General features: G+C 66.3%; 60 protein-coding genes (2 of these 60 running past the window's edge). 39 read left to right on the top strand and 21 right to left on the bottom strand.

Features of this window, described 5'->3' with window-relative positions; translation table 11 throughout:
- The 7 genes from JYG37_RS22145 to JYG37_RS22115 form a co-directional block, all read left to right on the top strand.
- Nucleotides 1-1732 carry the 3' portion of a TipJ family phage tail tip protein gene (locus JYG37_RS22145; RefSeq protein ID WP_213346409.1) on the top strand. It extends 1574 nt beyond the left edge of the window, so only the last 1732 of its 3306 coding nucleotides appear in the window; its start codon lies off the left edge, out of view; it ends in the stop codon at nt 1730-1732.
- A complete protein-coding gene (locus tag JYG37_RS22140; protein ID WP_249746068.1) occupies nt 1732-2040 on the top strand; it encodes a hypothetical protein in 309 nt (102 codons plus the stop codon). The genes JYG37_RS22145 and JYG37_RS22140 overlap by 1 nt, the downstream gene beginning before the upstream one ends.
- Nucleotides 2040-2756 (top strand): hypothetical protein, encoded by a 717-nt coding sequence (locus tag JYG37_RS22135; protein WP_213346636.1) that lies wholly within the window; start codon nt 2040-2042, stop codon nt 2754-2756. The genes JYG37_RS22140 and JYG37_RS22135 overlap by 1 nt, the downstream gene beginning before the upstream one ends.
- 55 nt (nt 2757-2811) lie before the next feature.
- Nucleotides 2812-3096, top strand: a complete 285-nt coding sequence (locus JYG37_RS22130; protein WP_213346406.1) for a phage holin family protein — start codon at nt 2812-2814, stop codon at nt 3094-3096.
- Between the two features lie 2 nt (nt 3097-3098).
- Entirely contained in the window at nt 3099-3548 is a 450-nt protein-coding gene (locus JYG37_RS22125) for a D-Ala-D-Ala carboxypeptidase family metallohydrolase (protein WP_213346405.1), read from the top strand.
- A complete protein-coding gene (locus JYG37_RS22120; RefSeq protein WP_213346404.1) occupies nt 3545-4027 on the top strand; it encodes a DUF2514 family protein in 483 nt (160 codons plus the stop codon). The genes JYG37_RS22125 and JYG37_RS22120 overlap by 4 nt, the downstream gene beginning before the upstream one ends.
- Before the next feature lie 113 nt (nt 4028-4140).
- Nucleotides 4141-5037 carry a hypothetical protein gene (locus JYG37_RS22115; RefSeq protein ID WP_213346403.1) on the top strand — a complete coding sequence of 299 codons (897 nt, stop codon included), beginning with the start codon at nt 4141-4143 and terminating at the stop codon, nt 5035-5037.
- 107 nt (nt 5038-5144) lie between these two features.
- On the opposite strand, the gene JYG37_RS22110 is transcribed toward JYG37_RS22115, so the two are convergent.
- A complete protein-coding gene (locus tag JYG37_RS22110; RefSeq protein ID WP_213346401.1) occupies nt 5145-5534 on the bottom strand; it encodes a hypothetical protein in 390 nt (129 codons plus the stop codon).
- Between the two features lie 445 nt (nt 5535-5979).
- Here JYG37_RS22110 and JYG37_RS22105 point away from each other — a divergent pair, with 445 nt between their 5' ends.
- Nucleotides 5980-6708 (top strand): SOS response-associated peptidase family protein, encoded by a 729-nt coding sequence (locus tag JYG37_RS22105; RefSeq protein ID WP_213346635.1) that lies wholly within the window; start codon nt 5980-5982, stop codon nt 6706-6708.
- On the opposite strand, the gene JYG37_RS22100 is transcribed toward JYG37_RS22105, so the two are convergent.
- The 4 genes from JYG37_RS22100 to JYG37_RS22085 all read right to left on the bottom strand — a co-directional run bounded on the left by JYG37_RS22100 (nt 6705) and on the right by JYG37_RS22085 (nt 9701).
- Nucleotides 6705-7268 (bottom strand): hypothetical protein, encoded by a 564-nt coding sequence (locus JYG37_RS22100; protein ID WP_213346399.1) that lies wholly within the window; start codon nt 7266-7268, stop codon nt 6705-6707. The genes JYG37_RS22105 and JYG37_RS22100 overlap by 4 nt on opposite strands.
- A gap of 67 nt (nt 7269-7335) precedes the next feature.
- Nucleotides 7336-7887, bottom strand: a complete 552-nt coding sequence (locus JYG37_RS22095; RefSeq protein WP_213346397.1) for a hypothetical protein — start codon at nt 7885-7887, stop codon at nt 7336-7338.
- Nucleotides 7888-7930: 43 nt separating this feature from the next.
- Nucleotides 7931-8635 (bottom strand): hypothetical protein, encoded by a 705-nt coding sequence (locus JYG37_RS22090; RefSeq protein WP_213346395.1) that lies wholly within the window; start codon nt 8633-8635, stop codon nt 7931-7933.
- 679 nt (nt 8636-9314) lie between these two features.
- Nucleotides 9315-9701: a VOC family protein gene (locus JYG37_RS22085; RefSeq protein ID WP_124592933.1), complete on the bottom strand. Its 387-nt coding sequence runs from the start codon at nt 9699-9701 to the stop codon at nt 9315-9317.
- A 302-nt stretch (nt 9702-10003) separates the two neighbouring features.
- On the opposite strand from JYG37_RS22085, the gene JYG37_RS22080 reads away from it, so the two are divergent.
- On the top strand, nt 10004-10294 hold the full coding sequence (locus tag JYG37_RS22080; protein WP_050011940.1) for a hypothetical protein: 291 nt from the start codon (nt 10004-10006) through the stop codon (nt 10292-10294).
- A gap of 204 nt (nt 10295-10498) precedes the next feature.
- Here the strand turns inward: JYG37_RS22080 and JYG37_RS22075 are convergent, their stop codons facing one another.
- From JYG37_RS22075 to JYG37_RS22065, 3 genes are all read right to left on the bottom strand, one after another.
- Nucleotides 10499-11263: a hypothetical protein gene (locus tag JYG37_RS22075; protein WP_176015799.1), complete on the bottom strand. Its 765-nt coding sequence runs from the start codon at nt 11261-11263 to the stop codon at nt 10499-10501.
- A gap of 51 nt (nt 11264-11314) precedes the next feature.
- Nucleotides 11315-11923, bottom strand: a complete 609-nt coding sequence (locus tag JYG37_RS22070) for an acyl-homoserine-lactone synthase (protein WP_050011939.1) — start codon at nt 11921-11923, stop codon at nt 11315-11317.
- Between the two features lie 211 nt (nt 11924-12134).
- Entirely contained in the window at nt 12135-12578 is a 444-nt protein-coding gene (locus JYG37_RS22065) for a DUF4902 domain-containing protein (protein ID WP_089489499.1), read from the bottom strand.
- Nucleotides 12579-12651: 73 nt separating this feature from the next.
- On the opposite strand from JYG37_RS22065, the gene JYG37_RS22060 reads away from it, so the two are divergent.
- Nucleotides 12652-13371: an autoinducer binding domain-containing protein gene (locus JYG37_RS22060; protein ID WP_213346394.1), complete on the top strand. Its 720-nt coding sequence runs from the start codon at nt 12652-12654 to the stop codon at nt 13369-13371.
- A 51-nt stretch (nt 13372-13422) separates the two neighbouring features.
- On the opposite strand, the gene JYG37_RS22055 is transcribed toward JYG37_RS22060, so the two are convergent.
- From JYG37_RS22055 to JYG37_RS22030, 6 genes are all read right to left on the bottom strand, one after another.
- Nucleotides 13423-14130 carry an MgtC/SapB family protein gene (locus tag JYG37_RS22055; protein WP_050011936.1) on the bottom strand — a complete coding sequence of 236 codons (708 nt, stop codon included), beginning with the start codon at nt 14128-14130 and terminating at the stop codon, nt 13423-13425.
- 328 nt (nt 14131-14458) lie between these two features.
- The gene (locus tag JYG37_RS22050) at nt 14459-16003 is read right to left on the bottom strand and encodes a TolC family protein (RefSeq protein ID WP_050011935.1); all 1545 of its coding nucleotides are present in this window, start codon (nt 16001-16003) and stop codon (nt 14459-14461) included.
- The gene (locus tag JYG37_RS22045) at nt 15990-18035 is read right to left on the bottom strand and encodes an FUSC family protein (RefSeq protein WP_124630737.1); all 2046 of its coding nucleotides are present in this window, start codon (nt 18033-18035) and stop codon (nt 15990-15992) included. Before JYG37_RS22045 ends, JYG37_RS22050 begins: the two co-directional genes overlap by 14 nt.
- Nucleotides 18016-19065 (bottom strand): multidrug transporter subunit MdtN, encoded by a 1050-nt coding sequence (gene mdtN, locus JYG37_RS22040; RefSeq protein WP_213346393.1) that lies wholly within the window; start codon nt 19063-19065, stop codon nt 18016-18018. Before mdtN ends, JYG37_RS22045 begins: the two co-directional genes overlap by 20 nt.
- Nucleotides 19062-19355 (bottom strand): hypothetical protein, encoded by a 294-nt coding sequence (locus JYG37_RS22035; RefSeq protein ID WP_050011932.1) that lies wholly within the window; start codon nt 19353-19355, stop codon nt 19062-19064. Before JYG37_RS22035 ends, mdtN begins: the two co-directional genes overlap by 4 nt.
- Before the next feature lie 168 nt (nt 19356-19523).
- Nucleotides 19524-19847, bottom strand: coding sequence for a hypothetical protein (locus JYG37_RS22030; RefSeq protein WP_143328905.1), 324 nt, complete (start codon nt 19845-19847; stop codon nt 19524-19526).
- A 186-nt stretch (nt 19848-20033) separates the two neighbouring features.
- On the opposite strand from JYG37_RS22030, the gene JYG37_RS22025 reads away from it, so the two are divergent.
- From JYG37_RS22025 to JYG37_RS22005, 5 genes are all read left to right on the top strand, one after another.
- Entirely contained in the window at nt 20034-21179 is a 1146-nt protein-coding gene (locus JYG37_RS22025; RefSeq protein WP_050011931.1) for a metallophosphoesterase, read from the top strand.
- 166 nt (nt 21180-21345) lie between these two features.
- Entirely contained in the window at nt 21346-21945 is a 600-nt protein-coding gene (locus JYG37_RS22020; RefSeq protein ID WP_213346391.1) for an alpha-ketoglutarate-dependent dioxygenase AlkB family protein, read from the top strand.
- 305 nt (nt 21946-22250) lie between these two features.
- Entirely contained in the window at nt 22251-22457 is a 207-nt protein-coding gene (locus JYG37_RS22015) for a hypothetical protein (RefSeq protein WP_034204546.1), read from the top strand.
- 323 nt (nt 22458-22780) lie between these two features.
- The gene (gene tecA, locus JYG37_RS22010; RefSeq protein ID WP_050011929.1) at nt 22781-23260 is read left to right on the top strand and encodes a type 6 secretion system effector deamidase TecA; all 480 of its coding nucleotides are present in this window, start codon (nt 22781-22783) and stop codon (nt 23258-23260) included.
- Between the two features lie 275 nt (nt 23261-23535).
- Nucleotides 23536-24432 carry an IclR family transcriptional regulator gene (locus tag JYG37_RS22005; RefSeq protein WP_124555036.1) on the top strand — a complete coding sequence of 299 codons (897 nt, stop codon included), beginning with the start codon at nt 23536-23538 and terminating at the stop codon, nt 24430-24432.
- Nucleotides 24433-24539: 107 nt separating this feature from the next.
- Here the strand turns inward: JYG37_RS22005 and JYG37_RS22000 are convergent, their stop codons facing one another.
- Nucleotides 24540-25619, bottom strand: coding sequence for a porin (locus JYG37_RS22000; RefSeq protein ID WP_089489496.1), 1080 nt, complete (start codon nt 25617-25619; stop codon nt 24540-24542).
- A 444-nt stretch (nt 25620-26063) separates the two neighbouring features.
- Here JYG37_RS22000 and JYG37_RS21995 point away from each other — a divergent pair, with 444 nt between their 5' ends.
- From JYG37_RS21995 to JYG37_RS21925, 15 genes are all read left to right on the top strand, one after another.
- Nucleotides 26064-26381, top strand: a complete 318-nt coding sequence (locus JYG37_RS21995) for a non-heme iron oxygenase ferredoxin subunit (RefSeq protein ID WP_050011927.1) — start codon at nt 26064-26066, stop codon at nt 26379-26381.
- A 1-nt stretch (nt 26382) separates the two neighbouring features.
- Complete coding sequence (locus JYG37_RS21990) at nt 26383-26694, top strand: recombinase-like helix-turn-helix domain-containing protein (RefSeq protein ID WP_050011926.1); 312 nt, start codon at nt 26383-26385, stop codon at nt 26692-26694.
- Between the two features lie 63 nt (nt 26695-26757).
- On the top strand, nt 26758-27828 hold the full coding sequence (locus JYG37_RS21985) for an aromatic ring-hydroxylating dioxygenase subunit alpha (RefSeq protein ID WP_089489495.1): 1071 nt from the start codon (nt 26758-26760) through the stop codon (nt 27826-27828).
- On the top strand, nt 27821-28591 hold the full coding sequence (locus JYG37_RS21980) for an SDR family oxidoreductase (protein WP_089489494.1): 771 nt from the start codon (nt 27821-27823) through the stop codon (nt 28589-28591). Before JYG37_RS21985 ends, JYG37_RS21980 begins: the two co-directional genes overlap by 8 nt.
- A gap of 34 nt (nt 28592-28625) precedes the next feature.
- Entirely contained in the window at nt 28626-29153 is a 528-nt protein-coding gene (locus JYG37_RS21975) for a cupin domain-containing protein (RefSeq protein WP_006489904.1), read from the top strand.
- An 18-nt stretch (nt 29154-29171) separates the two neighbouring features.
- Complete coding sequence (locus JYG37_RS21970; protein WP_050011923.1) at nt 29172-30074, top strand: alpha/beta fold hydrolase; 903 nt, start codon at nt 29172-29174, stop codon at nt 30072-30074.
- Nucleotides 30071-30931: an IclR family transcriptional regulator gene (locus JYG37_RS21965; RefSeq protein ID WP_050011922.1), complete on the top strand. Its 861-nt coding sequence runs from the start codon at nt 30071-30073 to the stop codon at nt 30929-30931. Before JYG37_RS21970 ends, JYG37_RS21965 begins: the two co-directional genes overlap by 4 nt.
- Nucleotides 30928-31725, top strand: coding sequence for an SDR family oxidoreductase (locus JYG37_RS21960; protein WP_050011921.1), 798 nt, complete (start codon nt 30928-30930; stop codon nt 31723-31725). Before JYG37_RS21965 ends, JYG37_RS21960 begins: the two co-directional genes overlap by 4 nt.
- Complete coding sequence (locus JYG37_RS21955; protein WP_124592919.1) at nt 31718-33385, top strand: thiamine pyrophosphate-binding protein; 1668 nt, start codon at nt 31718-31720, stop codon at nt 33383-33385. Before JYG37_RS21960 ends, JYG37_RS21955 begins: the two co-directional genes overlap by 8 nt.
- On the top strand, nt 33378-34199 hold the full coding sequence (locus tag JYG37_RS21950) for an aspartate dehydrogenase (RefSeq protein ID WP_050011919.1): 822 nt from the start codon (nt 33378-33380) through the stop codon (nt 34197-34199). Before JYG37_RS21955 ends, JYG37_RS21950 begins: the two co-directional genes overlap by 8 nt.
- Nucleotides 34200-34270: 71 nt before the next feature.
- Entirely contained in the window at nt 34271-35761 is a 1491-nt protein-coding gene (locus JYG37_RS21945) for an aldehyde dehydrogenase (RefSeq protein WP_213346390.1), read from the top strand.
- Nucleotides 35762-35779: 18 nt separating this feature from the next.
- Nucleotides 35780-36742: a VOC family protein gene (locus tag JYG37_RS21940; RefSeq protein ID WP_089489492.1), complete on the top strand. Its 963-nt coding sequence runs from the start codon at nt 35780-35782 to the stop codon at nt 36740-36742.
- Nucleotides 36739-37983, top strand: coding sequence for an NAD(P)/FAD-dependent oxidoreductase (locus tag JYG37_RS21935; protein ID WP_213346388.1), 1245 nt, complete (start codon nt 36739-36741; stop codon nt 37981-37983). The genes JYG37_RS21940 and JYG37_RS21935 overlap by 4 nt, the downstream gene beginning before the upstream one ends.
- Before the next feature lie 37 nt (nt 37984-38020).
- A complete protein-coding gene (locus tag JYG37_RS21930) occupies nt 38021-39421 on the top strand; it encodes an MFS transporter (protein ID WP_050011915.1) in 1401 nt (466 codons plus the stop codon).
- Nucleotides 39422-39591: 170 nt separating this feature from the next.
- On the top strand, nt 39592-40140 hold the full coding sequence (locus JYG37_RS21925) for a GNAT family N-acetyltransferase (RefSeq protein WP_050011914.1): 549 nt from the start codon (nt 39592-39594) through the stop codon (nt 40138-40140).
- 193 nt (nt 40141-40333) lie between these two features.
- On the opposite strand, the gene JYG37_RS21920 is transcribed toward JYG37_RS21925, so the two are convergent.
- Nucleotides 40334-41236 carry a hypothetical protein gene (locus tag JYG37_RS21920; RefSeq protein WP_213346386.1) on the bottom strand — a complete coding sequence of 301 codons (903 nt, stop codon included), beginning with the start codon at nt 41234-41236 and terminating at the stop codon, nt 40334-40336.
- Between the two features lie 312 nt (nt 41237-41548).
- Here JYG37_RS21920 and JYG37_RS21915 point away from each other — a divergent pair, with 312 nt between their 5' ends.
- On the top strand, nt 41549-41962 hold the full coding sequence (locus JYG37_RS21915) for a PPC domain-containing DNA-binding protein (protein ID WP_050011912.1): 414 nt from the start codon (nt 41549-41551) through the stop codon (nt 41960-41962).
- 71 nt (nt 41963-42033) lie between these two features.
- The gene (locus JYG37_RS21910; protein ID WP_124638952.1) at nt 42034-42546 is read left to right on the top strand and encodes a DUF4274 domain-containing protein; all 513 of its coding nucleotides are present in this window, start codon (nt 42034-42036) and stop codon (nt 42544-42546) included.
- Between the two features lie 114 nt (nt 42547-42660).
- Here the strand turns inward: JYG37_RS21910 and acnB are convergent, their stop codons facing one another.
- A complete protein-coding gene (gene acnB / locus JYG37_RS21905) occupies nt 42661-45246 on the bottom strand; it encodes a bifunctional aconitate hydratase 2/2-methylisocitrate dehydratase (RefSeq protein WP_050011910.1) in 2586 nt (861 codons plus the stop codon).
- A 433-nt stretch (nt 45247-45679) separates the two neighbouring features.
- Between acnB and JYG37_RS21900 the strand changes: the two genes are divergently transcribed.
- Nucleotides 45680-46417, top strand: a complete 738-nt coding sequence (locus tag JYG37_RS21900; RefSeq protein ID WP_235356151.1) for a BPL-N domain-containing protein — start codon at nt 45680-45682, stop codon at nt 46415-46417.
- 29 nt (nt 46418-46446) lie between these two features.
- On the opposite strand, the gene JYG37_RS21895 is transcribed toward JYG37_RS21900, so the two are convergent.
- The 3 genes from JYG37_RS21895 to JYG37_RS21885 all read right to left on the bottom strand — a co-directional run bounded on the left by JYG37_RS21895 (nt 46447) and on the right by JYG37_RS21885 (nt 48219).
- Nucleotides 46447-46920, bottom strand: coding sequence for a nuclear transport factor 2 family protein (locus JYG37_RS21895; protein WP_050011908.1), 474 nt, complete (start codon nt 46918-46920; stop codon nt 46447-46449).
- A gap of 137 nt (nt 46921-47057) precedes the next feature.
- Nucleotides 47058-47306: a hypothetical protein gene (locus JYG37_RS21890; RefSeq protein WP_050011907.1), complete on the bottom strand. Its 249-nt coding sequence runs from the start codon at nt 47304-47306 to the stop codon at nt 47058-47060.
- Between the two features lie 478 nt (nt 47307-47784).
- Nucleotides 47785-48219 carry a universal stress protein gene (locus tag JYG37_RS21885; protein WP_050011906.1) on the bottom strand — a complete coding sequence of 145 codons (435 nt, stop codon included), beginning with the start codon at nt 48217-48219 and terminating at the stop codon, nt 47785-47787.
- Between the two features lie 343 nt (nt 48220-48562).
- On the opposite strand from JYG37_RS21885, the gene JYG37_RS21880 reads away from it, so the two are divergent.
- The 6 genes from JYG37_RS21880 (at nt 48563) to JYG37_RS21855 (ending at nt 53561) form a co-directional block, all read left to right on the top strand.
- Entirely contained in the window at nt 48563-50047 is a 1485-nt protein-coding gene (locus tag JYG37_RS21880; RefSeq protein ID WP_213346384.1) for an amidase, read from the top strand.
- A gap of 353 nt (nt 50048-50400) precedes the next feature.
- Nucleotides 50401-51090 carry a hypothetical protein gene (locus JYG37_RS21875; protein ID WP_124630743.1) on the top strand — a complete coding sequence of 230 codons (690 nt, stop codon included), beginning with the start codon at nt 50401-50403 and terminating at the stop codon, nt 51088-51090.
- A gap of 126 nt (nt 51091-51216) precedes the next feature.
- Nucleotides 51217-52047 carry an arylamine N-acetyltransferase family protein gene (locus JYG37_RS21870; RefSeq protein WP_213346383.1) on the top strand — a complete coding sequence of 277 codons (831 nt, stop codon included), beginning with the start codon at nt 51217-51219 and terminating at the stop codon, nt 52045-52047.
- A gap of 114 nt (nt 52048-52161) precedes the next feature.
- Nucleotides 52162-52338, top strand: a complete 177-nt coding sequence (locus tag JYG37_RS21865) for a ribbon-helix-helix domain-containing protein (RefSeq protein ID WP_050011903.1) — start codon at nt 52162-52164, stop codon at nt 52336-52338.
- Between the two features lies 1 nt (nt 52339).
- Nucleotides 52340-52690 carry a VOC family protein gene (locus tag JYG37_RS21860; RefSeq protein WP_213346382.1) on the top strand — a complete coding sequence of 117 codons (351 nt, stop codon included), beginning with the start codon at nt 52340-52342 and terminating at the stop codon, nt 52688-52690.
- A 7-nt stretch (nt 52691-52697) separates the two neighbouring features.
- Nucleotides 52698-53561, top strand: a complete 864-nt coding sequence (locus JYG37_RS21855; protein ID WP_213346381.1) for a class I SAM-dependent methyltransferase — start codon at nt 52698-52700, stop codon at nt 53559-53561.
- Between the two features lie 13 nt (nt 53562-53574).
- Here the strand turns inward: JYG37_RS21855 and JYG37_RS21850 are convergent, their stop codons facing one another.
- Nucleotides 53575-54639, bottom strand: partial view of an NAD-glutamate dehydrogenase gene (locus tag JYG37_RS21850; RefSeq protein ID WP_124630746.1) — the 3' end only. The gene runs 3777 nt beyond the window's last position; only the last 1065 of its 4842 coding nucleotides appear in the window; the start codon falls outside the window, past its right edge; its stop codon occupies nt 53575-53577.

Genomic DNA, 54639 nt, shown 5'->3' with positions numbered 1-54639 from the left:
CGGTGATCGCTTCACGGCGATCCTGCCGTCGGGCATTGCGCAGTCCCGGGCGGTGAAGTCGGTCGATAGCGACGTGCTCACGCTCGTCGATGGTTTCGACGCAGACCCGGTTCCCGGTGCTGTGTGGATGCTCGAAAACGCGGAGGTCGCGGCGCAGCTCTATCGCGTCGTGAGCGTGCAGGAAGGCGACGACGACGGACGCATCGAATACACGATCACGGCGACGATGCACGAGCCGGGGAAGTACGCGGCGATCGACGATGGTGCACAGATTCAGCAGCGGCCGGTGACTGTCGTGCCGCCATCGGTGCAGGCGCCGCCGACCAACGTGCGCATGACGACGTACTCGGCGATCGATCAGGGGATTTCCAAAACCACGATGGTGATCGCGTGGGATGCCGCGGATAACGCTGTGACGTACCTGCCGGAATGGCGGAAGGACAACGGCGAGTGGATCAGCGTTCCGCGTACGGGCGGCCTGCAGGTCGAGGTACCCGGGATCTATCAGGGGCGGTACGTGGCCCGCGTGCGCGCGCAGAACGTGATGGGTGTCACGTCGCTGCCGGCGATCAGCGCGGAAACGCAGCTGAACGGAAAAACGACGCCGCCGCCGGCTGTCGCGTCGCTCAAGGCCAAAGGTGTCGTGTTCGGGATCAATCTCGATTGGGCGTTTCCGGGTGACGGTACGGCTGACGATACTCAGCGCACCGAGATCTGGTACAGCCGCACGCCGAGCCGCGATGATGCGATCAAGCTGTCGGACTACGCGTATCCGCAGGCGTCGACGTCGCTGCAAGGGCTCGCGGTCGGCCAGGTGTTTTATTTCTGGGCTCGGCTCGTCGACACGTCTGGAAACGTCGGGCCGTGGTATCCGGCGGCCGGACCGGGCGTGCAGGGGCAACCGACGACAGACGAGAACGCGTACGAAGATTATTTCCGGAATCAGATCGGGAAGAGCGCGCTCGGGCAGGATCTGCTTGAGCCGATCGATTCGATTACCCCGCTCATGGCCGGTGACGCTGAAGAGTATGCGGGCGATGAAACGCAGTACGCGGGTGTCTGGTCGTTGCAGTCCGCGATCGCGGAAGGCGACATGGCCGTTGCCAAGAGCGTCGAGACGGTAGCGGCCCGTTTGCAGTCCGCGGCAGGGACGTTGACTGCGGCGGTGCAAACCGAAACGCAGGCGCGCGTCGATGCCGATAGCGCGATGGCGCAGCAAATCACTACGGTTCAGGCGAAGGCCAACGAAAATGCGGCCGCCGTGCAGACCGTTGCGCAGTCGTATGCGGACCTGAACGGGCGCGTCGCGGCTTCGTACCAGATCAAAACACAGATTACGGCAGATGGCCGCACGTATATCGCCGGCATTGGGGTCGGCGTCGACAACAACAACGGGATCGTCGAATCTCAGGTGCTGGTGTCTGCGCAGCGGTTCGCGGTGGTCGACCCGAACAACGGTGGTTCGATGATCGTGCCGTTCGTCGTGCAGGGCGGTCAGGTGTTCATCCGCCAGGCGCTCATCGGTGCAGGCTGGATCACGAACGCGATGATCGGCAGCTACATCCAGTCCGACAACTACGTCGCCGGCCGCCAGGGCTGGCGGCTCGACAAGAGCGGCTGGTTCGAAATCAACGCTTCTGACGGCAGCGGAAATCGACTGGTGCTCGACGGCAGCAGTGTGCGTGTCTACGACGGCAACGGCGTGCTTCGCGTGCGCATGGGGATGTGGTGATGACGACCGGGCTTCAGATTTTCGATGGCGCCGCTCGGCCGATTCTGGATGCGCACTCGCGCGCAGGGCGCGTGGTCGGAATTGCATGGACCGGCGGCGGCAACGGAAGTGTCGCCGCCGACATGTCAACCGGTGAGCCGTTCTGGGCATTCATGCCGGCGCGGATTTTTTATCGCGTATCGGGTGCCGAGCCGTCGCCGAATGTGGCAATCGACCGGAACGGCATCAGCTGGTGGTACAGCGGCAATACGAGTGGGTCGAATGCCTACACGCAGGTTCCTGGTTGGATCGTTTATGGGGTGTATTGATGCCGGCAGGATTTCAGGCGTTCACGGATACGGGTGTGTACCAGATTGACGGGTCGACGCCGAACTATCAAATGGTTCAGGCAATGTCTGCGCAGTCGGTGGATACCGCATTGCGTCTCGCGGTCAATGACGCGGGAAAACCGTTCACGACGACGCTGCCTAGCGTTGCTTTCTCGTTCAACTCGACAGCCGGGCCGATGTATGGCGTGTACGCGTCGGATGGGGTGGGGATCACCATTTGGAGTACTGATGTAAGTGGAACGACGTTTACGTTGCGCTTCGTTACCGAGCGACCGTGCACGGTGTTTCTTTTCCTTTTTGACAGTGTCCCGCTCGTTTCCGGTTCGTTTGGACTGCAGGTTTTCAACTGGAGAGGCGACCTAATCGCGGATTCGTCGAGGCCGTTTCTGCGTGTGCTCGATGTGATCTACAACGAGTACATACCGGGGACTGGGTGGGCCACGCTTGGGGCGCCGGGCGCACCCTGGGATTCTCGGACATACGCCGCGCCGGTCATCGTTTCAGGAATCTACCCGGTTCGCCAGGCATGGAGCTATGACCCCGCGGGTGTCGAATTGACGTCGATTCGCGTGAGCGGGAATACGGTGTCGTGGGGCACAACAATGTACGGAGGTGGACGAAAGCCGAACTGGTCAGGGTTTCGAGAACAATGGCATTCACGCTTCATGGTGCTGGATGCTACAGGGATTGTGTGATGGGCCGCCAACTTGGCGGCCTTTCTTTTTACGGGGCAGGAAACGGGGAGCGGTAATGCAAGAGCACGAAAAGACGATTCTGGAGTTGGTCCTCATGGGCGGACTGATTGGCATTGCGAAAGTGTTGGTGGGTAGTGAGCAGCTGACGTTCCGGCTTGTGGCCGGGCGCGCCGTGCTCGGTTCGGCGACGTCGATGGTCGCGGGGCTGGCGCTGTTGCAGATCCCGGATCTGCCGCCGATCGCGTTGCTCGGCCTCGGTAGCGCGCTGGGCATCGTCGGGTCGCAGTACCTCGAGGTGCTGCTGCGCCGGAATGCGAAACGAATGTTTGGGGGAAAGTGAGTATGACGAATCTGACAGCACATTTCACGCTCGAGGAATTGACCGCGAGCGATACGGCGCGCCGGCGCGGCATCGATAACACACCTTCGGCTGCCGTCACTTCGAACCTGCGCAGGACGGCCGAAACGCTGGAGCGCGTGCGGGATGTGCTCGGCGGGCGGCCCGTGATAATCACCTCGGGCTATCGCGCCGCGGCGCTCAATCGCGCGGTGGGCGGCGTTCCGAGCAGCGCGCATCTGTCGGGCCTGGCCGCCGATTTCGTCTGTCCGAAATTCGGCGCGCCGCTCGACATCTGCCGGGCGATCAGCGCGTCGCCGATCGAATTCGACCAGCTGATTCAGGAGGGCACGTGGGTTCACATCGGCCTCGCGCCGATCGGCACGAAGCCGCGGCGACAGCTGCTGACGGCATCGTTCGGCGCGACGAGCACGACGTACTCGGAGGGACTATGACCTGGTTCGATCCGCGGGTTTGGCTCGCGATCGTCGCGGCGGTGGTCATCGGTTCCGCGGCCGGCTATTTCAAGGGACATCGCGACGCCGACCAGTCGCGCACCGTAGAAACTCAGGCACAGCGAATTCGCGAGCTCGTCGGCGAGCGGGACGAAAGCAACCGTATCGCGCGTCAACAACAGGGGAATGCTGAAAATGCTTCGAAACAACGTGACCAGGCGCGCGCTGCTGCTGACGCTGCCGATGCTGCTGCTGTCCGCCTGCGCGAGCAGGTCGCCGAGCTTGTCGCTCGAGCGCGCGATCCCGCCGCTCCGGCCGGAAGCGCGGCAGCCGGCGGCGCCCTCGATCTGCTTGCCGACGTGTTCCGCCGGACTGACGAGGCTGCGGGAGAATTCGCGCGAATCGCTGACGAGCGGGGCATTGCCGGGCGGCAATGTGAAAGCGACTACGACGCGCTGACGGGCGCGGCGCCGCGATAGAAACAAAGCGACCGAGGCCCGCGCTTGCCGCGGGCTTTCTGTTTCCCGATTCCGTAATCGATATGTAAAATCGGCGATCCGGGGATATAACAACTTCCGACCTGAGAACCACAATGAAAAAAACGCTGATTTCCGCAGTTCTGGCTGGGCTCACCCTTGCGGCCTGTGGTGGCGGTGACGACTCGTCGACGCCGTCCGCATCCGGTCCGGCAATCCGTCTTGCGTATTCGGGGGTGCCACTGGTGTCGACGCAGCGCGCGCGCGCAATGGCTGCTACGGCGGATGTATCGAGCGCGGCGTCCGCGCCTGATCCGTCTGCCGGCGACGTGCAGCCAACGATCTCCGCGCTGCAGAACGCATTCAAGGCGAGGGGCGCCGACATCGCGGTCTATCCTGGCGTCGTCAACGGCTCGAAGCTGCACGACATTGTCATGAGTGAAAACGGCGGCGTTGGGCCGACTGACGCCGAGATTGCGAACTCGAAAACCAACATCAGCGAATGGGCGCTGATGTACTTCGAGCTCGACGATATGTCCGGATACATCGATTCGGCCGAGCGAAGCGCCGCGGTTGATCAGTTCAAGCGCGACCTGCAGGTGTACGGCGCGCGCGAGTATCTCAAGGGGCGAGTTATTTTCGCGGCGCGGCCGATCGTGTCGTGCGCGGGGCCCAAAGAGGTTCGAACCGTCAACGGTGACGGCCTGGTGGCGGTGAAGTCGTATAAGCCGACCTCACAGGTACTTTACGAGGTAATCGAGGGCGCTGGCATCGAGGGGATGGTGTCACCCATTGGCGGCATTTACAGGCCCGACGTTTCCCATATGGGGGCCGACTGCAGCACGCCGGACCAGACGGTGCGAGACGCGCACCTGGCCAGCATTGCCGACCCGCTGGTCGACCGGTACAAGGTCGCGCTCGACACTATCAACAAGTGCAAGTACAACCCGACGGCCATTCCGGAAGCTGACCGCTCAGCGCAGTGCTGGGGTATCGATCCGGTGAAGCAGTAAGGTTTCGACTTTTCAGGGGGGCGCAGCTCGTGCGCGAACTGGTGTCGGCTCTCAAAGACGCCCGCGATATTGTCGCGGGCGTTCCGGTGAGCACATTCCGCGCGGGCCTAGTTGAGCGGCTCGAGGTAGAACCCGCGCGCGGTCAGGTCCATCTTCGCGTCGCTGAACGAGTCGAAAATGTCGTAGCCGCATTCGACGTACGTGATCGTGTGGTCGAAGTCGAGATCCTCGATGTTGTGCTTCCATGTGAGCGGCAAGTCGGTCGAGTGCCCCGGATCGAAGTGGACGACGCTCAGGTACGGCGGACGAACGCCGCGAGGCGGATACTCGGTGCGTAGTACGAGCTCGACGTGAGCGATGACATGATGTTCCGGGATTCGGTCCGCATAACGCAGCAGGTACGCCCGCAGCGAATGGCCGTCCTTCCGGTCTTGCGCCGAGGCGAAGCCAAACCAGTCGTCGTCGGAATCGCTGAATTCTTCCGCAATTGTGCGCATATCGACCTCCAGTGCGACGAGCCTCCAGCATGCCACAGGTGCGCCGCTGCCCGTCGCGGCGTTTGCCGGGCGGTGCGCTGACCGCGGCGAAGTGCGTCACTTCTTCGAAGTGGTATATCTGGTCGGTCGCGCGAATTGATGCGCGAGCCGATCGCATGTTTCCTCGTCGAGCCCGTCTAGGCCGATCGAAAGTTCCCAGAAAGCACAGCCTAGGCGCGGTCGTGCCGCAACTCCATTGACGTTCCGCGGGTGCGCGCAGATCGCGTGCGCGCCTCCGCAGAACGCCACACCGGACCAGTGCTCGCAGGTCCAGCACGGACGGTTGATTCTGTCGAGGAAGAGGCCGGACCCCAGCCCGTCGTTAGCCACGGCGCGACTACTGTATAAAAACACAGTGTATCCCGGGGTAAGATGGGGTCGTCAAGATCCAAAATTGGGGACGGCGATGTGCACGAACTACGTGGCGCCGGGCGAGGATCCGGGCCTGAGCGAGCTCAAGATCGACAACTTCCGCGATCTGTACCGCTGGACGCCGTGGAAACCCGAGATCTATCCGGACTACGACGCGCCGATCGTGGGCTACGTCGACGGGCAATTCAAGCCGCTGATCGCGGGCTTCGGCTTCTGGCCGACCGCACTGCAGAAGGCGAACATCAAGAAGGCGAAGGAGCAGGGGCGCAAACCGCCGCTCATGCGCAGCACGATGAACGTGCGCGACGACAACCTCGGGAAGTCGCCGCTATACGGACCAACCTGGCGCGGCGGCCGACGTTGCCTGATTCCGGCGCGCTTCATAGTCGAGCCGTCGTATCCAGAGGCGTATCAAGACGAGAAGGGAAAATGGGTGAACGGGCCGTGCGTGTGGCAGCGCATCGGCGTGGTCGACCGGCCGACGATGTGTGTTGCCGGCATCTGGCGCACGCTCACGAACCAGGACGGCGCCGAGCACCACGTGATGTCGATGATTACGGTAAACGCCGACGGTCATCCACTGATGGCGCGCATGCACAAACCTGCCGACGAAAAGCGGTCGGTCGTGATCCTGCGGCCCAAAGACTGGGAAGAGTGGTTGACGACGTCGAACGTCGAAGCCGCGCGCGCGATGTTGCAGCTCTATCCGGCTGACGAGATGGTTGCAGAGCCGAAGATCGGCCTGACGACTGGCTCAACCTAGTTTCCTGTCGATTCGTCATCGTCATCGCCATCGCCTTTGCTTTTGAGCAAATTGCTATTGGCTGTACGAAGTGCGCGCCCCATCGTTTCAGCCCTTAGTACTCCTAGAAAGGATGTCGATAATGAAACCGTCATCGCTACGGCATAGACGAGGAGTAGTCCAACTACAGTTAGTTTGTCCGGATCGTGAAGCAGCCACGATAAGCTGTCCGCCGGCATCTTTTTCCACTCGTCAATATGAGGGATGACAATCAAGAGGTAGAACGCGACGAAGAGAGTGGCGCAGAACGCTGAAAGGATCAGTGCATATGTCGCTATCGATCGCATTCTGATTTCGCGCTGGAAATGGAGCTCGCGCGCTTCCGTGCTCGACTGGAGGAATTTGACGGTCTTGTCGAACCGTTCCCGCGATGCTTTCGAGCGAGACGACCAGGCAGATAGCCCTTTCGAAAGAGCCTTCTCGATCCCGAACTTGGTGTAGTCACTCAATACTTTTAATGCGACGGCACCAGCAACAGCGGTAAGCCACCAAGTTGGCGTGGACAGCTCGCTAAGCGTCATGTTCTTCTCTTTCGTTGCTAATGCGAAAAACCCGCGTGCTACGGGCTCATACCAAAGAAGCAATACTTTATTTAATAATTTTTAGTGGACCTTGACCGGGTCTTTTGTGCGCCGTGGATGCCGGCGCCGGAGATTGCGTTGACTGTGTTCCTTTTGGCGTGGTCGTGTTGCCCGAGGTCGACGTGCCGCCGAACTTGGCGAGCGGGCTCCCCACTGGTTGCCCCGCTATAACCGCGAGAATGTTCCGCGCCGTCGCCAAATTGTTGCTGGCTTCAATTTGGCTCACTGCCACGCCAAGCGTGTAATCAGCTTTGATCCGCTCCGAGTGAAGGTTTTTTGCCATCACGCCGAGCGTGAACGACTGCTTATTTCTTGGATCCGATTTGGGTACGGTCGGGTTAAGGAGCCCCGTATACAGGTGATGGTGCATACCCGACTTTGTCCCGGCAGGAATGTTGCCCGGGAACGCGGCTGCAGCCAGTCCATCTGCGAAACCTTGAATGTCATGATAAACAGCGTAATAGGCGCGCGATCCTACATTTCGCCAATCCGCTTCACATGACCCGGTATTGAAAATTCGTTGTGCTGCACTCAGCAAATCTGCTGTAGCGACGCTCATATCGTAACCGTGTGGATTCAGTGTTGTTGTACATTGCACGCAACTAGTGCGTGATGTTTTGCCCTTCGAAAGCTACGGCGAAGGCCGGCGGCAACGGCACTTCTTCATCATACAGACGCCCGAGGAATTCGTTATAGAGCCACACGGCTTCGTCAGGCGTAATGGCGAATCGATACCGGAGTTTTACGCAGCTTAATGATCTGAAAGCGTCCAACTGGACGTTGCCGACATGTACAAGCCCGTACTCGCGCACCACGGCACCCGCGACGTCCAATACGCGCGTGATGGCGTTGTCATCCGTGCCGGCCTCCTCAAGGATTTCCTCTGCGGTACGCAGAAGATCGACGGGGACTCCATCCATATTTGTGAGGTGCATTGTCTCGGCCTGCGAAATAAACCGCGCTATAGTGCGGACCGCGCCGATCGACAAGCCTGGGTAGACGTTTTTGGTGAACGACCCTGTCTCAGGCGAAGCTACCGCGCGGAAGTGCTCCAAAGCATGCGATGCATACCCTAGGTTAGAGTACGCAATGAATACCTGCAATTCACGTTCGCTCGGAGGCAGCATCGAGCCCCTAAAGGTGGCAATCGCCGCGTCAATATTTCCCTGCAGCGTATAAAGCAACCCTTTCAGAAAGCTCGCTTCCTCTTCAAGATTTTGGGACAGTTTTTGGATTCTGTCCCCCATATCAACTGAGAACTCGGAGTGCTCGTGGACCAGCCGTCCACGCTCCAGCATGGTGTTCATCTCTTCGAGCATTCCAACAAACACCGACAAGGGCTGATTATTCATAAGAGGGAAGAGTGCGTCGCCGTGGCACGTGCGAGAACATCGGCCTTTCGTAGTATTGTTTACGGACGTATTACGCGAATTCTTGAATCGACCGCGCCGTAGGGCAGCAAAGATGCTTCGCTGTTGTCCTCCTACGACGTCGACAAGAGCGGATTTCACGAGCTGCGTGCCGGCTTTGCTTTGCCGGAACGACACACGTCGCCGGCAGCTGTCGGTGGTGCGCTCAGTTTTGATGCGATGCCGAATAGTAACAGATGTTGGTACGATGGGGGCGTTACCTGGGCGTAGCTTTTGGCGTAGGTTTCGAAGCCAGTGCCCTATATACAAGGCGATTTCATTACTTCGAAGAAAACGAGTAACCGGAGCGGGCGCGACGGCGCCCGTTGTTCGTCATCTGTTTTCCGATCGTTGCAGGTACAAGCGACGATCGCGATTTCCCCCTCATTCGTTCTAGTGCCGCGCTTATGTCATCAGCTGCGTTGCGCGCGGCGTCCGCCCGTTCCGCACCGCCCATGACGATCACGCCATCGAAGTTCGAAATCGAACGCCCGACGCTGCGTCGCTGGCGATCGGCGGACGCGCGACCGCTCCCCGCAGTCACGCCGGCGCGTAACCGCTCACGCGCATCTGCCCGTCAACGCCACGTGCCGTTCTGCAACACGATCCGGTAGCCGTCGGCATCCTCGAAAGTCTGGCCTGATATTTCCCAGTACGGATTGAACGACGTCACCGGCATGAAGCCGTGTGCGGTCGCGCGCTCGCAGGCGGCTTCCCATTTCGGACGATCGGGCAGATAGAACACGATCAGGTCCTCGGGCGTCGGCGACGGCGCGATCGGATGGTCGGGGCAGTGCGTGAACTCGAAGTGATAGTCGAGGCCTTCGCGTCCGAGGATCACGCCGGAAAAGCCGTCGTGATCCTCGAAGCGCGCCAGTACCGATAGATCGAGGGCGTCGCGATACATGCGCTCGGTGTGGGCGAGGTTGCTGACCGGGCGGGCAATGCGCAGATGGGCGTGCAAGAGGGCCTCGGCGGGAAGTGGCGGGCCGCTCAATGATAAGCCGGCCGATCGCGATCGCGCGAGGCGAGCGAGTCTTGTTTCCCGCGATACTCGCCGTATCGAACGATATCGATTCGGCGCGGCCAAACGGATCGAATGGTGTCGAGCCTCATCTCGCGAAAGAAAAAACATGACGCTTGTCGATCCAGTATGGGCACTCCGCGTTGCTGCGGCCACTCCTCAGCAAGACCTTCGAAGGCATGCGTTCGACAGCGCCTGCCGCACGACGCGCGGATACGCGCATGCCGGGCGGGAGGTGACGAATGGATAAGCCCGATCTTCGTCGACCTGTTGCCGGACCTTATCGTCAGTCGCGATGGGCGGCCGGACTGGAGGCCGGTTTCGGATGGGCGGCAAAGGGGACGTTGGTACTGGCCGGCTTGGCGATGGTCGCGTTGGCGGCGCTGACGGGCGATGTCGGTGCCCTGACGGACCTGCCGACGACCCGGAAGGGGTGGCTGTACCTGCTGTTGGCGCTCGTCGCGGCGGTCGCGCTGATATTTGCGGAGCATCACTACCGGCTGCGACCGACCGGCGTGCGTCCGGCGGGCTAGTCAGGCGGGGGAGGCGATGCGGCCCCACAAACCGTTCAGGCAATAAAAAAGCCCGCTGCTTGAGCGGGCTGAATCCATGTTTGGAGACATGGAGGAGACAGAGGTAAATTTAAGGGAAAACCCGGACGTTTGCAAGCCCTCGTTGTATCCGCACAACTTGCCGCCGCGCAGACCGCTTGGCGGCGCCGCGCGGCACAGCCTCATTCATACGCCGCCGGCCCGTGCGTGCGTCGCAAACGCGCCGAACCGCTCCTGCGCGACGGGCAGCGCGTATTTGCTGCGCATCTCCGTTTCGATCCATGCGCACGCCTCGCGCGCGCAGTCGGTCAATGCGTGCCGCGTCGCATGCCCGTCGATGTCGTAGACGAAACGCACGCCGACCTCGTCATCGTCAACCTGTCGTTCAAGCTGATTGAGCTGCAGTTGCGGCCCGTGCTGGTGGGACAGCGCGCGCAGTTCGTCGAAGTGATATTCGAGCCAGTCCGCGAAGAACAGCGCGTCGCTATGGCTGGGCAGGCGGAAAGCCGCGCTGCGCGACGGGCGCGCCGCGATTTCGCCGGCCGCCTCAGGCGGTTCGCGATCCGACGCGACGGGCGCGTCGACCGGCGCGAGCGGGTGCCGAATCTGCCGGTACGGCTCGCGATCGCGCAATGCGTGCCACAGCAATTCGTCGCCGGCGGCGCCGGACGGCTGCATCGTCAGGTCGTGCCGGCCGTCGCCGACCGCGGCGATGTCGCGGATCACGAGGCGCAGCGAGCACAGCGGCTCGTCCGCGACCAGCAGGGTGGCCGGCCGCGGCAGCCCGCACACGAGCGGCGCGGCGCCGGTCGCACGAAACACGAGCCCGCGGCGGTCGAGCCGCACGAGCGGCAACGGCCTGGGGAACGACGGATAGGCGACCGCGATGCGGGCGCCGCTGGCGCTCGTCAACCCGGGCATCATCGCGCGAAAGACCTGGGACTGGTCCACGTTGGTTCTCCTTCGTTACGATGCCACCCGGACGGAAACGTGCGTTCCGGCTCAGGCGGCGATAGCTTGCCGGGCGGCCTGCCCCGGCTCGATTCCTAGCGCGGCAAACGTTTGCGAGTCGATATCGATCCAGCACGCGACCACCAGACGTCCGTCGACCTGCTTCGGCGGGCCTGCGCGGTGCGCGTGTATGCCGATCCGGCGGAACAGCCGCTCCATGCTCGCGAACGTCACGCCGATCAACTGGCGCGCGCCGAGCTGCGCCGCGCATTCGACGACGGCCGCGAGCATCGGGCGCACGGCCCATTCGGCGTTGCCGGGCCCGCCTTCGTCGTCGGTCGCCGCGAACCGGGACAGTTCCCAGACGGCGGCCGATTGCGGCAGCGGCATGTCCTCGGCGACCAGGTCGGCGAACAGCGACTTCAGCAGATACGGGCGCGTCGTCGGCAGCAGGCGCGCACATCCGCACATGTCGCCGGCGGCGTTTCGCGCGAACACGTAGACGGTATCGTCGCGATCGAACTGGTCACGCTCGAAACTTTCGTTCGCCGACGGGAGCGCCCAACCGAGCTGCTCGACGAACACGCGGCGCCGATAGCGCCCTAGGTCCGCCGCGAGTGCGTGCGGCAACCGCCCTTCCTCGTGAACGAAGGTCTGCATGGATGTCCTCGGATCTGTGCTTTTGTATGCACGCATTACAGCGCGCGGCACGAGGAGCCTGTAACTGGTAACTCTTACAGGGTGGCGGCGTAAAAGACGCCATTTGCGCGGTGGTAACGGTTTCTTGATCGACGGGATTGAAAACCGGGGCGGTTTTATTTATAAAGAGCGCCAGTCTTGCAAAATAGTCAGAGGAATGCGCGGCCAGTTGTCACTGGAGCGTCGGACCGGCATGATAGGCGTCGTTGGGCCCGAGCAGGGCGGACGCGACCGCGGCAGGCCAGTCGAGGGTGGCGAGCCGCGCGGCGAGCGCGGCGGCCGTGCGGAACATGCCGATGTCGGCACCCTTGGCGTCGATGGCCATCACGTTGCTGCGGACGTCGCCGCCCGCGATCACGAACGCGCCCGTCGCGCGTTCGAGGTACCAGTCCCAGCCGACCGTCACGTAGGCGACGCCGGCACCGGCCGCGCGATGCCATTCGGTATAGCCGGCAAGGCGGGCGTCGATCGCGTTGTCGCGCAGTTCGGCGAGCAAAGAAGGGTCGAGGCCGCTTGCGACATGGTCGAGTACAAGTGCGGCCAGTGCGCCTTCTGACAGGCGTACGTAGCCGTCCGGGGACGGGCCGGGGACAGGGTGCAGCAAGGGTGAAGTCATGCGCGGAATGTATCAGCCTCGAAAGGGTGCTGGAACCTGACAAGTATGACAGCGTGACGTTGTCGGAGAAAGAATGGAACTGCGCTGGCAGGATGCCTACCAACAATTCAGCGCCGCGGAAGACGAGCAGCAGCTCTTCCAGCGGATCGCCGCCTATTCCAGGCGGCTGGGATTCGAATATTGCTGTTACGGCATTCGCGTACCGCTGCCCGTTTCGAAGCCGGCGGTCGCCATCTTCAATACCTATCCGGATGGCTGGATGGCGCACTATCAGGCGCAGAACTATATCGAGATCGACTCGACGGTTCGCGACGGCGCGCTCAGCACCAACATGATCGTCTGGCCGGACGTCGACAACCTCGACCCGTGTCCGCTGTGGCAGGACGCGCGCGATTTCGGGTTGTCGGTGGGCATCGCGCAATCGAGCTGGGGGGCGCGCGGCGCGTTCGGCCTGTTGAGCATCGCCCGTCATGCCGACCGGCTGACGCCGGCCGAGATCAACATGCTGACGCTGCAGACGAACTGGCTCGCGAACCTGTCGCATTCGCTGATGAGCCGCTTCATGGTGCCGAAGCTGTCGCCCGCGGCGGGCGTCACGCTGACCGCGCGCGAGCGCGAGGTGCTGTGCTGGACGGCCGAGGGCAAGACCGCATGCGAAATCGGCCAGATCCTCAGCATCTCGGAGCGGACGGTCAACTTCCACGTGAACAACATCCTCGAGAAACTTGGCGCGACCAACAAGGTCCAGGCGGTCGTCAAGGCGATTTCGGCCGGGCTCATCGAAGCACCTTGACGTGACGTCGTGCGACGGCGGCGCCGGATGCCGCGTCCGCCGCGCCGCGGCTCACTCCATCATCGGCTCCGCTTCCTTTGCGGTCCAGCTCACGCTGGAAATGCTTTTCTCCATGCTCATCCGGCTCGCGATCTGCTCGAGCTTCTGCTGATCCTTCGGATGCAGCTTCAGCGTCGCGGTCACCTTCAGCCGGTCGGGCTGCTCGGGCACGTCTTCGCTCGTGAGGCTCTGGAACGACAGCGGCTTCGCATACATCGCGTTCGACAGCAGCGTGCGGATGTGCACTTCGTCGGCGGCGAGGCAGATCACGGTGATCTGGTATTCGCGCACGAGGTCGGCGTTCGACACGGGCGTCGCGTTGATGGCCTGGCTGACGCCGCGCAGCACCGTATTGGTGAGCAGCACGACGGCCGTGCCGGCGAGCGCGGGCACGTAGTGGCCGGAGCCGGCCAGCACGCCGACGGCGGCCGAGCACCACAGCGTCGCGGCCGTGTTGATGCCCTGGATCGAGCCCTTGTCGCGCATGATCACGCCGCCGCCGAGAAAGCCGACGCCCGACACGACGTACGCGGCGATCTGCGTGACGCCCGCGACGCCGTTGCCGGTCAGCACGCCGAGCGTGACGAACAGGCACGCGCCGCTCGCGACGAGCGTGATGGTGCGCAGGCCGGCCGTGCGCTGGCGCATCTGCCGCTCGAGGCCGATGGCGACGCCGCAGGCGAACGCGGTGAAAAGACGGAGTGCGAAATCAAAAGTCATGGTTGTCCTGCCGTGCAAGAAGCGCATGCCGGCGCGCGTCGCCGCGGCGCAAGGCCGAACGCGACGCGGCGATAGCCGTCATTGCGCGGTACTGTACCGCGCGAATGCGTCATTCAGTGTGAAACGGGGGAGCGTGGGGGGGGGGGGGGGGGCCCCCCCCCCCCCGGCGGGGGCGGGGGGGGCGGCAGGAGAACTGCGGCGGACAGGCGTTCAGGCGGCAAGCGGCGCACGCAACGGAGTGCTGCAACTGTCCACGATGGTTCCTGAAGGAAGAATGGGCGGCATTCTAGTGGGCGGCGCGCGCTCGCGTCAACCGCCTGCGGCGGCGCTACTGCGCCGAGCCGATCGTGCCCGTCGCGAGCGCGAGCGCGGCGGCGGCCGACAATGCGCCGGCATAGCTGTCGAGTTCCGCGTTCCGCGCGGCGAGCAGCTGGCTTTGCGCGATCGTCGCATCGGTGACCGAGCCGACGCCATTCCGGTACGCGGTCAGTGCCGCGTCGTAGCTGGTTTGCGCGGCATCGACGAGCGCCTTCGCGGCGTCGTGCGACGCCAGGCTCGTCTGCACCGCGTTCTGTGCGGCGACGACTTGGCGCACAGCTTCCTCCTTGGTCCGCGTGAGGCGCGCGGAGGCGCTTTCCGCGTCGTTGCGCGCCTGCATCAAGACGGCGGAGCGCAAACCGCCGTCGTACAGCGGAATCGTCACGCCGAGGAACACGCCGCCGCCGTAGCGGCTGCCGTTCAGGTTGACGGTCGGCGCCTGGTCGCCGATCGCGGGCAGCGCGGAGATGGACGTGCCGCCGCTCGCATACGACGTGGACGCGGACAGGAAGATCTTCGGCATGAACGCGGCTTCCGCCGCCTTGATCTTCGCGCGATTGGCCTTTTCGACCGCGAACGCGCCCTGCAGATCGGGGCGGCGCGCGATCGCGTCCGACACGATCGCGTCGACCGACGAGCCAAGCGCCGGCGGCAGCGTCCGCTTCGGCAACGCGGCGATCGTCGGCTTCGACAGCGGCGAGATGCCGAGCGCGGAGACGAGTGCGAGATAGCCGTCGCTCTCGGCGCCGTTCGCCTGCACGAGCGCGAGGTTCGCCTGCGCACGGTTCTGCGTCGCCTGCGCGAGCTCGACGACCGTGCCGACGCCGTGCTTGAGCCGCGCGCGGGACGCCGCGAGGATCGCATCCGCGTTCGCGAGGCCCTGTTGCGCGCTGAGCGCGCGCGAGCGGGCGGCTTCGTAGCGGTAGTACGAGACGGTCACGTCGTGGATCACCTGCTGATGCACGGCCGTGAATGCGACGTTCGATGCAATCGACGCCTGTTCGGCCGCTTCGACGCGCGCCGCGCGGCCGCCGAAATCGAACAGCAGCCATTGCAGCGACAGCGCCGAAATCGTGCCGTGCGCGGTGGTGTTGCTCGACGAATCGCCGAGGATCGTCGACGTCGAGCCGTGGTTCGCCTGGTACGCGCCCATCGCCGTCGCCGACAGGCGCGGCAGATAGGCGGACTTGGCGAGGCCGACTGCGAGCGCCGCGTTGCGCGCGTCGTTCCACGCGATACGCGTCAGTGGGTTCGAAGATTCCGCGAGATCGATCAGCTCGGGCAGCGTGTACGCATGCGCGGCATCCAGCGCGGCCGGCGCCGACACCGACGCGAGCGCCGGCGAGGCAGGCAATGTGTAGTCGTGCGCGCCTTGTGCGGACGCGCGTGGCGGCGCCGCCACGATGTCGCCCGCGGCCGACGTTTGCGGCTGCCACGGGCGGTCGGACGCCTCCGGCGCCAGATCGATCGACGACGTCGCGCAGCCGGCCAGCGCGACGGCGGTCGCGAGCGCGGCAGCGGCGATCGACGCGGCCGGCGGTTCAGGTGGGCGCATGAGGGGCAGGCTCCTTCGGTGTGGCTTGACGGGCGGCGTCGGCGATCTGCGCGAGCCGCGCGTCGATCAGGTTCAGTAGCGCGTCGCGCGTGGGGTCGGCGGGGGCGATGTCCGACGGTGGTGTCGGGGCATTCGTGCGGGGCGCGGTTTCGTCGTCGCCCGGCGCAGTCACGCGCGAGAGTTGCGCGCCGATCGCCGCGTCGCCGGGCTTGCGCTCGGCGAGCAGGAACAGCGGACCTTCGATCGCCCCGAGTTCCGCGAGTGCGCGCCGCCGTGTGGCCAGCCACGTCGCGGCCGGCCGCACCCACGACGGTTCGTAATGGATCAGGCCGAGCTCCTGCGAGATCGCGCCGTGGCGCGCGAACGCTTCGGCGGCCAGCGCGCGCCGTTCGGCCGGCTGCGCGATCTGCGCGACGCGCCGCCACTGGTCGAGCAGCGTTGCGAGCGCCGCGTCGATCTGCTTGCCGATGCTGACCGGCCAGATGCGCGTGAACACGAGATACACGACCACGTTGCCGAGCAGGATGCCGATCGTGCGATCGCGCGCGAGCGTCAGGTCGAAGCCGGGGCCCGCGCCCTGGATCACGCACAGGAAGAACGCGAACGCGATCTGGAAGCCCGCGTACGCGATGCGCGGCGATCCGAACGCGACCCATGCGGACAGCCACGCGCCGGCGAAGACGAGCGCCATCAGCTCGCCGATCGACGACAGAGACGGGACGACGAACACGAGCGCGGCGGTGCCGATCAGCGCGCCGACGATGCAGCCGGCGATGCGCAGCGTCAGTTTCTCGACCGTTTCGGCCGTCGAGCCGAGCGACACCATGTAGCAGGTGATGAAGCAGGTATGGATGCCCGACCAGTCGAGCTGCGAGTACAGCAGGTAGCAGAACATGGCGGCTACCGTCGTTTTCAGCGCATAGCGGATGTGGTCGGGATTGGTGCGCGCATCCGGCAGGAAGAAGCCGCCGCGCGGGGCGGGCGGTGTGGCGGGTTCCGCCGGTTTGTCGGCGGCGCGCGTGTCGGCGGTATCGGCCGGTGCGGCCGCCGCGTCGATCGCGGGCGGTTGCGCGAACTGCGTGATCGCCGTGTGCAGGTCGGTCGCGACGACGCGCGCGAGCGGCGGCAGCGCATCGGCGGCCGGCAGCGCGAGCGTCACGTCGACCGGATAGCCGCCCCGTTCGAGGATCGCGGCCATCTCGTCGAGCGTCGTCGCGATTGGCGTGGCGAACGCGTCGGGCAGCCGCGCGTCCGCTTCGCGATCCGCAAGCGCGACCGCGACGAGCAGCGCGGTGCTCGACGCGACGGCCTGCCGCAATGCGACGACATCGGCGCCCGACGACGAACCTTCGAGCTTCGACAGCTTGAGCCACGTGAGCAATGGCTTGTCGCCTTCGCGCAGGCTGGCGTCGAACGCGGCGCGCGCGTCGTCGCCGCCGCGCAGCCGCCGCGCGGCGAGCCGCAGCCGCTTCGCGAGCTGAGCGTGCGCGAGCTTGCGCGGCGACGGCGCGATCAGCAGGTTGACGACGATCGCGACGCCGACCGGGATCGCGACCATCAGCCATGCATAGAGCAGCGCGCGCGTCGCGGCTTCGCCGACCGGCGCCAGGCCGAGTTCGTCGAGCCCGAAGCCGACGATCATCGCGAGGATCGCACCGACCGGACGCAGCTTGCTCGCGGACGTCAGGTACAGCAGGCCGACCGACAGCACGGCCATGCATGCGACGCGCAGTACCGAATACTCGATGCTGAAGATCGCGGCGCCGATCACGAGTGCGATCACGACCGTGACGAGCAGCAACATCGCGACCGCGAGCACGACGCTCGTCACGCGATCGGCGCGGTTCAGGAAGAACACGACGTACGCGGAAATCGCGGCTTCCGGCGTGCCGTATCCGCTCGTCACGAGCGCGACGAGCGCGCAGATCAGCGCGACGCGCACGGCCATGGCCGCGCGCCCCGGAAACGGCGCGAGCAGCCGCAGGACTTCGCGCGGGCCCGGCGTGCGGACGTCAGCGGCAGGCTGAGCCATGCCGGACCTCGACGATCGCGCTCGCGCCGACACGCACGAGCTTGCCGTCGGGTTCGTCGAGCTTCACGCGCACGGGGAAGCGCTGCGCGACGTGCACCCAGTTCACCGAGTTCTGCACGATCGGCAGCGAGCGCGGCAGGTTGATGCGCGCGCTGTCCGCGATGCCGGCGCCGATGCCGACGACCTTGCCCGTCATCGGGCGGTTGCGGTCGATCATCGAATAGACGGTCGCGCAGTCGCCGACTGAGATGCGATTGAGCGACGTCTCGCGGAAATTGCCCACCGCGAACCATTCGCTCGCGTCGATCAGCGTGAAGATCGACTGGTTCGGTGCGAGGGTTTCGCCGGGGCGCACGCTCAGGCCCGTCACGAGCCCGTTGTGCGGCGCGCGCACGACCGTATCGTCGAGCGCATGCTGCGCGCGGGCCAGCGCGGCTTCGCGTGCATGCAGCGTCGCGATCGCGTCGGCATCGTCGCCGATCGTCTGCGCGGACGCGCGCTGCTGCTCCTGCGCCTGCGCGAGCGACACGGACGCGTCGCGCTGGCGCACCTTCGCCTGGTCGAACTGCTGCGCGCTGACGTAGCCCTGCGCGGCGAGCGGCGCGAGCCGGTTCACGTCGCGCGTCGCGAGATCGTAGTTCTGCGTCGCGCGCTTGACCTGCTCGGCAGCGACGGATGCGTTCGAGCGCTCGCCGATCAGCGAACGGCGGCGCGTGTCGAGCGACGCGCGCGCGAGTTCGAGGTCGGCCTGCGCCTGCGCGACGGTCAGCCGGTACGGCACGGGATCGATCACGTACAGCAGCTCGCCTTTCGCGACGCGCTGGTTTTCATGCACCGCGAGCTGCACGATGCGGCCGCCGACCGGCGACGCGACGTGCACGACGTCGGCGTCGATCGACGCGTCGTCGGTGGACGGATAGGCGGTCGTGCGGTGGTACGCGTACGCGAGCGCCGCGATGCCGAGCGCGACGATCGCGAGCGCGATCACGCGGCCTTTGACGGAGGGGCGGGCGATGCCGGCGGCCTTCATGCGAACGGCCCCGTGCCGGTGAGCCAGACGATCACGGCGACCACGAGCCCGATCGCGGTGCAGACGGCGAGCTGGTAGGGCACCGTCGCGGCCCAGCCGGTCGCGACGAACACGCGGTGCGCGACGATCGCGCCGACGATGCCGACGATCGCGCTGACGAGCCACAGCGGGAAATACGCGCCGAACAGCACGTAGGACGGTGCGCCGCGCGATGCGCAGCCCGCGAGCGGCAGGACGGGCGCCAGCACGGCGGCGACGCGCAGGGGCGCGCGCGGCGTTGTTCTTCTCATGGTGTGACGAGCTCGACGTTGGGGGTGGATGCCGGGCGCGGCGCAATGCGGATCGTCGCGACCGGCCGGGCCGCGACGACGATTCCTGAATACGGAGGCGATCATAAATCAGCGCGATGCGGACCGCCAGCGATCCGGCACGTAGGCTGGCCGTGGCCGCGTGGTCGGTCATGCCGGACGGTCCGGCAGTGTGTGTCGGCATCGATGATCGGACCGTCGCGATTCTGCCAGCACCCGCTCGCGTAGGGTTGCTAACGGACTGTAAAGGATCGTCAGATGAAATCGCGCAGCGGAATTTGCCATGTCGACGCAGCGGCAATCGGCGCGCAAACCGTCGATTGCCGCCTGGACCCATGCAAATCTGGTCGGTCCGGCTGACCCGCGCGCAGCCTCGACGAGCAGGTCGACGAGAGCGTGGTGCAGCACGCCCGGCAGGCTGTTCGCTTTCGCGATCTGCGTGAAAAGTTTGACGTCGACGAGAACGAAGCGCATGGCGTTGCGGCGGGAAGGTGGCCGAGTGGCGTGCGCAGCCGCACGGCGCTGCGCCGCCGGCCGCGACCCGTCGTCGCGGCCGGGATCTGTGTACCATCGTGCGTAGGGCGCGACGCGCCGCACCGGGCATCACGGCCCGCGCGACGCGCGTCGGGGAAGCGGTACTGCAACGAAGGTGAACGTTCCATGCGAAGTTTCTTTGTCCGGTTCATTGCAATCGGCGTGCTGTTCCATCTGTACGTCGGGATGCGGATCATTCCCGATGCGTTCGCGTCGCCGCTCGCACGCACGGTCGCGGCGCTCGTGCTGGCGAGTTTCGTCGTGTTGATTCCGGTCGGCATGTTCTCGCGCCGCTTCGACGAAGGGTGGGCCGCGACGCTGGTCGGATGGGCCGGCGCGCTCGCGATGGGCTTCTTCTCGTCGTTGCTGGTGCTGACGTTCCTGCGCGAAATCGTGCTGCTCGGCGTGTTCGCGTGGCGGCATCTCGGGCATGACGGTGCATGGAGCCGCGCGGCGCCCGACACGGCGCTCGGCGTGCTGGCGGCCGCGGTGCTCGCGACGGCGATCGGATTCGTCGGCGCGCGTCGCACGGCGGCGGTCAAGCGCGTGTCGATTCCGGTCGCCGGGCTGCCGGCCGCGCTCGACGGGCTGACGATCGTGCAACTGTCCGACATCCACGTCGGGCCGACGATCAAGCGGCCGTACATCGAACGGATCGTGCGCGCGGTCAATGCGCTCGACGCCGACCTGGTGGTCGTGACGGGCGACGTGGTGGACGGTTCGGTCAAGCGCCTGCGCGAACACACGGCGCCGCTCGGCCAGATGCGCTCGCGGCACGGCACCTTCCTCGTGACGGGCAACCACGAGTACTACGCGGGTGCGCATGCATGGATCGACGAGTTTCGTCGTATCGGGCTGACGGTGCTGCTCAACGAGCACGTGCTGATCGAGCACGGCGGCGCGCGGGCGGTGCTCGCGGGCGTGACCGATTTCACCGCGGGCGGCTTCGATCCCGCGCATCGCAGCGATCCTGAGCAGGCGCTGGCCGGTGCGCCGCGCGACGTCGGCACGAAGATCCTGCTCGCACACCAGCCGCGCAGCGCGGAAGCGGCGAATCGCGCGGGCTTTACCGTACAGTTGTCGGGGCACACGCATGGCGGCCAGTTCCTGCCGTGGCCGCCGTTCGTGCGGTTGCAGCAGCCGGTGATCGGCGGGCTGAACCGCTTCGGCGACATGTGGCTGTATACGAGCCGCGGCACCGGCTACTGGGGGCCGCCGAACCGTTTCGGCGTGCCATCCGAGATCACGCTGATTCGGCTGACGCGCGGCTAGCCGATAGCCGGGAGGCGGCCGTCGCGCGATACGAATGCGCCTCGCGGCGCACGGCGGCTTCCTGTCGGCCTTTCGGCGCGAATGACAGCGCATGGCGGCGCGCGGCGCCGTTGGCTAGTATGCAGACATGCATCTTTCGCTCCGTTCCTTGCCCGTTCCTGCCGACATGTCGACCCCCGATCTCTTCGCCGATACGCCCGTGCCCGACGTGGACTGGTACCCGGACTGGCTTGCGCCGCCCGACGCCGATCGCGCGCTGACCGCGCTGATCGACGAGGTCGCGTGGCGGCAGGACACGATCCGCACGCCGCGCGGACGCATTCCGTTGCCGCGGCTCACCGCGTGGCAGGGCGAACCGGATGCCGTCTACGTGTACTCGGGGATCCGCAACGTCCCGGAGCCGTGGACGCCGGCCGTGCTCGGGCTGAAGCAGGCGGTCGAGGCGACCTGCGGCGTGCGTTTCAACAGCGTGCTGCTCAATCGCTATCGCAACGGGCTGGACAGCCTCGGCTGGCACGCGGACAACGAACCCGAACTCGGCGACGCGCCGGTGATCGCGTCGGTGAGTCTCGGCGCGATGCGCGTGTTCGATCTTCGTCATCGCGCGACGGGCGTCACGCATGCATACCGTCTCGTGCATGGCAGCCTGCTCGTGATGCGCGGACGCACGCAGGCCGAATGGCAGCACCGCGTGCCGAAGGCGCCGGGCGTGCAGGGCGAACGCGTGAACCTGACCTTCCGGCGCGTGTCGATGGCGGGCGGATAGATCGCGCCCCGTTTTCTTGATCCACGAAAGCTGGATGCAAGCAATCGGCCGCGCGTGCGGCACGTTGCCGCACGAACGCGATGCCGGCCGGCGTGACCGGGCGCGGAGGCCCGTCCCGTATGGGTTTCAGATAGATTTGATCGACCGCCCGGTTCCGATAGGTGAGTGAAACCTCTGATGGTGCGTCGCAACAATCCTTGAATAAACTGTCGAATGACAGAAATGCGCCGGCCTATCGGCGCGACCCTTTCGACATGTCTCCGTGCGTGGCCGACGCAGCGCGCAACGGGGCAGGAGCAAAACGCGTGACCGTACTCGACCCTTCCTTCGCACCCTCGCTGCACGTCTTCGAGCAAGACGGCGGATGGCAATGGGCGCTGACGGTGAAGCGGGCGACCGGCGTCGGCGTGAAAGTCGTGGCGTTCAGCCGCGAAGGCTTTCGCGGCGAAGCCGAGGCATACGCCGCCGGCCAGCTTGCCCGCGCCGAATATGACGCCGCCGTGACGGCCTGACGCCGTCGCGGCGATTCCGCCCGAGGATCGTCTTCCTCTGTGCCGTCCGTTACGGGGCGGTGCTTTCCCCACTGCCTTGCATTTTTCGCTTTTCGCTGGTGGCGAGAGGCGCCTGCCCGCTGGCGTTCGCCGCGCCACCTGTCCTTGCGCCGACGATGCGACGCGCGTGGCGAAAGCCTGTACGCGGGCTCGCGACCCGCCGGCAAGTACGCACCGCGTTTGGCGCGAACAAGCCTGGAAAACGCCGAGCCATATCGTAATAAGATATGACGTTATTGCATCCGCGGGACGATGACGTTCCGCCTTCCTGAAAGGAGCTATCCGTGCAACTGACCCAGTTAGGCGGGCATGTCGCCCAATCCGGCGTCGCCGAACGGCAAAAACACGCGCAGGCGCTGATGTTCGGGATGGCGAACATCGACGAGTACGTGTCCGGCGGCGTCTGCTACGATGCCGCTGCTTATGTCCGCTATCTGCTGCGCGCCGACGCGATGATCGCGCCCGGCACGCTGCTCGACACGATCGGCCAGCTGTGGAAGACGCGCTTCAACTTCGAGACCGGCAATCAGTGGGACGGGCGCGCGAGCATTCCGGCGGGCACCGCGGTCGGCTTCGCGCGCGGCACCAATGTCTTTCACGCCGCGATCGCCGTCGGCGGCACCCGGATTCGCGGGATCAACGGCGGCCTGCTGGGCGCCGGATGGCTGCATCCGGTCGATCTGGCACGCGTGCTGCAGCCGGATCCGGCCGGCGGCTTTACATACGACCGCACGACCATTCGCGTTTATCTGTCGCGCCTGTAGGCTGTCCGGCGTCGAAGCTCACGCTTCGGCCATCGTTGCCCGACCGCGTGCCGCGTGCCGCCTTTCCATCGTCCGGCGATTTCCGCATGGCGCCGCGCCGTCCAACGCTGCTATCCTCTCGACCTTGAATGACGCGTCATGGTGCGTGGATGCGCGTGCTGCATCGCGGCGCCGCGCAGCGGTGCGAGCCCACGCGCGCACTGAGGTAGCATGACTGAATCTCCACGGCGATCCATGACCTGTTTCGTGACTGATTTCCTTCCGTCCATGTCCACATGGTCAAGACAACGATGAGCGATGCCCCTGAGCCGTCGGTGCCTGGCGACGACGAGTCGTCGGGCGGCGGCGCTTCGTCCTATCTGGTGCCGGGGCTCGAACGCGGGCTGCGGATCCTCGCTGAATTCTCCGCGCGCGAGCCCGTGCTCGGCGCCCCCGAGCTGTCGAAGCGCATCGGCATTCCGCGCACGACCACGTTCCGCCTGCTGCAGACGCTCGAGGCGCTCGGTTTTCTCGAACGCGTGAACGGCGACCGCTATTTCCGGCTCGGCGTCGGCGTGCTGCGACTCGGCTTCGAATACCTGAATTCGCTCGAACTGACCGATCTCGGCACGCCCGTGCTCGAACGGCTGCGCGATTCGACCGGCCTGTCGACGCACCTGCTGATCCGCGACCAGCGCGACGTGGTGTTCGTCGCGAAGGCGCAAAGCAATGCGTCGATGTTCGGCTCGGTGAAGGTGCACGTCGGCACGCGCCTGCCCGCGCATGCGACCGTGCACGGCCACGTGCTGATGGGCGACCTGACGCGCGATGCGCTGCGACAGCTCTATCCGGAGAAGAAACTCGAACAGTTCACCGAGCGCACGCCCGGCACCGTCGACGAGCTGTACGAGCGCGTGCGTCATTACGCGCGGCTCGGCTATGCGGTCAGCGAGGCGGCGTTCGAGAGCGGTATTTCCGCGGTGACGGCGCCCGTGCGCGATCATTCGGGCTCGATCGTCGCGGCGATCACCGCGACGGTGCCGCGCTCGGAGATCGGCGAGGCCGGCGAGAAGGAACGGCTCGTCGAAGCGGTGTGCGGCGCGGCGGTCGACCTGTCGCAACGGCTGAACTATCGTCCGCTCGAAAGCGACCCGACGTTCGCGCATGCGCGCCACAAGGTCGCGATGTTCTGACGTTCGCGCATCGATCCGGCCGCGGCGCGCGGCATCGCAACGAAGAGAGCGGCCCGCGGGCTGCTCTTGTCGTTTTCGGGCACCGCAGGCGCGGTGCCCGAGTTCACTCAGAACGAGTGATGAATGCCGGTCAGCACGATCACCTGGTTCGCGGTGCTCGACACGCCGGCCGTGAAGAACGCAGCCTTTGCGCCGCCCGAACCGTGTTCGTAAAGCACGTTCGCATACAACTGCGTACGCTTCGACAACGCGTAGATGTCGCCGAGTTCGACCTGCGTCCAGCGGCGGCCGGCCAGCGTCGTGGTCGCCGCGCCGCCCGCGATCGTGTTGAACGCGCTGCTGCGGTAGTTCACGCCCGCGTCGTAGCTTTGGAACGTGTCGGAAAACCCGTTCGACTGCATCTTCACGCGCGTGTAGAGGCCATGCACGAGGAAGTCGCCGATCTGGTACGACGCGCCCGCGCCGATGTTCTCGACCTTGTTCGCGAGGTAGCCGTTCGCGGTGTTCTGCCCCTGGAACGACGTGATGCCCGTCTGGCTGATCAGGATCGAGCGGTCGTGCTCGTTTGAGTAGACGGCCGACGCCTTGAACGGCCCGTTCGCATAGTTCAGCGCGACGCCGACCGATTTGCCGGTCGAGAAGTTCGTCGTGTTGCCGAGCGCGAGCGTCGCCGCGGCCGAGAAACCCGCGAAGGTCGGCGAACGGTACTTGACCGAATTGTTGTACGGCACGTTACCGGTTGCGGCGAGCGCGTCGATGTTGCCCGGATGGAACGCAAACCAGCTCAGCGCGAGGTACGCGGTGCTGAGCGGATCGAGATAGTCGAACGTCAGCGGCGTCTGGCGGCCGAGCGTCAGCGTGCCGTAGCGCTCGGCACTGAGGCCGACGAACGCCGCGCGGTTCCAGATTGTGTTCGCCGTCGCGAACTGGCCGTTGTTCGTATAGAAGCCGTTTTCCAGCTGGAAGATCGCCGACAGCCCGTCGCCGAGATCTTCCTTGCCCTTCAGGCCCCACCGGTCGGGCTGCGTATTGCCCTGGATCATCGCCCACTTCGCGTGGCCGCCGACGTTGTTCACGTAGGCGACGCCCGCATCCATGCTGCCGTACAGCACCACGCTGCTCTGCGCCCACGCGCCCGACGCGGCGCCCATCCCGATGACTGCTGCTGCTACCGCATGCTTGACCATTTGATCTCCTGACTCTCCAACCTGATGAATACGTGTTGTGACGGCCTGCGCGGGGACGGCCGGCCGTCGCGCATGTTCATCGCCGAAAGGACATTCTTATGTTCCATATAAGGAACAACGTGCCTTTAATGGAATGGAGTATAGAGGGGGTGTGCGCCCGATCAAAAATAAATTTTTCGGGACGGATGAGCGCCGGGCCGACTCCCGGCAATCCTGCGTGACGTCTCGAAAAAGCCGATAAATCCCCGTCACATAACAAAAAATTACATTCGACAGAGTAGGCGAAGGGAGCGGTCGAGCGAGGTGTCGGTGTTTTCCCTAGGACATGCAGCTTTTTATTTTACTCGTGGAAAGTCGCTCCTATAATCACCATCCATAAACTGACGTTCCTAATATGGAACAAATGGGAACAAACCGAGAATCGATCAGAAGGAAGGGTGCGAGATGTCTGAACAATGGGTTTGCGCCGGCCACGCCGGCGCGCTGTCGGAAGACACGCCGATCGAGTTCAAGCGGACCGACGGCGTGGAAATCGGGATCTACCGCGTCGGCGACGACGTGTATGCGCTCGAGAACGTGTGCCCGCATGCGTACGCGCTGCTGACGCAGGGGTTCGTCGACGAGGGCACGGTGGAATGCCCGCTGCACGAAGCCGTGTTCGACATCAAGACGGGCGCATGCCTGAAGGGCCCGGGCGGGCGTGCGCTGAAGCAGTACGCGGTGCGTCTGGCCGGTGAAGAAATCCAGATCAAGGTGGAATGACATGAAAGAAGCGACCGTCAATTTCAATCCCTTCCTGAAGCCGTGGGTGGCGCCGCAGCCGAACAACGTCGCGGGCAAGGGGCAGATCGAGATTCCGGGGCAGGTCGAGAACCAGGTCTGGCAGAACCGCAAGGCCGAACCGACGCAGTACGAGAACGACCTCGGCGATGCGCTCGAACGCGTGTTCGAGAGCGGCGCGACCGAGCTGGACGACGTCGTCGCGGGCCTGAACCGCATCGGCTTTCGCGCGCCGGACGGCACGATTTGGACACCTGAGCGTTTCCGCGCCGAAATGGCCTCGCTGGCGGAATGAACGCACCGACCGCGCCGCGCGCCTGAGCGGCGGCCCGACGACAACCGCATCCGGAGCACACTGATGACGTCCCCCGACCAACACGAAACCCAACACGACGCGGTCCGCGACTATCTCGACCGCGGCATCAAGAACTACTGGTATCCCGTCGCGCCGAGCTGGCAGGTGTCGAACGCGCCCGTCGGCCTCACGCGCCTGTCCGAGCAGATCGTGCTGTGGCGCGATCACGAAGGAAAGGTCCACGCGCTGGAAGATCGCTGCCCGCACCGCGGCGCGCGCCTGTCGCTCGGCTGGAACCTCGGCGGCAACATCGCGTGCTGGTATCACGGCATCGAAGTAGACGGCGGCGGCACGGTCAATCGCGTGCCGGCCGTGTCGAACTGTCCGCTCGAAGGCACGAAGTGCGTGAAGTCGTATCCGGTCGAAGAGAAGGCCGGCGCGATCTTCCTGTGGTTCGGCGACGAAGCGCACGGCGAGCCGGCCGCGCTGAACCTGCCGGAAGAGCTGGTCGCCGATGAATACGCGCACTTCCTGTGCGTGTCGAACTGGAAGTGCAATTACCAGTATGCGATCGACAACGTGATGGACCCGATGCACGGCGCGTATCTGCATGCGACGTCGCACTCGATGGCCGAAGGCGACAAGCAGGCCGACATGCGCGTGCGCAAGACGGACACGGGCCTGATGTTCGAGAAGATCGGCCAGCGCGACGTGAACTTCGACTGGGTCGAGCTCGGCGAAACCGGCTGCCTGTGGATGCGCCTCGCGATTCCGTACAAGCAGAAGTTCGGCCCCGGCGGCAACTTCGGGATCATCGGTTTCGCGACGCCGGTCGACGGCGACCACTGTCAGGTCTACTTCTGGCGTACCCGCAAGGTCGGCGGCTGGCAGCGCGACGTGTGGCGCTTCATGTACCGCAACCGCCTCGAGGGCCTGCACTGGGACGTGCTCGAGCAGGATCGCTACGTCCTCGAAAGCCTCGCGCCGCATGCGCGCGATCACGAATACCTGTACCAGCACGACGTCGGCATCACGCGCGTGCGCCGGATGCTGCGCCAGCGTGCGCAGGAGCATCTGTCCGCGCTCGACGCGCATCGCGCGGCCCACGCCGCTTCGGAGCCCGCGAATGGCTGAGCTCGCTCCCGTCGTGGCGCTGCCCGGTCGCCGCGTGCTCGTCACGGGCGGCGCGCGCGGTCTCGGCGCCGCCTTCGTGAAGGCGCTGGTCGAGGCGGGCGCGCAGGTCGCGTTCGGCGACGTGCTGATCGAAGAGGGCCGCGCGCTGGCCGCGCAGCTCGCGCAAGCCGGCCACACCGCGCATTTCTTCGCGCTCGACCTGGCTGACCCGGCCAGTATCGACGCGTTCGTCGCGCAGGGCGCGGCGGCGCTCGGCGGCATCGACGCGCTGATCAACAACGCGGCGATCACGAACTCGGGCGGCAAGCTCTCGACGGAGCTCGACGTGTCGACGTGGGATGCCGTGATGAACGTGAACGTGCGCGGCGTGTGGCTCGTCAGCAATGCGGCGCTGCCGCATCTCGCGCAATCGGGCCGCGGCGCGATCGTGAACCTCGCATCGGACACCGCGCTGTGGGGCGCGCCGAAGCTGCTCGCCTACGTCGCGAGCAAGGGCGCGGTGATCGCGATGACGCATGCGCAGGCACGCGAATTCGGCGCGCACGGCGTGACGGTCAACGCGATCGCGCCGGGGCTGACCGAAGTCGAGGCGACCGCCTGCGTGCCGGCCGAACGGCATGCGTTCTACCTGCAGGGCCGTGCGCTGGCACGCACGCAGGTGCCCGACGACGTGACGGGCCCCGTGCTGTTCCTGCTGTCGGACGGCGCGCGTTTCGTGACGGGTCAACTGCTGCCGGTGAACGGCGGCTTCGTAATGAACTGATTTGAAGTTTTCACTCGAAATGAAGGAGAGGACGATGGCGGACGCCGATCTCGAACGCAAGTCGTGGGACCAGCCGGAAGGCGCAAGCTTCAACGACTGGATGGAAGGGCGCGTCGCGCGCTACGCGACGCGGCGCTACGACTGGGACGCACTGAAGTTCCAGGCCGACTACGACCCGAAGTACCGCCGTGCGCAGATGCGCTATGTCGGCACGGGCGGCACGGGCGTCGCGAAGGACGTCAACACGGTGCCGGCCGGCAACTTCACGTTCTCGACGATGGTGATCCCGGCCGGCAACATCGGCCCGAGCCACATCCATATCGACGTCGAGGAAATCTTCTTCGTGCTGCGCGGCAAGATGAAGGTGATCTGCGAGCGCGACGGCGAGACCTGGGAAGCGATCCTCGGCGAGCGCGACCTGATCTCGGTGCCGCCGGGCGTGTATCGGACGGAAATCAACATCGGCGAGGAAGATGCGCTGATGTGCGTGATGCTCGGTTCGTCGAAGCCGATCACGCCGACGTATCCGCCCGATTCGCCGCTCGCGAAGATCAAGCGTTGAGACGGAGCCGGTGAAGCAATGAGTGTCATCGACAAACGCGAACGTGAACGCGACCGCACCGCGGCGTTCGCCGCGCTGCTCGGGCAGTTTCCCGAGCAGCGTTGCGAAGCCGGCGCGGCGGGCACGATCGGCTACCGGGAGGCCGGCGCGCAGCACGCGGGCCGCACGCTGCCCGTCGTGCTGCTGCACGGGATCGGCTCGGGCGCCGCATCGTGGGTCCGCCAGCTCGACACGCTCGGCGCGTCGCGCCGCGTGCTCGCGTGGGATGCGCCCGGTTACGGTGTGTCGACGCCGGTGCGCGGCGCGTCGCCGGCCGCCGCCGATTACGCGGCGTCGCTGAACGCGTGGCTCGACGCACTCGGCATCGAACGCTGCGTGCTGGTCGGGCATTCGCTCGGCGCGATCATCGCGGGCGGGTTGGCGCGCGTGATGCCCGCGCGGATCGCCGGCCTGCTGCTGATTTCGCCCGCGGGCGGCTACGGCGGCGCACCGGCCGACACGCGCGAATCGCGCCGCGACGCGCGGCTCGCGATGCTCGCGGAACTCGGCCCGGCCGGGCTCGCCGAGCAGCGCAGCGGCAACATGCTGTCCGGTTTCGCGAACGAGGAGGCGCGGGCGTGGGTGCGCTGGAACATGGCGCGCATCGTGCCGGCCGGCTATGCGCAGGCCACGCATCTGCTCGCGAACGCCGATCTCGCGGCCGATCTCGCCGGCTTTCGCGGCCGCATCGCCGTGGCCGTCGGCGCGAACGATGCGATCACGCCGCCCGCTGCATGCGAGCGGATCGCCGCGGCCGCGCACGTCGGGCTGCAGGTGATTCCGCAGGCAGGGCACGCCGGTTATGTGGAAGCGCCGGCAGTCTATTCCGCGCTGATCGACGGCTTCTGCCGCCAGTGCGATGGTCAACGGGGGCGGGAATGAGCGAACCGTTGCAACACCAGCAGGACGCGGACAATGCGAAGACCGAAGCCGGCTACGTGGTGCCGGGCCTCGAACGCGGGCTGCGCATCCTCGCCGAATTCTCGCCGCGCGAGCCCGTGCTCGGCGCGCCCGAACTGTCGAAACGGCTCGGCATTCCGCGCACGACGGTGTTCCGTCTGTTGCAGACGCTCGAATCGCTCGGCTTTCTCGAACGTGCGGACAAGGATCGCAACTACAAGCTCGGCATCGCCGTGCTGCGGCTCGGCTTCGAATACCTGAGCTCGCTGGAATTGACCGATCTCGGCCTGCCGGTGATCGAGAGCCTGCGCGATGCGACCGGCTTCACGACGCATATCGTGATTCGCGACGGCCGCGACGTGGTGTTCGTCGCGAAGGCGCAGAGCCAGTCGCCGGTGTTCAGCTCGATTCGCGTGAACGTCGGTACGCGGCTGCCCGCGCATGCAACGACGCACGGCCACGTGCTGATGGGCGACCTGTCGCTGAACGAACTGCACGCGCTGTATCCGGAAGGCGCGCTGAACCGGATGACGAGCGCGACGCCGGAGACGGTCGACGCGCTGTACGAAGTGATTCGCGAGGATGCGCTGCGCGGCTACGGCGTCAGCAATTCGTCGTTCGAGCGCGGGATCTCGGTCGTCACGGCGCCGGTGCGCAACGAGACGCAGAAGATCGTCGCGTGCATCACGGTGACGGTGCCGAGGCCGGAGATCGATGCGGCGCTGATCGCGGACGGACTGATCGACAAGGTGCAGCGCGCGGCGGCGGAATTGTCGCGGCGGCTCAATTACCGCTCGGATGACGAGCACACGTTCATGAAGGCTTTAGGACTCCGATGATTGAGATCGATCTGACCGGGCAAGTAGCGGTGGTGACGGGCGGTTCGTCCGGCATCGGCCTCGCGACGGCCGAACGGTTCCTGCAGGCCGGTGCGTCGGTCGCGATTTGCGGCCGCGATGGCGAACGCCTCGCACGCGCCGAAGCGGTGCTGCGCGACAAGTACGCGGATGCCCAACTGCTGACCGCACGCTGCGACGTGCTCGACGAAGCCGACGTGACTGCATTCGCGCAAGCGGTGTCCGCCCGTTTCGACCGCGCCGACATGCTGGTCAACAACGCCGGCCAGGGCCGCGTGTCGACCTTCGCCGACACGACCGACGACGCGTGGCGCGAAGAACTCGAGCTGAAGTACTTCAGCATCATTCGCCCGACGCGCGCGTTCCTGCCGCTGCTGCGCGAGGCGGCCGCGCCGTCGATCACCTGCGTGAACTCGCTGCTCGCGCTGCAGCCGGAGCCGCACATGGTCGCGACGTCGTCGGCGCGCGCCGGCGTGCTGAGCCTCGTGAAATCGCTCGCGACCGAACTCGCGCCGCAGCGCATCCGCGTGAACTCGATCCTGATCGGCATCGTCGAGTCGGGGCAGTGGCGCCGCCGCCATGAAGCGCAGGCGCAGCCCGGCGAAAGCTGGGAGGACTGGACGAGCGCGCTCGCCCGCAAGAAGAACATTCCGCTGAATCGCTTCGGCAAGCCCGACGAGGCGGCCTGGGCCCTTTTTTATCTCGCAACGCATCTGTCGTCCTACACGACGGGCAGCCATATCGACGTTTCTGGAGGCTTTGCACGCCATGTCTAAAAAAACCACGGTTGGCGAGCTGATTGCCGCCTTTCTCGAGCAGTGCGGCGTGAAAACCGCGTTCGGCGTCATCTCGATCCACAACATGCCGATCCTCGACGCAATCAACTCGCGCGGCAACATCCGGTATGTCGGTGCACGCGGTGAAGCCGGTGCATTGAACATGGCCGACGGGCTGGCCCGCGTGTCGGGCGGCCTCGGCGTCGCGTTCACGAGCACCGGCACGGCGGCGGGCAACGCGGCCGGCGCGATGGTCGAGGCACTGACGGCCGGCACCGCGCTGCTGCACATCACCGGGCAGATCGAGACGCCGTACCTCGACCAGGATCTCGCGTACATCCACGAAGCGCCCGACCAGTTGTCGATGCTCGACTCGATCTCGAAGGCCGCGTTCCGCGTGCGCACGGTCGAAACGGTGCTGCCGACGATCCGCGAAGCCGTGCGCGTCGCGCAGACCGCGCCGACGGGCCCCGTGTCGGTCGAGATTCCGATCGACATCCAGGCAGCCGAAATCGAATGGCCGGAAGACCTCGCACCGGCGCACGTTGCGGTGCGCGAGCACGACGAAGCACGCGTCGCGAAGCTCGCCGACGCGCTCGCGGCCAAGCGCCGCCCGCTGCTGTGGCTCGGCGGCGGCGCGCGCCATGCACGCGACGAGGTCGAACGCCTCGTGAAGCTCGGCTTCGGCGTCGTGACGAGCGTGCAGGGCCGCGGCGTGCTGCCGGAAGATCACCCGGCGACGCTCGGCGCGTTCAACGTGCATGCGTCGGTCGAGGCGTTCTACAAGACCTGCGACGCGCTCGTCGTGGTCGGCTCGCGCTTGCGCGGCAACGAAACGCTGAAGTACAAGCTTGCGCTGCCGCAGCCGTTGTTCCGCGTCGATGCCGATGCGCTCGCCGACAACCGTGGCTATCGCAACGCGCTGTTCGTGCACGGCGATTCGAAGCGCGTGCTGGCGGAGCTGGCCGACCGCCTCGAAGGCCGTCTGTCGGTCGATCCGCAATTCGCGGCCGATCTCGCGGCGGCCCGCGAGGACGCGGTGGCCGATGTGGCGAAAGGCCTCGGGCCGTACAAGAAGCTCGTCGACACGCTGCAAGGCGCCGTTGGCCGCGACTACAACTGGGTGCGCGACGTGACGATCTCGAACAGCACGTGGGGCAACCGCCTGCTGAAGATCTTCGAGCCGCGCGCGGGCGTGCATGCGCTCGGCGGCGGCATCGGCCAGGGCATCCAGATGGGCATCGGCGCGGCGCTGGCCGGTTCGGCGGCGAAGACGGTCTGCCTCGTCGGCGACGGCGGCCTGATGGTCAACGTCGGCGAACTGGTGACGGCCGTGCAGGAAAACGCGAACGTGATGATCGTGCTGATGAACGACCAGTGCTACGGCGTGATCCGCAACATCCAGGACGCGCACTACGGCGGTCGCCGCTGCTTCGTGCAACTGCACCAGCCCGATTTCGCGCAGTTCTGCGCGAGCTTCGGCCTCACGCACTACCGGATCACGTCGCTCGACCAGGCCGAAGCGATCGTCCGCGAAGGGATCGCGAAGGAAGGGCCGGTGATGGTCGAGGTCGACATGCTGTCGGTCGGCTCGTTCGCGTCTGCGTTTGCGGGCCCGCCGGTCAAGAAGGAAGCGCCGACGGAGCGCCAGTATGCGTAACGGGCACAAGCGGGCACCCGTCGACGTCGCGATGATCGGCTTCGGCGCGATCGGCGCAGCCGTGTACCGCGCGGTCGAGCACGATGCGTCGCTGCACGTCGCGCACGTGATCGTGCCGGAGCATCAGCGCGACGCAGTGCAGCGCGAGCTTGGCAGTGCGGTGGAGGTCGTGTCGTCGGTCGACGCGCTGGCCCGCCGCCCCGGGTTCGCGCTCGAATGCGCGGGCCACAGCGCGCTCGTCGATCACGTCGTGCCGTTGCTGAAGGCCGGCACCGACTGCGCGGTCGCGTCGATCGGCGCGCTGTCCGACCTCGCGCTCCTCGACGTGCTGTCGCAGGCCGCCGACGAAGGTGGCGCCACCGTGACGCTGCTGTCCGGCGCAATCGGCGGCATCGACGCGCTGGCGTCGGCGAAGCAGGGGGGGCTCGACGAAGTGCTGTACGTCGGCCGCAAGCCGCCGCTCGGCTGGCTCGACACGCCGGCCGAGGCGCTGTGCGACCTGCACGCGATGAGCGAGGAAAAGGTGATCTTCGAAGGCACCGCGCGCGACGCCGCGCGGCTGTATCCGAAGAACGCGAACGTCGCGGCGACGGTGGCGCTCGCGGGCCTCGGCCTCGACGCGACGCACGTGCGCCTGATCGCCGATCCGGCCGTCGAGCGCAACGTGCACCGCATCACCGCGCGCGGCGCATTCGGCGAGATGTCGCTGGAAATGAGCGGCAAGCCGCTGCCCGACAACCCGAAGACGTCCGCGCTGACCGCGTACAGCGCGATTCGCGCGCTGCGCAACCGCGCGGCCTGCTGCGTGATCTGAGCGGACCATCGAGCGTCCGCCCGGTCACGGTGAGGGCGGATGTGCAGAGACAGATTTGTGGGACTTGTGACATGACTCCTTTCGATACGAGCCTCGTGCCCGACGGCAACATCCTGATCGGCGGCGAGTGGCGGCGCGGCCGAGGCGCGCCGTACGCGAGCATCTATCCGGCCGACCAGTCGCTGAACATGGAAGTGTCGACGGCGAACGCGGAAGACGCGGCCGACGCCGTCGCGGCCGCCGACGCCGCATGGCGCCGCGCCGACTGGGCCGGGCTGAAGCCGCACCAGCGCGCGCAGGTGCTGTACCGGATCGCCGACCTGATCATGCAGCGTCACGAGGCGCTCGCGAACCTGCAGCGCCGCGACAACGGCAAGCCGATCGCCGAGACGCACATGCTGGTGGCCAGCGCGGCGAACACATTCCGCTATTTCGCGGCGTGCCTCGAAACGCTCGACGAAGAGCTGACGCCGTCGCGCGGCGACTACCTGACGATGAGCGTGTACGAGCCGATCGGCGTGATCGCGGCGATCACGCCGTGGAACTCGCCGATCGCATCCGATGCGCAGAAACTCGCGCCGGCGCTGGCCGGCGGCAACGCGGTGGTGCTCAAGCCGGCCGAGGTCACGCCGCTCGTGTCGCTCGCGTTGGCGCGCATTTGCGAGGAAGCCGGCGTGCCGAAGGGCGTGCTGAGCGTGCTGCCGGGCAAGGGCTCGGTGATCGGCGACGTGCTCGTGCGTCATCCGCTGGTGAAGAAGGTGTCGTTCACCGGCGGCACCGAAGTGGGCCGCGGCATTGCCCGCATCGCCGCCGAGAAACTGATGCCCGTATCGCTCGAACTCGGCGGCAAGTCGCCGACGATCGTATGCGACGACGCCGATCTCGACCACGCGGTCAACGGCGTGCTGTACGGGATCTTCAGCTCGTCGGGCGAAGCGTGCATCGCCGGCTCGCGGCTGTTCGTGCAACGTTCGGTGTACGACGCATTCATGAAGCGTTTGGTGGCCGGCGCACGCAAGCTGCGCGTGGGCGACCCGACGCGGCCCGACACGCAGATGGGGCCGCTGATCACCGCGAAGCATCGCGAATCGGTGGAGCGCTATGTGGCGCTCGGTCTCGAGGAAGGCGGCCGTCTGCTGTGCGGCGGCGAGCGGCCGTCGGGCGACGGGCGCGAGCACGGCTTCTTCTATCAGCCGACGATTCTCGAAGGCCTGCCGAACAGCGCGCGCATCTGCCAGGAAGAAATCTTCGGGCCCGTGCTCGTCGCGATGCCGTTCGACGACGAAGCGTCGCTGATCGCGCAGGCGAACGACAGCGTGTTCGGCCTGGCGGCCGGCATCTGGACGCGCGACTACAAGCGGGCGTGGCGCCTCGCGCGTGCGCTGGAAACGGGCACCGTCTGGATCAATACGTACAAGCTGTTCTCGATCTCCACGCCGTTCTCGGGCTGGAAGGAGAGCGGGATGGGCCGCGAGAAAGGGCGTCTCGGCATCCGCGAATACATGCAGCAGAAGAGCCTCTACTGGGGCTTGAACGACGCGCCGCTGCCGTGGGCGAACTGAGCGAAGGGGAATGACGCAATGAGCATCTTGGGAATCGAGCAGATCACGTACGGTGTCGACGATCTCGCGACGTGCCGGCGCTTTTTCGCCGACTGGGGCTTGAAGGAAGTCGCGCATGACGACACGCGTGCGCGTTTCGAGACGCTGAACGGTTGCACCGTGCTCGTCGTGAAGGCCGACGATCCGTCGCTTCCGCCTGCGTTCGAAGCGGGGCCGACGTTGCGGGAAGTCACGTGGGGCGTCGCGACGCGGCGCGAATTCGACGCACTGCGCACGAAGCTGGCCGGTCAGCCCGGCTACTACGCACAGGACGATGCGGTCGGCTGTATCGACCCGAACGGGATGGCGATTCGCGTCGAAGTCACGCGCAAGCGCGCACTCGACCTCACGGGCTCGCCGTCGAACGTGTGGGGCCAGACGCTGCGCGTCGACCAGCCGAGCCCGATTTACGCGCGCGCGGAGCCGGTCGAAGTCGGGCACGTCGTGTTCTTCACGAATTGCCTCGACGCACAGGAAACGTTCTATCACGAGCTGCTCGGCTTCGAGACGTCGGATCGCTATCCGGGCCGCGGCGCGTTCATGCGCTGCGCGCCGCACGGCGGCCATCACGACCTGTTCCTGCTCGCGCTGCCGAATGGCAAGCGCGGCCTGAACCACGTCGCGTTCACCGTGCGCGACATCCACGAAGTGTTCGGCGGCGGCATGCACATCGACCGCTGCGGTTGGGAAACGCAACTCGGCCCGGGGCGTCATCCGGTGTCGTCCGCGTACTTCTGGTATTTCCAGAACCCGGCCGGCGCGCTGATCGAGTACTACGCGGACGAAGACGTGCTGACGCCCGAATGGCAGCCGCGCGAATTCGAACCGGGCCCGACCGTGTTCGCCGAGTGGGCCGTCGACGGCGGCCTCGACGGCAACACGCGCCGGCAGAAGAACGCGAAGGCGCCGGAAGGCAAGTTCATGACGGAGCGCAAATCTTGAACGAAGCAAACACACAGGAGCAGGCCGCGCCGGGCACGGTCGTCGTGATCGGCGGCGGCCAGGCGGCCGGCTGGGTACTGAAGACGTTGCGCGCGCAAGGGTACGCGGGCCGCCTCGTGATGATCGCCGACGAGCCGCACCTGCCGTACGAGCGCCCGCCGCTGTCGAAGGCCGTGCTGGCCGGCGACGCCGACATCGAAACCGTGCGCGTGGTGCGTCCTGACGAATTCGACGCGCTGAACGTGGAAGCATGGCAGCCGGAACGCGCCGCATCGATCGACCGCGCGCGCCGCGTCGTGACAACCGAAAGCGGCCGCGAGATCGAATACGACCGCCTCGTGATCGCGACCGGCGGCACGTCGCGCCGCCTGCCGGACGCACTCGTGAGGACCCCGAACCTGCACTACCTGCGCACGCTCGACGAAGCGGCCGCGCTCGGCGAGAAGCTGCGTGCGAGCCGGCGCGTGCTCGTGATCGGCGGCGGCTGGATCGGCCTCGAAGTCGCGGCGACCGCGCGCAAGCTCGGCGTTGAGGCGGTCGTGGTCGAAGGCGCGCCGCGCCTGTGCGGTCGCTCGGTGCCGCAGGTCGTGTCGGACTTCCTGCTCGACCTGCATCGCTCGAACGGTGTCGACGTGCGGCTCGGCGCGGCACTCGCGTCGCTCGATGTGGAGCCTGGCGACGCATCGAAGGTGCGCGCGACGCTCGCCGACGGCACGACGATCGACGCCGACTTCGCGGTGGCCGGCATCGGCCTCGCGCTGAACGCGTCGCTCGCGAGCGATGCGGGGCTCGCGGTCGACGACGGCATCGTCGTCGACGAATACGGCGCGACCAGCGACCCGGCGATCTTCGCGTGCGGTGACGTCGCGAACCATCACAACGGCTGGCTGAAACGGCGCGTGCGGCTCGAATCGTGGGCGAACGCGCAGAACCAGGCGATCGCGGCGGCGAAGGCCGTGCTCGGCGAGCGTGCACCGTACGCGGAGATTCCGTGGTTCTGGTCCGATCAGTACGACGTGAACCTGCAGATCCTCGGCGATCTGCCGGCCGATGCGCAGCTCGTCGTGCGCGGCGATCTCGCCGCGCGTCGTGCGACGCTGTTTTTTGTGGGCGACGGGCATGTGAGAGGTGTCATCGCCGTGAACAACGCGCGTGAGCTGAAGCTCGCGCGCAAGTGGATGAACCAGGGCCGGGCAGTGGATACGGAAGCCCTGGCAGACACGACCCAAGCGCTTGCCTGACCGGCTCGACCGGAAAGAGACCCAGGAGACACCCCGCATGAGCACTTTCGACAACGTCGTGGCCGGTCGCGCCACGATGGAAGCTGCCGCCTCCACGCCCGGCGCGATCATCGCGCGGCTCGAGCGGCTTCCGGCCAACGCGATGCAGATCCGCGCGCGCGTGCTGATCGGCACCGCGACGTTCTTCGACGGCTTCGACGTGATCACGATCGCGGCGACGCTGCCGCTGCTGATTCACAAGTGGGGGCTGTCGCCGACGCAGATCGGCATGCTGATCGCGTCCGGCGCGATCGGCCAGCTGATCGGCGCATTCCTGTTTCCCGCCCTTGCGGAAAAGCATGGCCGCGTGAAAGCGATCGCATGGAGTTCGGCCGTGATCGGCATCACGAGCATCGCGTGCGGTTTCGCGCCGACGTTCGAGATATTCGTACTGCTGCGGATTCTGCAGGGGCTCGGGCTCGGCGGCGAGTTGCCGGTCGCGGCCACGTACATCAACGAGATCACGCGCGCGCATGGCCGAGGCCGTTTCGTGCTGCTGTACGAGATCGTGTTCCCGATCGGCCTGCTCGTGTCGATGGCGCTCGGTGCGTGGCTCGTGCCGCGCTTTGGCTGGGAGATCATGTACTTCGTCGGCGGGCTGCCGCTGATCCTGTCGCTCGTGCTCACGCACCTCGTGCCCGAATCGCCGCGCTGGCTCGCGTCGCGCGGGCGGCTCGCGGAAGCCGGGCGCGCGGTCGGCGTGTTCGAAGGATCGGTGCGCGGCGAACTGCCGCCGGTCACGCAGGTGGCCGCGTTCGACGAGATGGTGCGCCAGCATCCGAAGCGCCGGATGAGCGACCTGTTCAGCGCCGCATATCGCAAGCGCACGCTCGCGGTGGCGACGTTGTGGGCGACCTGCGGGTTCATCCAGTACGGGTTGTCGACATGGCTGCCGACGATCTACAAGAACTTCTATCATGCGCCGCTGCAGCTCGCGCTGAACCTCGCGGTGATCGGCTCGGTGATGGGCGTGCTCGGTTCGCTGGCGTCCGCGCTGCTGGTCGACAAGCTCGGCCGCAAGCCGGTGATCGTGTGGTCGTTCGTGTTGTGCGCGCTGTCGCTCGCGCTCGCCGGCATCTATCACGCGTCGTCGGTGTACGTGGTCGCGATCTTCTGCTCGCTGTCGCTCGGGCTGATGGCGTCCGGGTTCATTACCGCGTACGTCTATACGCCCGAGCAGTATCCGACGAGCATCCGCGCGTCGGGCTGCGGGCTCGGCAGCGCGTGGCTGAAGATCGCGTCGTTCGCGGCGCCGATGATCGTGCCGCACGCGATCATCGGCGGAAACCTCGCGCCGGCGTTCTACCTGATCGGCGTGGTGCCGCTGATCGCGGCGCTGACCGTGCACTTCGTCGGAATCGAGACGAAGGGGAAGGTGCTGGAGGCGCTCGAGGCGTAAGCGGGGCCGGCAGTAACGGATGAGGTGCTCAGGCCCGGGGATGTTCGCCCGGGTCTGTCCATTTCGCGGCGATTCGGTCGTTCGATGTCGAGCGTTGCAAACGGGCGCCATGGTTGCCGCGCGGCTCGCGTGGTCTAATGCACGGTCCCGATTTTCATCAGACCGCTGCCATGCCCCTGTTCGAACCCGTCACGCTGAATACCTCCCGCCTCGTGCTGCGGCCGCTTCGCGACGCCGACGCACCGGCGTTCTTCGAGATCTGGTCCGATGCGGAAGCGATGCGCTATTTCTCGTTCTCGCCGATGACGCAGATCGAGCAGGCCGAGGCGCGCGTCGCGCGCAACGTGCAGACGTCCGTGAGCGGGGAGAGCCTGACCTGCGTGCTCGAACTGCGGGAAACCGGCGAAGCGCTCGGCGAGTGCGTGTTGTTCCACGCTAACGCGCAATGCCGACGCGCCGAGATCGGCTTTAGCCTGCGGCGCGCGTTCTGGCGCGGCGGATACATGCGCGAAGCGGCGTCGGCCATGATCGATCATGCGTTCGACACGCTGCGGCTGAACCGGCTCGAGGCCGATATCGATCCGCGCAACGTCGCGTCGGCGCGGCTGCTCGAACGGCTGGGTTTCGTCCGGGAAGGGCTGCTGCGCGAACGCTGGATCGTCGGCGACGAAGTGTCGGATAGCGCGCTGTACGGGTTGCTGGCGCGCGACCGCGGCTGATGCTGCCGCGGCGGCAGTCCATTTTCCGGCGGAGACGATCGCGCACGCGCTGATGCACTCGCGCGGCGCAATCGGATTCGGCCCGCCAAGTTCGATTCGACGGTCGGCGGATGAGGTTGTATTCACAACTTCGCGAGCCAGCCCTCGACCTTGTCTTTCCCGCGAAGCGTTGCAATCCATCGGTCGGCGACGATTACGTCAACGCTCGCCCGGCCGCCACGTCGACAGGCACTTCGCGCTCCAGTGCCTTGGCGGCGAGTTCCTCGACCCAGTCTGCATCGGCGGGATCGACGACGCCATATTGATCCGGCGGAAAAAAAGCATAGTGATGAGCCGCCGCAGCCAGGCGCTCACATTCGGCATGAGACAGCAGGTAGGACGTCACGGTCAATGGCGCCGCTGGTCCACTCCATCTCAATCCGATGCGGATATGGGTGCGTGGCGCCAATGCGATTGCCAATTCTCGCCGCGGGATCAATCGTTTCGTCTCCGAGGGGAACGTTGGCGGCGCGCCCCAACCGTCTGCCGCAATTCGATGATCCAGCACCAGCCAATGACCGGCGGACGTTCGGGCCAGGATCCATTGCCTGACTCCGGTCATGCTGGATTTGAGCTTGCCGTCGATCCATTCCTCGACGTAGAGGGGTTCCGGATCGTAGTCGTCCGACCACACGACGATTGCCGAGCATAGCGTATGGCGCTCCAATTCGACATGCCCGTTGGACGGCATTTCACGCCAGTACCGCTGTCGGGTGCCGTACGTCGCGACGCACCAGTTCAGGCCGATCCACGCTGCGATGAAGAGCGCCGTGACCCATATGACGGTGACGGCTGTTTCGCTAACCGCACGATCCATATCGAAGGCCGGATCGACCGTTCCGCGGTATGCAAGCATACCCAGCAAATACGCGAGCATCGGGATCGCAGGCCCGACTGCGACCGGCATCACCAGAATGGCGAGCCAGCTTCGGACATGCACGCTCCCCACCGACTTGGCGCGCGCACGCTCCTCATCGCTCATTGCCGCGACTTCCCGCGCGGCGATGTCGTCGCTTGGGGTGTGGAACCGCTCATACGTATTCTGGCATTTGGGCATTCGACGGAGCGTTCGGTGAAAGAGGGCGATAAAGCAGGGATTGCCTCGAGGAACTGATTCTTGCATACGTTGGGGTCGGTTTTCATACGGATACGTGTGCGTTCCGTACGTCAACAAACCGATGCGCTGCGGCCGGTGCGAAACCATGCCGCGGATTCCGTATGCGCAGGTCGCTGGAGTCGAGCGGTAGTGGATGAAACGGCGCCAGGAAGACGCCGACGCGCGCGGACTATCGTGAGCGGATGACTTGCCGGATTCACGCGGCGAACGTACGCTTGGCCGATACCGCGACCGACCCACAGGTTCTCGACCATGCAAGCCCATCCTTTGCGTCTTTCTCCCGGCGACGATCTGCGCGGCGCCATCGAGGCAGCGCTACGCCAGCACGAAGCGCATGCGGCCTTCGTGATCCAGGGCATCGGCAGCCTGAGCGTCGCGCAGTTGCGCTTCGCCGGCGTCGATCAGCCGACCGAGCTGCGCGGCGACCTCGAAATCCTGACGCTGGCCGGCTCCGTATCGCCGGACGGCGCACACCTGCATATGTCGATCTCCGATGCAGCCGGCCGCGTGACGGGCGGCCACGTTGCGAGCGGCTGCGTGGTGCGCACGACGGCCGAGATTCTGCTCGCGCTGCTGCCCGCGCATCGTTTCTCGCGCGAACCGGATGCGGGCACCGGCTTCAACGAACTGGTGATCCGTCGCGAGTCGGGCGACGACGCTGCATGAATGGCAGCGGCGCTAGAATCGCCGCTCATCGAAGACTTTCCCGTTACCGCTCATTCCGCAACGCGCAATCCATGGACGACACCGAAATCGAACAGAAGGCGTGGGACATCGTCCGGGCGTGGCTCGAACGCGCGACGCCCGAGCAGTGGCACCGGTTCGCCGCACGCTCCAATTACGATGGCAACGGCCGCGCGTTGCGCTGGCTGCTGGACAACCGCAACGTCGATCGCGCGACCGCACTGCTGATCTACTGGAATCTCGGCGCCGCGTGGTTCGTGCAGTATGCGAACGAAAGCGATCTGGGCGACGCGTCGTATCAACTCGATACGTTCCGGCTGCTTCGCGACATCGAACAACGTTATGCCGACGGCTATTACGCCCATCACGGCATCTGGTTCGATCCGCACGACTTCGATGGCGCGGGGCCGAACGATTATCCGGACGTACCGGTCGCGCGGCCTGTGCCGGCGCTGATGCTGCAACCGACCGACGGACGCGAGTACGTCGATCTCGACGAAGCGGACGGCTATGACGAAGGCTTGCCGTTCGACGTGGTCGAGCGGCTGCACGCGCTGTACGACTGACCGAACGGGCGCGTCCGGTCGCCGACGCATGAAAAAAAGCGCCGCGGCCTTTCGGCTTGCGGCGCCTGTCAGTGCGCTGCGACGTCGACCGCCCGTCGCAGCCCGACTGCGTGCTTACACCTGCACGGTGTCGGCGACTTCCTTGAAGTCCTCGATCTGGTCGAAGTTCATGTACTGGTAGATCTTGTCGCCGTTCGCGGTGAGCACACCCATGTCGGCCATGTACTCTTCCTTGGTCGGGATCTTGCCCAGACGCGAGCAGATCGCCGCCAGTTCAGCGGAGCCGAGGTACACGTTCGTGTTCTTGCCGAGGCGGTTCGGGAAGTTGCGGGTCGACGTCGACATCACCGTCGCGCCTTCGCGCACCTGTGCCTGGTTACCCATGCACAGCGAGCAGCCCGGCATTTCGGTCCGTGCGCCGGCCGTGCCGAACACGCCGTAGTGACCTTCTTCCGTCAGCTGCTTCTGGTCCATCTTGGTCGGCGGCGCGACCCACAGCTTGACCGGGATGTCGCGCTTGCCTTCGAGCAGCTTCGACGCGGCACGGAAGTGACCGATGTTGGTCATGCACGAGCCGATGAATACTTCGTCGATCTTCGCACCGGCGACGTCGGACAGCGTCTTCACGTCGTCCGGGTCGTTCGGGCAGGCGACGATCGGCTCGTGGATGTCGGCGAGGTCGATCTCGATGACCGCCGCGTATTCGGCGTCGGCATCCGGCGACAGCAGCTGCGGGTCGGCGAGCCACTGTTCCATCGCGGCGATACGACGCTGCAGGCTGCGCGGATCCTGGTAGCCCTGCGCGATCATCCACTTGAGCAGCGTGACGTTGCTGTTCAGGTACTCGATGATCGGTTCCTTGTTCAGGTGCACCGTGCAACCGGCGGCCGAACGCTCGGCCGATGCATCCGACAGCTCGAACGCTTGCTCGACCTTCAGGTCGGGCAGGCCTTCGATTTCGAGGATGCGGCCCGAGAAGATGTTCTTCTTGCCTTGCTTGGCGACCGTCAGCATGCCTTGCTTGATCGCATACAGCGGAATCGCGTTGACGAGGTCGCGCAGCGTGACGCCCGGCTGCATCTTGCCCTTGAAGCGGACCAGCACCGATTCCGGCATGTCCAGCGGCATCGTGCCGGTGGCGGCCGCGAACGCGACCAGGCCCGAACCCGCCGGGAAGCTGATGCCGATCGGGAAGCGCGTGTGCGAATCGCCGCCGGTGCCGACGGTGTCGGGCAGCAGCATGCGGTTCAGCCACGAGTGGATCACGCCGTCGCCCGGGCGCAGCGCGATGCCGCCGCGCGTGCTGATGAAGTTCGGCAGCGTCTGGTGCGTCTTCACGTCGACCGGCTTCGGATACGCGGCGGTGTGGCAGAACGACTGCATCACGAGGTCGGCCGAGAAGCCGAGGCAGGCCAGATCCTTCAGTTCGTCGCGGGTCATCGGGCCCGTGGTGTCCTGCGAGCCGACCGAGGTCATCTTCGGTTCGCAGTACGTGCCCGGGCGCACGCCCTGGCCTTCCGGCAGACCGCACGCGCGGCCGACCATCTTCTGCGCGAGCGAGAAGCCCTTGCCGCTGTCGGCCGGCTGGTGCGGCAGGCGGAACAGCGTCGACGGCGCGAGGCCGAGCGCTTCGCGCGCCTTCGCGGTCAGGCCGCGGCCGATGATCAGCGGAATGCGGCCGCCGGCGCGCACTTCGTCGAACAGCACGTCGGACTTCACCTGGAATTCGGCGATGACCTTGCCGTCCTTCAGCGCCTTGCCTTCGTACGGGCGCAGTTCGACCACGTCGCCCATTTCCATCTGCGACACGTCGAGCTCGATCGGCAGCGCGCCGGCATCTTCCATCGTGTTGTAGAAGATCGGGGCGATCTTGCCGCCGAGGCACACGCCGCCAAAGCGCTTGTTCGGGACGAACGGGATGTCTTCGCCGGTGAACCACAGCACCGAGTTGGTGGCCGACTTGCGCGAGGAGCCGGTGCCGACCACGTCGCCGACGTAGGCGACCAGGTGACCCTTTTCCTTCAGCGATTCGATGAACTTGACCGGGCCGCGCTTGCCGTCTTCTTCCGGCGTGATGCCCGGGCGCGCGTTCTTCAGCATCGCCAGCGCGTGCATCGGGATGTCCGGGCGGGTGGTGGCGTCCGGCGCCGGCGACAGATCGTCGGTGTTGGTTTCCCCCGTCACCTTGAACACGGTGATGGTCAGGCTTTGCGGCACTTCCGGACGGCTCGTGAACCATTCGGCGTCGGCCCAGCTCTGCAGCACGGCCTTCGCGTGCGCGTTGCCGTTGTCGGCGAGTTCCTTCACGTCATGGAACTGGTCGAACATCAGCAGGGTTTTCTTCAGCGCGTCGGCGGCGACCGCGGCCACGGCTTCGTCGGACAGCAGCTCGATCAGCGGCTGGATGTTGTAGCCGCCGAGCATCGTGCCGAGCAGCTCGGTGGCGCGCGCACGCGAGATCAGCGGGCAGGCGGTCTCGCCCTTCGCGACGGCGGCCAGGAAGCCGGCCTTCACGCGAGCGGCTTCGTCGACGCCGGCGGGCACGCGATGGGTGATCAGCTCGAGCAGCGTCTGCTCTTCGCCGGCGGGCGGGTTCGTCAGCAATTCGACCAGTTCGGCGGTTTGCTGAGCCGTCAGCGGCAGGGGAGGAATACCGAGCGCGGCGCGGGCGGCCACGTGAGCACGAAAGTTTTCAAGCATGGGGAGACCTGCTGATATTGCGTTTGAGGGGAAGGCCTTGCCGGCACTCCGGGGCTATTCCAGGCACTGCTTTGAGCGGGATTCTAATCTCAATGGTCTGGAACGTCAAATGTCTTATGTCTTATATAAGACTTGGCAATGCGAAAGACGGGAGGCGCGGCTGCATGGCAGAGCCGGCCTTGTCGGGCGGGCCGGCGGGCGGATGGAGGGTGTCGGTTCAGGTCGTCGGTATCGCACGTATCTGCACAATCCCGCAGGAAACGGTACACACCGGGCGCGTTCGGGCCGCTACGCTTGCCGTCACGCAGCTTGCAATCGGGTGGCGGAACGGGAGGCGGAAGTCGTCGCGCGCCCCGTCGATTCGGCCCGGGCGGTAGCGCTTCCCTTGACTCCGGCGATCCACGACATGCACTCCAGAAACGCGATTTTCCTGATGATGGTGCTCGTCGCGTCGCCGGCCGTTTACGCGGCTACGCCCGGCGACGAAGCGGGGGATGCGGCGAGTCGGCCGGTCGCGCTGGTCTATCGCGGTCCTGCCGCGTGTGACGGGTGCGCCGAAACCATCGCCACACGCCTGCGGGAATCGGACCAGCGGTTCCGGGTGATCTACGTGGGGCCGGCGGAAAAGCTCAGGATCACGCCCGCCGCGCTGGCCGGTGCGGCGCTCTATGTGCAGCCCGGCGGCGGGCAGGACATTCCCGGCGCGGCAGCCAGCATCGGCCGAAACGAAATGCGGGCCGTGCGGCGATACGTCGCGAACGGCGGCCGATACCTCGGGCTGTGCATGGGCGCCTACCTGGCCGGCGCGCAGGGTTTCGGGCTGGTTGCCGGCGATATCGACTCCGAGGTCGACCGGCCGGGCTCGACGCTTCACGGCATCGCCGACACGGTGACGCCGGTCGTCTGGCGCGGGAAAAAGCGCTGGATCTACTATCAGGACGGCGCGAGGCTGCCGGTCGCGCCGATCGGCTCCGGCGGGATCGTGCTGGCGATCTACCCGAACAAGGACATCGCGGCTGCCACTTACCGCTACGGCAAAGGGCGCGTCGGCCTTGCCGGCCCGCATCCGGAGGCCGATGAAAGCTGGTATCGCCAGAACGGCCTCACGAACCCGGACGGCGTGGTGCCGGACATGGCGTACGACCTGATCAACGCGACGATGAAGCCTTAGCGGAGGGGCCGCGGCGCGCGCGGGTTCATTTATTTCCGCTTGGCGCGATACGCGTCGAGATTTTTCCGTGCCTGTGCACGGATTGCGCGCTGCATGAAGGGCGTCCAGCCGAGCAGCGCGCCTTTCATCCCGATCGCCTGACGCGCCCAGCGCCACAGGTCGAAATGGTCGCGATGCTCGACGATGCGTCCGTCGCGAAACCGGAAGCGCGCATCGATCCGGTTGACCACCATCCGCCCGCTCGCGGCGAACCGGTAGCGCGCGCTCCACGTCGCGCGCCCGGCCTGGTCGTCCGCGGCGACTTCGCCGAACGTCAGCGAGAACTCCTGGGCTCGCGCGACCAGCATCCGCCACATGTCGCGCGCAAGTTCGCCGCGCAGTTCGCCGAATGCGGGATCGCTGAACACGATGTCGTCGGCGTAGCACGCGAGCATCGCATCGATGTCGCGCTGCTGGAAGGCCGTGTAGAAGCGCTGGATCAACGCGGTGTTCGGATCGGTCATGTTGGGCGTAACGGGGCAGGGAGGGGCGGACGATGACGTCCGTCGAAACGTCGATCGGGAAAGTAGCGGCCGGCAGCGCAAACCGGCGCCCGAGCCTGCGACTTCGGGCGCGCAGGCTCGCCCACGGATGATACGCGTCAGCGGGCCGCCATCGCGACGTTCCGATCGTTCCGTCCCGTCACCAGGCAGCCCGACATGAAGGCCTCGCTCTGGCTGCCGGCGGCGGCTTCGCCAAAGCCGCGACCGAGCGCGTCGGCCTTCACCTGCGCGGCGCCTTGCTCGCACGCGAGCGGGCTGGCGTCGCGGCCCTGCGCATGCAGGATCGCGCGATCGCCGATGAGATAGGCCAGCAGTGCAAAAACAGCGATATGTACGGCGCGTCTCATGGTTCGTCTCCTCGTCGCTCAAGCGTAACGCGGACACGTTCGACGAAGCACTTGGGGCTTCCCCCGGTAAACGTCTGCTGAAAGCGGTAGCGGGGCGGGACGATCCTGTCCTGTTTTTCCGTCGCCGCCGCCCGGCGGGCGGGCAATGCGCGGTAGTTTGACGAATGTCAGGGTACGGGCGGGCGGCGGCGGTCGCGCGGCCGTTCAAAGCGATAGCATGAATGCATGATTTGACGAAACGCGACGCAGGGTCAACGCGTCAGGTCCGGCAAGCACGCAGGTGTTGAATATCGCTGTCGAAATAGTGAGGAATCCAAATGTTGAACGTCTCTTCCGTCCTGATCAGTCTTGCCCCGATGTGGGCGATCCTGCTGCTGGCGTCTTCGGCGGCCGCCTATTTCGTGTTCTGGCGCAAGGCCATCAAATAAGCGCTGCGCGACAGCGTGCGCACGATGCGCACGCGTGACGCGCCTTTCCGTCATTGCACCGCCGTCACCGGCACGTTCGAAATTCGCACCAGCCGCGCCATCACGCTGCGCCGGAACACCGACATCAGCGCGTGCAGCGGATCGCGTCTCGGCGCGGCGACGACGATCTCGTCGCACCCGGTCTCGGCCGCCACGGCCGCGATCGTATCGGCGACCGGGCCGACCTTCATTACGACGCTGAATTTCACGTCCGCATCGCGCAGGATCCGCTCGGCCATCGCGAGATCGTCGGTCGCGAATCGTGTCTCGATCGCGCGCAGCCGCGACAGCGGGTGATAGGCCTCGAGCCGCGTCGATTCCAACGGCGCCTGCACATTGATCAGCACGACCTCCGACGCGCAGCGCTCGCGATACAGGAACGTCGCGTGACGAACTGCCTGAAGCGAGCGGGGCGAATGGCCGACCGGAACCAGCAGCTTGAGCATGGACGATGAACCCGGAAACGAAGTGCTTCCAGCGTAGCGGGCGGCCGGACGAAGCGATCTAAAGAGATCGGTCGGCCGTATAAAAATGTCGTTAACGTGCGCGGTCCTGTGACGCACCGATTAAAAATATAAGAAATTTAAGTTTATGCGCATAAACGGCAGCGAGCGGCGACGCCGGCCCCGCCCGGTCGTCGCCGGCTGTCCGAAGCATCGCGATTCAGTCGAATCCGCAATGAATTGCGCCGCAAAATATCGGAGGTCGCCCGGATCGCGTCGCGTAGAGTAGAGCGGCGGCCGCCGCCGGGCGGCGCGCCATCCGATACCGCTTCCCAGGAGACCCCGCATGCCGCACGGCGCCCCGCAGTTTCTCGCTCCCGCTTCCATTCCCGTCGATCCGGTCGTGCGCCTGTCGGCCGGCGAGCTTGCGTCGGCGATCCGCAGCAAGGCGGTTTCGTGCGTCGAGACGATGCGTGCGTATCTCGACCATATCGAGCGCGTGAACGGCGCGGTCAACGCGATCGTCGCGCTGCGCGACCGCGACGCGCTGCTGGCGGAAGCCGCGGAAAAGGATGCGGAGCTGGCGCGCGGCGACTATCGCGGCTGGCTGCACGGGATCCCGCAGGCGCCGAAGGATCTGGCGATGACGAAGGGGCTGCGGACGACCTACGGCTCGCCGATTTTCCGCGAGAACGTGCCGCAGGCCGATTCCGTCGGCGTCGCGCGGATGCGCACGGCCGGCGCGATCTTCATCGGCAAGACCAATACGCCCGAGTTCGGGCTCGGTTCGCACACGTTCAACGAGGTCTACGGCGCGACGCGCAACCCGTACGACCTGACGAAGAGCGCGGGCGGCAGCAGCGGTGGCACGGCGGCGGCGCTCGCGTCGCGGATGCTGCCGGTGGCGGACGGCAGCGATTTCGGCGGGTCGCTGCGCAATCCGGCCGCGTTCTGCAACATCGTCGGCTTGCGTCCGTCGCAGGGCCGCGTGCCGCGCTGGCCGGGCGTCGACGTGTTCATGCAGCAGCTCGGCATCGAAGGGCCGATGGGCCGCACCGTCGGCGACGTCGCGCAACTGCTCGCGATCCAGGCCGGCTACGACCGCAACGATCCGCTGTCGCTCGCGGAAGATCCGGCCGTGTTCGCGCAGCCGCTCGACGCGGACCTGCGCGGCAAGCGCGTCGCGTGGGTTGGCGACTGGAACGGCTATCTCGCGACCGAGGCCGGCGTGCTCGCGCAGTGCGAGCGCGGGCTGGCGACGCTGCGCGAGATCGGCTGCGACGTCGATGCGGCGCTGCCGGCGTTCGCGCCCGACCGGATCTGGCGTCTGTGGCTCACGCACCGGCACTTGCTGTCGGGTGGCGGGCTGCTCGCGCACTATCGCGACCCGGCGCGGCGCGCGCTGCTGAAGCCCGAGGCGATCTACGAGGTCGAGGGGCTGCTCGCGATGCAGGGCGCGGCGATGTTCGACGCGAGCGTCGAACGGACCGCGTGGCATCAGGCGGTGCTGAGTTTCTTCGACCGTTACGACTTCATCGCGGCGCCGACCGCGCAGGTGTTTCCGTTCGACGTCGACCAGCGCTGGCCGAAGGAGATCGCGGGCCGCGCGATGGACACCTACCATCGCTGGATGGAAACGGTCGTGCCGTGGACGCTGGCCGGCTGCCCGGTGATCAACGTGCCGGTCGGCTTCAACGACGCGGGATTGCCGATGGGGATGCAGCTGATCGGGCGTCCGCGCGCCGATCTCGCCGTGCTGCAGCTTGCGCACGGCTACGAGCAGGCGGCCGACTGGGTCAACCAGCGGTTGCCGGCGTGGATGGCAGCGTAACGGCGTCGCCGGCAGGCAGTGGCGGGCGGTAGTGGCCGCATGACGAAGCGGGCGGCGATGCGCTGCCCGTTTTGCTTGGCATCGCTCGACACGAAACGCGCCCGTGGAGGTGTTTCGGCGCGCTGCCTGCGCACGCCGGAGCCTGCGTCCATTGACGCAACCGGAGAAAGAATGCCGGTACGCGCATCACATCGCACCGCAAACATGGACGAATCGGCGCGACGACGGTCGCCGGCCGCGGAATTGCAAGCGGCGGCGCGCGGTGATTTCGTTTCGATGTGTTTCAGTCGTTGCGGCGGCGCGCGACGCGCTTCGACAATATCGCCTCGACCATTCGGGCACGAGGGAAAAACATGAAGCACATTCGCGCGACGGGCCGGCATCTGGCCTCGGCAGGCATCGCGTTCGGCATCCTGGCGAGCGGCGCCGCACACGCGCAGCTCGACCTGCAGTCGATCGGCGCGTCGCTGCTCGGCGGCGGGCAGCAGCAGGCGGCAGCGCCGGCGCAGGGCGGTGTCGCGCAGTTGCTGCAGGCCTATGTCGGCGCGAACCAGCAGGTGCTGAGCGGCCAGTCGTCGCTCGCATCGGCGATGGGCCTGACCGGGGCGGCCGGGCAGGCGCAGCAGGCCGCGAGCCAGTTATCCGGCGGCGATGCGCTGTCGCCGGCCACGCTGTCGCAGATGGGCGGCGCGCAGCAATCGGTGTCGCAGGCGCTCGGCCAGGCGTTCGCGAGCGGCGGCGCCACGCACGGGCCGATCGACAAGCAGGCGTTCAGCAACGGCCTCGCCTCGCTCGGGCAGGGGCTCACGCAGTATTCGCAACTGCAGTCGGGGCTCGGCAATCTCGGTTCGACGAGCGCGGCGTCGCTGCTGCAGTCGGGCCTGAATCCGCAGAACATGCAGGCCGCGACGTATATCGCGCAAAGCGCGCCGGGCCAGTTGCAGTCGCTTGCCGCGACGCTCAGCCAGGCCGTGCAGTTCGCGACGAGCCAGGGCATTTCGGTGCCGTCGGTCGCGTCGTCCGCACTGAAGCTGCTGCCGTAACGTCGTGCGGGTGCGGCGGCGATGCGTGGCCATCATCGCGCACGCCGGCCACGAACGATAGGCCCGCACAACATGGGGATTTCGCGCGATGCTATCGTGGCGGGTCCCTTTCATCGGTGCCGGTTCATGACTGACTCGTTCGACCTCTCGCGCTATTTTTCCCGCATCGGCTACGACGGCCCGGCCGAGCCGACGCTCGACGTGCTGCGCCGGCTGCATCTGCTGCACCCGCAGGCGATTCCGTTCGAAAACCTCAATCCGCTGACCGGCACGCGCGTCGCGCTCGACCTGCCCGCGATCGTCGACAAGGTGATCAAGCGCCGCCGCGGCGGCTACTGCTTCGAACTCAACAAGCTGTTCTACACCGCGCTCACGACGATCGGTTTCCGCGTGACGCCGCTGATCGCGCGCGTGCGCTGGATGCGGCCGCCCGAGATCGTCACCGCGCAGACGCACATGCTGCTGCGCATCGACCTCGACGGCGCGGCGTGGCTCGCGGACATCGGCTTCGGCAGCGCGACGCTGACCGCGCCGCTGCGCTTCGCGCCGGGCGAGCGGCAATTGACGCCGCATGGCGCGTTTCGCGTGGTCGATGCGCCGGTCCACGGCGAATTCGACATGCAGTTCGAGATCCCCGACGGCTGGCACACGACCTACCGCTTCTCGCTGAAGCCGGCCGAATGGATCGATTACGACGCCGCGAACTGGTTCACGTCGACGTATCCCGAATCGATCTTCGTGAACGACCTGATCGCGTGCCGCGTGCTGCCGGACGGCCGCGCGGCGCTGGTCAACACCGTGCTGACGCTGCGCGACGCGGCGGGCGCCGGGCGCACGGTCACGTTCGACACAGCAGCCGACTGGGCCGCGTGCCTGCGCGACACGATCGGCGTCAATACGGCGGGATTCGATCTCGACGCGCTGTTCGCGCGGCTCGCGGCGCGAGTTGCGCGGTAACGCGGACATACGAGGCACTGCAAGCGGCCTGCTCGCGGGCCGCGCGCCGATTCATTCCAGTCGTTTCACCGCATCCGCATTTGACTTTTGCTAGATTGCTAGCATACTAGTCCCATGACCGACGAAGAAGTGAAGCAATTCAACGTGTACCTGCCGCTCTCCCTGATCCGGCAGGTCAAGCATCGCGCCATCGAAACGGAGCAATCGCTGTCCGCGCTGGTGGCCGACGCGTTGCGCGCGTACCTGGCCGCGCCGCCGCCCGGCGCGGGACCGTCCAACCAGGAGGAGTGACATGTCATCCGAGCGAATCGAAGCCGTGTATCTGACCACGCACAACCGGGGCAAGTCGGCGAAGTTCTTCCAGGCGCTGGGCTTCACGCTGGAATTCGAAACCGATCACCAGTCGGGCCAGTTGCGCAGCGGCGACGGCCCGTTCCTGTTCATCGCCGAAGCGCCGCCGAGCGAAAAGCCCGACATGCAGGTCGTGATCAAGGTCGCCGACGAGCAGGCGGTGCAGCCGCGGCCGATCGTCGATGTCGTCGCGCCGTTCGAGGATACGCACTGGGGGACGCGCGACATGACCGTGCGCGATCCGGACGGTCGCGTGTGGCGCCTGCAGGCGCCGGGCAAGCAGCTCGCGTGAGGTCGATATGACGGTTATCCGCGAAGACGATGCGCCCGCCAGCACGGCCGCGCGCGTCGCGCTGTGGCGTGCGCTGCACGTCGAACTCGACGCGCCGCCGCACGTGCTCGCCGACGCAATCGGGTTGCAATTGCTCGCGCCGGCGCCCGGCTGGCAGCAGCGCGGCGACATGGATCCGCAGTTCACGCGGCCGTTTCGCGCGTCGATCGTCGCGCGGGCGCGCTTCATCGAGGATCTCGTGGCCGAACAGGCGGCGCGCGGCGTGAGCCAGTACGTGATCCTCGGCGCGGGGCTCGACAGCTTCGTGCAGCGCCGGCCGGACATGGCATCGCGCGTGACCGTGTTCGAAGTCGACCCGCCGGCGCCGCAACGCTGGAAGCAGCGCCGCCTGGCCGAACTCGGCTTCGGCGTGCCCGACTGGCTGCGTTTCGTGCCGGTCGATTTCGAGGCGGAGCAGTCGTGGCGCGACGCGCTCGTCGGCGCGGGCTTCGATGCGGGCCAGCCGGCGGTCGTGGTGTCCACCGGCGTCAGCATGTACCTGACGCGCGAAGCGAATGCGGCCGCGCTGCGCGAAGTCGCGTCGCTCGCGCCCGGTTCGACGTTCGCGATGACGTTCCTGCTGCCGCTGGAAAATGCGGATCCGGACGTGCGCCCCGGGCTGGAAATGGCCGCGAAGGGCGCGCGGGCGAGCGGCACGCCGTTCATCAGCTTCTTCATGCCGGAACAGATCCAGGCGCTTGCACGGGAGGCCGGTTTTGCGAAGGCCGAACACGTGTCGGCCGCCGAGCTGACGCGCCGTTATTTCGTCGATCGCATGGACGGCCTGCGGCCGCCGAACCGCGCGGAAGAATTGCTCGTCGCGACGGTCTGACCCGTCGCCTTCGTCACGCGCGTTCGAGCACGGCCATTTCCCGCACGACCACGAGCAGCACCGCGAGGCTCGTGCCGCCGGATGCGCGTAGATCCGCGAGCAGGTGCTCGTAACGCGCGAGCGCGGCCTCGCGGCGCACGCGCCACGCGCCGACGATCGTGTCCGGCGTGGTCGAATCCGGCGATTCCGCGAGCGCGCTCGTCGCGAGCGTGCGCTTGAGCCGCGCGACTTCCGCGAGCGCGGCGGCGCGCGCGAGCATGTCCCAGTGCGTCGGCGTCGGCAGGTTCGCCGCGCGTTCGCCGATCCACCCGTAATTGAGCAGCGTGCCGAGCGAGAAATAGACGCCCGCGACGAGTTCGAGGCTGCGATTGCAGGTCGCCGCCACTTCGGCGATGTCGAGCAGCGCGGCCGAGATGTCGCCGCTTGCGACGCGTACCGCGAGCGCGCTGTCGACGCCGGCGTCGACCAGCACGCGCTGCCGCTCGGACAGCGCTTCCAGATCGTCGGCCGGCAGCAGCGACGGCAGTTGCGGCGCGATGCGCTGCACCGCGTCGCGGCAGCGCGCGATCAATCCGGCGACGCCGCCGTCGGCCACCGCGCCGGACTGCAGATGCCGCAGGAACCACAGCGCCGCGCGCTCCAGCAGCCGCGCGACGTCGACGAACATGCGCGCCTGCACGTCGTCGGCGACGCGATTGTCGAGCGCGTCGATATCGCGCCACACCGCATCGAGGTCGAACACGTCGCGCGCCATGATGCACGCGCGCACGATGTCGCCGGGCTGCGCGTCGGTTTCCTCCATCAGCCGGTGCACGAACGCGCAGCCGACGCGGTTCACGAGCGCGTTCGTCAGATGCGTCGCGAGAATCTCGCGGCGCAGCGGATGGCGGCGCATCGGCTCGCTGAAGCGCTGTTGCAGCGGCTTCGGGAAGTAGTCGACGAGCATCGCGGCCACCAGCGGATCCTCGGGCACGTCGGATTCGAGCAGCGCGTCGTAGAGCCACATCTTGCTGTACGCGAGCAGCACCGCGCGCTCCGGCGACGTGAGGCCGAGCTTCGCGGCCTGCCGCTCGGCGAC

The sequence above is a fragment of the Burkholderia sp. LAS2 genome, assembly GCF_018417615.1.
GTDB lineage: Bacteria > Pseudomonadota > Gammaproteobacteria > Burkholderiales > Burkholderiaceae > Burkholderia > Burkholderia sola.
Note: the sequence above shows the minus strand (reverse complement) of the source record. Positions and strands in the feature narration are given on the sequence as shown.

Excerpts from the sequence above, each read along its gene's own strand:
- JYG37_RS21980 (WP_089489494.1), top strand. The coding sequence starts at position 27,821 with ATGGCTGAGCTCGCTCCCGTCGTGGCGCTGCCCGGTCGCCGCGTGCTC.
- JYG37_RS22090 (WP_213346395.1), bottom strand. The coding sequence starts at position 8,635 with ATGAACACCATGCTGGAGCGTGGACGGCTGGTCCACGAGCACTCCGAG.
- JYG37_RS22060 (WP_213346394.1), top strand. The coding sequence starts at position 12,652 with ATGGAACTGCGCTGGCAGGATGCCTACCAACAATTCAGCGCCGCGGAA.
- mdtN (WP_213346393.1), bottom strand. The coding sequence starts at position 19,065 with ATGAAGGCCGCCGGCATCGCCCGCCCCTCCGTCAAAGGCCGCGTGATC.
- JYG37_RS21925 (WP_050011914.1), top strand. The coding sequence starts at position 39,592 with ATGCCCCTGTTCGAACCCGTCACGCTGAATACCTCCCGCCTCGTGCTG.
- JYG37_RS21860 (WP_213346382.1), top strand. The coding sequence starts at position 52,340 with ATGTCATCCGAGCGAATCGAAGCCGTGTATCTGACCACGCACAACCGG.
- JYG37_RS21865 (WP_050011903.1), top strand. The coding sequence starts at position 52,162 with ATGACCGACGAAGAAGTGAAGCAATTCAACGTGTACCTGCCGCTCTCC.
- JYG37_RS22115 (WP_213346403.1), top strand. The coding sequence starts at position 4,141 with ATGAAAAAAACGCTGATTTCCGCAGTTCTGGCTGGGCTCACCCTTGCG.
- JYG37_RS22135 (WP_213346636.1), top strand. The coding sequence starts at position 2,040 with ATGCCGGCAGGATTTCAGGCGTTCACGGATACGGGTGTGTACCAGATT.
- JYG37_RS21950 (WP_050011919.1), top strand. The coding sequence starts at position 33,378 with ATGCGTAACGGGCACAAGCGGGCACCCGTCGACGTCGCGATGATCGGC.
- JYG37_RS22140 (WP_249746068.1), top strand. The coding sequence starts at position 1,732 with ATGACGACCGGGCTTCAGATTTTCGATGGCGCCGCTCGGCCGATTCTG.
- JYG37_RS22035 (WP_050011932.1), bottom strand. The coding sequence starts at position 19,355 with ATGAGAAGAACAACGCCGCGCGCGCCCCTGCGCGTCGCCGCCGTGCTG.
- JYG37_RS22120 (WP_213346404.1), top strand. The coding sequence starts at position 3,545 with ATGACCTGGTTCGATCCGCGGGTTTGGCTCGCGATCGTCGCGGCGGTG.
- JYG37_RS22070 (WP_050011939.1), bottom strand. The coding sequence starts at position 11,923 with ATGCAGACCTTCGTTCACGAGGAAGGGCGGTTGCCGCACGCACTCGCG.
- JYG37_RS21875 (WP_124630743.1), top strand. The coding sequence starts at position 50,401 with ATGAAGCACATTCGCGCGACGGGCCGGCATCTGGCCTCGGCAGGCATC.
- JYG37_RS21940 (WP_089489492.1), top strand. The coding sequence starts at position 35,780 with ATGAGCATCTTGGGAATCGAGCAGATCACGTACGGTGTCGACGATCTC.
- JYG37_RS21885 (WP_050011906.1), bottom strand. The coding sequence starts at position 48,219 with ATGCTCAAGCTGCTGGTTCCGGTCGGCCATTCGCCCCGCTCGCTTCAG.
- JYG37_RS21995 (WP_050011927.1), top strand. The coding sequence starts at position 26,064 with ATGTCTGAACAATGGGTTTGCGCCGGCCACGCCGGCGCGCTGTCGGAA.
- JYG37_RS21960 (WP_050011921.1), top strand. The coding sequence starts at position 30,928 with ATGATTGAGATCGATCTGACCGGGCAAGTAGCGGTGGTGACGGGCGGT.
- JYG37_RS21945 (WP_213346390.1), top strand. The coding sequence starts at position 34,271 with ATGACTCCTTTCGATACGAGCCTCGTGCCCGACGGCAACATCCTGATC.
- JYG37_RS22125 (WP_213346405.1), top strand. The coding sequence starts at position 3,099 with ATGACGAATCTGACAGCACATTTCACGCTCGAGGAATTGACCGCGAGC.
- JYG37_RS22020 (WP_213346391.1), top strand. The coding sequence starts at position 21,346 with ATGTCGACCCCCGATCTCTTCGCCGATACGCCCGTGCCCGACGTGGAC.
- JYG37_RS21880 (WP_213346384.1), top strand. The coding sequence starts at position 48,563 with ATGCCGCACGGCGCCCCGCAGTTTCTCGCTCCCGCTTCCATTCCCGTC.
- JYG37_RS22100 (WP_213346399.1), bottom strand. The coding sequence starts at position 7,268 with ATGACGCTTAGCGAGCTGTCCACGCCAACTTGGTGGCTTACCGCTGTT.
- JYG37_RS21955 (WP_124592919.1), top strand. The coding sequence starts at position 31,718 with ATGTCTAAAAAAACCACGGTTGGCGAGCTGATTGCCGCCTTTCTCGAG.
- acnB (WP_050011910.1), bottom strand. The coding sequence starts at position 45,246 with ATGCTTGAAAACTTTCGTGCTCACGTGGCCGCCCGCGCCGCGCTCGGT.
- JYG37_RS22005 (WP_124555036.1), top strand. The coding sequence starts at position 23,536 with ATGGTCAAGACAACGATGAGCGATGCCCCTGAGCCGTCGGTGCCTGGC.
- JYG37_RS21985 (WP_089489495.1), top strand. The coding sequence starts at position 26,758 with ATGACGTCCCCCGACCAACACGAAACCCAACACGACGCGGTCCGCGAC.
- JYG37_RS21990 (WP_050011926.1), top strand. The coding sequence starts at position 26,383 with ATGAAAGAAGCGACCGTCAATTTCAATCCCTTCCTGAAGCCGTGGGTG.
- JYG37_RS22105 (WP_213346635.1), top strand. The coding sequence starts at position 5,980 with ATGTGCACGAACTACGTGGCGCCGGGCGAGGATCCGGGCCTGAGCGAG.
- JYG37_RS21900 (WP_235356151.1), top strand. The coding sequence starts at position 45,680 with ATGATGGTGCTCGTCGCGTCGCCGGCCGTTTACGCGGCTACGCCCGGC.
- JYG37_RS22000 (WP_089489496.1), bottom strand. The coding sequence starts at position 25,619 with ATGGTCAAGCATGCGGTAGCAGCAGCAGTCATCGGGATGGGCGCCGCG.
- JYG37_RS21930 (WP_050011915.1), top strand. The coding sequence starts at position 38,021 with ATGAGCACTTTCGACAACGTCGTGGCCGGTCGCGCCACGATGGAAGCT.
- JYG37_RS22065 (WP_089489499.1), bottom strand. The coding sequence starts at position 12,578 with ATGACTTCACCCTTGCTGCACCCTGTCCCCGGCCCGTCCCCGGACGGC.
- JYG37_RS21970 (WP_050011923.1), top strand. The coding sequence starts at position 29,172 with ATGAGTGTCATCGACAAACGCGAACGTGAACGCGACCGCACCGCGGCG.
- JYG37_RS22095 (WP_213346397.1), bottom strand. The coding sequence starts at position 7,887 with ATGAGCGTCGCTACAGCAGATTTGCTGAGTGCAGCACAACGAATTTTC.
- JYG37_RS21915 (WP_050011912.1), top strand. The coding sequence starts at position 41,549 with ATGCAAGCCCATCCTTTGCGTCTTTCTCCCGGCGACGATCTGCGCGGC.
- JYG37_RS22050 (WP_050011935.1), bottom strand. The coding sequence starts at position 16,003 with ATGCGCCCACCTGAACCGCCGGCCGCGTCGATCGCCGCTGCCGCGCTC.
- JYG37_RS21910 (WP_124638952.1), top strand. The coding sequence starts at position 42,034 with ATGGACGACACCGAAATCGAACAGAAGGCGTGGGACATCGTCCGGGCG.
- JYG37_RS21895 (WP_050011908.1), bottom strand. The coding sequence starts at position 46,920 with ATGACCGATCCGAACACCGCGTTGATCCAGCGCTTCTACACGGCCTTC.
- JYG37_RS22030 (WP_143328905.1), bottom strand. The coding sequence starts at position 19,847 with ATGCGCTTCGTTCTCGTCGACGTCAAACTTTTCACGCAGATCGCGAAA.
- JYG37_RS22080 (WP_050011940.1), top strand. The coding sequence starts at position 10,004 with ATGGATAAGCCCGATCTTCGTCGACCTGTTGCCGGACCTTATCGTCAG.
- JYG37_RS21920 (WP_213346386.1), bottom strand. The coding sequence starts at position 41,236 with ATGCCCAAATGCCAGAATACGTATGAGCGGTTCCACACCCCAAGCGAC.
- JYG37_RS22045 (WP_124630737.1), bottom strand. The coding sequence starts at position 18,035 with ATGGCTCAGCCTGCCGCTGACGTCCGCACGCCGGGCCCGCGCGAAGTC.
- JYG37_RS22025 (WP_050011931.1), top strand. The coding sequence starts at position 20,034 with ATGCGAAGTTTCTTTGTCCGGTTCATTGCAATCGGCGTGCTGTTCCAT.
- JYG37_RS21855 (WP_213346381.1), top strand. The coding sequence starts at position 52,698 with ATGACGGTTATCCGCGAAGACGATGCGCCCGCCAGCACGGCCGCGCGC.
- JYG37_RS21890 (WP_050011907.1), bottom strand. The coding sequence starts at position 47,306 with ATGAGACGCGCCGTACATATCGCTGTTTTTGCACTGCTGGCCTATCTC.
- JYG37_RS21975 (WP_006489904.1), top strand. The coding sequence starts at position 28,626 with ATGGCGGACGCCGATCTCGAACGCAAGTCGTGGGACCAGCCGGAAGGC.
- JYG37_RS22110 (WP_213346401.1), bottom strand. The coding sequence starts at position 5,534 with ATGCGCACAATTGCGGAAGAATTCAGCGATTCCGACGACGACTGGTTT.
- JYG37_RS22055 (WP_050011936.1), bottom strand. The coding sequence starts at position 14,130 with ATGACTTTTGATTTCGCACTCCGTCTTTTCACCGCGTTCGCCTGCGGC.
- JYG37_RS22130 (WP_213346406.1), top strand. The coding sequence starts at position 2,812 with ATGCAAGAGCACGAAAAGACGATTCTGGAGTTGGTCCTCATGGGCGGA.
- JYG37_RS21965 (WP_050011922.1), top strand. The coding sequence starts at position 30,071 with ATGAGCGAACCGTTGCAACACCAGCAGGACGCGGACAATGCGAAGACC.
- JYG37_RS21870 (WP_213346383.1), top strand. The coding sequence starts at position 51,217 with ATGACTGACTCGTTCGACCTCTCGCGCTATTTTTCCCGCATCGGCTAC.